This window comes from Nitratireductor sp. CH_MIT9313-5 (assembly GCF_037029545.1).
Classification (GTDB): Bacteria; Pseudomonadota; Alphaproteobacteria; order Rhizobiales; family Rhizobiaceae; genus Chelativorans.
Genome location: NZ_JAYMER010000010.1, coordinates 533252 through 584851 on the forward strand (window position 1 = coordinate 533252; position 51600 = coordinate 584851).

49 protein-coding genes and 1 tRNA gene (1 of these 50 running past the window's edge) are annotated in these 51600 nt (G+C 59.8%); 29 read left to right on the forward strand and 21 right to left on the reverse strand.

The window, feature by feature from the left end:
* On the forward strand, window positions 1-1387 hold the 3' portion of the coding sequence (gene mdoH, locus WA367_RS03850; RefSeq protein WP_442935525.1) for a glucans biosynthesis glucosyltransferase MdoH. 425 nt of this gene lie to the left of the window's left edge; the window shows 1387 of its 1812 coding nt (coding positions 426-1812); its start codon lies off the left edge, out of view; its stop codon occupies window positions 1385-1387.
* A complete protein-coding gene (locus tag WA367_RS03855; RefSeq protein WP_336055453.1) occupies window positions 1384-2565 on the forward strand; it encodes an OpgC family protein in 1182 nt (393 codons plus the stop codon). Before mdoH ends, WA367_RS03855 begins: the two co-directional genes overlap by 4 nt.
* A 4-nt stretch (window positions 2566-2569) precedes the next feature.
* On the opposite strand, the gene lysA is transcribed toward WA367_RS03855, so the two are convergent.
* From lysA to argH, 3 genes are all read right to left on the reverse strand, one after another.
* Window positions 2570-3835 (reverse strand): diaminopimelate decarboxylase, encoded by a 1266-nt coding sequence (gene lysA / locus WA367_RS03860; RefSeq protein WP_336055454.1) that lies wholly within the window; start codon window positions 3833-3835, stop codon window positions 2570-2572.
* A gap of 13 nt (window positions 3836-3848) precedes the next feature.
* Window positions 3849-4052, reverse strand: coding sequence for a lipoprotein (locus WA367_RS03865; protein ID WP_336055455.1), 204 nt, complete (start codon window positions 4050-4052; stop codon window positions 3849-3851).
* Between the two features lie 76 nt (window positions 4053-4128).
* Window positions 4129-5532 (reverse strand): argininosuccinate lyase, encoded by a 1404-nt coding sequence (argH, locus tag WA367_RS03870; protein WP_336055527.1) that lies wholly within the window; start codon window positions 5530-5532, stop codon window positions 4129-4131.
* 32 nt (window positions 5533-5564) lie between these two features.
* Here argH and tlpA point away from each other — a divergent pair, with 32 nt between their 5' ends.
* From tlpA to WA367_RS03885, 3 genes are all read left to right on the forward strand, one after another.
* A complete protein-coding gene (gene tlpA / locus WA367_RS03875) occupies window positions 5565-6233 on the forward strand; it encodes a thiol:disulfide interchange protein TlpA (protein ID WP_336055456.1) in 669 nt (222 codons plus the stop codon).
* A 106-nt stretch (window positions 6234-6339) separates the two neighbouring features.
* Window positions 6340-8646, forward strand: a complete 2307-nt coding sequence (locus WA367_RS03880) for an acyl-CoA dehydrogenase (protein WP_336055457.1) — start codon at window positions 6340-6342, stop codon at window positions 8644-8646.
* Window positions 8647-8716: 70 nt separating this feature from the next.
* Window positions 8717-9511 carry a GGDEF domain-containing protein gene (locus WA367_RS03885; protein ID WP_336055458.1) on the forward strand — a complete coding sequence of 265 codons (795 nt, stop codon included), beginning with the start codon at window positions 8717-8719 and terminating at the stop codon, window positions 9509-9511.
* 23 nt (window positions 9512-9534) lie between these two features.
* On the opposite strand, the gene WA367_RS03890 is transcribed toward WA367_RS03885, so the two are convergent.
* The 7 genes from WA367_RS03890 to WA367_RS03920 form a co-directional block, all read right to left on the reverse strand.
* Window positions 9535-10416, reverse strand: a complete 882-nt coding sequence (locus tag WA367_RS03890) for a 3-hydroxybutyryl-CoA dehydrogenase (RefSeq protein ID WP_036486551.1) — start codon at window positions 10414-10416, stop codon at window positions 9535-9537.
* Between the two features lie 108 nt (window positions 10417-10524).
* The gene (locus tag WA367_RS03895) at window positions 10525-11454 is read right to left on the reverse strand and encodes an electron transfer flavoprotein subunit alpha/FixB family protein (protein ID WP_336055459.1); all 930 of its coding nucleotides are present in this window, start codon (window positions 11452-11454) and stop codon (window positions 10525-10527) included.
* Between the two features lie 26 nt (window positions 11455-11480).
* On the reverse strand, window positions 11481-12230 hold the full coding sequence (locus tag WA367_RS03900; protein ID WP_336055460.1) for an electron transfer flavoprotein subunit beta/FixA family protein: 750 nt from the start codon (window positions 12228-12230) through the stop codon (window positions 11481-11483).
* A gap of 204 nt (window positions 12231-12434) precedes the next feature.
* The gene (locus WA367_RS03905) at window positions 12435-13202 is read right to left on the reverse strand and encodes a rhomboid family intramembrane serine protease (protein WP_336055461.1); all 768 of its coding nucleotides are present in this window, start codon (window positions 13200-13202) and stop codon (window positions 12435-12437) included.
* Between the two features lie 33 nt (window positions 13203-13235).
* Window positions 13236-13811, reverse strand: coding sequence for a cob(I)yrinic acid a,c-diamide adenosyltransferase (locus WA367_RS03910; RefSeq protein ID WP_336055462.1), 576 nt, complete (start codon window positions 13809-13811; stop codon window positions 13236-13238).
* Between the two features lies 1 nt (window position 13812).
* Window positions 13813-14010, reverse strand: a complete 198-nt coding sequence (locus WA367_RS03915; protein WP_336055463.1) for a twin transmembrane helix small protein — start codon at window positions 14008-14010, stop codon at window positions 13813-13815.
* A gap of 38 nt (window positions 14011-14048) precedes the next feature.
* A complete protein-coding gene (locus WA367_RS03920) occupies window positions 14049-14876 on the reverse strand; it encodes an SDR family oxidoreductase (RefSeq protein ID WP_336055464.1) in 828 nt (275 codons plus the stop codon).
* 109 nt (window positions 14877-14985) lie between these two features.
* Here WA367_RS03920 and WA367_RS03925 point away from each other — a divergent pair, with 109 nt between their 5' ends.
* Window positions 14986-15819 (forward strand): YihY/virulence factor BrkB family protein, encoded by an 834-nt coding sequence (locus WA367_RS03925; protein WP_336055465.1) that lies wholly within the window; start codon window positions 14986-14988, stop codon window positions 15817-15819.
* Here WA367_RS03925 and WA367_RS03930 read toward each other — a convergent pair.
* Window positions 15786-16676 carry a DMT family transporter gene (locus WA367_RS03930; RefSeq protein ID WP_336055466.1) on the reverse strand — a complete coding sequence of 297 codons (891 nt, stop codon included), beginning with the start codon at window positions 16674-16676 and terminating at the stop codon, window positions 15786-15788. The genes WA367_RS03925 and WA367_RS03930 overlap by 34 nt on opposite strands.
* 133 nt (window positions 16677-16809) lie before the next feature.
* On the opposite strand from WA367_RS03930, the gene WA367_RS03935 reads away from it, so the two are divergent.
* Complete coding sequence (locus tag WA367_RS03935) at window positions 16810-17100, forward strand: hypothetical protein (RefSeq protein WP_336055467.1); 291 nt, start codon at window positions 16810-16812, stop codon at window positions 17098-17100.
* Between the two features lie 14 nt (window positions 17101-17114).
* Here the strand turns inward: WA367_RS03935 and WA367_RS03940 are convergent, their stop codons facing one another.
* On the reverse strand, window positions 17115-17825 hold the full coding sequence (locus WA367_RS03940; protein ID WP_336055468.1) for a hypothetical protein: 711 nt from the start codon (window positions 17823-17825) through the stop codon (window positions 17115-17117).
* A gap of 46 nt (window positions 17826-17871) precedes the next feature.
* Complete coding sequence (gene gluQRS / locus WA367_RS03945) at window positions 17872-18759, reverse strand: tRNA glutamyl-Q(34) synthetase GluQRS (protein ID WP_336055469.1); 888 nt, start codon at window positions 18757-18759, stop codon at window positions 17872-17874.
* Between the two features lie 79 nt (window positions 18760-18838).
* Between gluQRS and WA367_RS03950 the strand changes: the two genes are divergently transcribed.
* Window positions 18839-19492 (forward strand): DNA-3-methyladenine glycosylase family protein, encoded by a 654-nt coding sequence (locus WA367_RS03950; RefSeq protein ID WP_336055470.1) that lies wholly within the window; start codon window positions 18839-18841, stop codon window positions 19490-19492.
* Between the two features lie 134 nt (window positions 19493-19626).
* The gene (locus WA367_RS03955; RefSeq protein WP_336055471.1) at window positions 19627-20184 is read left to right on the forward strand and encodes an HNH endonuclease; all 558 of its coding nucleotides are present in this window, start codon (window positions 19627-19629) and stop codon (window positions 20182-20184) included.
* A gap of 10 nt (window positions 20185-20194) precedes the next feature.
* Here WA367_RS03955 and WA367_RS03960 read toward each other — a convergent pair whose 3' ends face one another.
* Window positions 20195-20713, reverse strand: coding sequence for a disulfide bond formation protein B (locus WA367_RS03960; RefSeq protein WP_336055472.1), 519 nt, complete (start codon window positions 20711-20713; stop codon window positions 20195-20197).
* A gap of 18 nt (window positions 20714-20731) precedes the next feature.
* Entirely contained in the window at window positions 20732-21313 is a 582-nt protein-coding gene (locus tag WA367_RS03965; RefSeq protein ID WP_336055473.1) for a YqaA family protein, read from the reverse strand.
* Window positions 21314-21522: 209 nt separating this feature from the next.
* Between WA367_RS03965 and WA367_RS03970 the strand changes: the two genes are divergently transcribed.
* Window positions 21523-21607: transfer RNA gene (locus WA367_RS03970), tRNA-Leu, on the forward strand.
* A 137-nt stretch (window positions 21608-21744) separates the two neighbouring features.
* Window positions 21745-23391 (forward strand): AMP-binding protein, encoded by a 1647-nt coding sequence (locus tag WA367_RS03975; protein ID WP_336055474.1) that lies wholly within the window; start codon window positions 21745-21747, stop codon window positions 23389-23391.
* An 8-nt stretch (window positions 23392-23399) separates the two neighbouring features.
* Here the strand turns inward: WA367_RS03975 and WA367_RS03980 are convergent, their stop codons facing one another.
* From WA367_RS03980 to secA, 3 genes are all read right to left on the reverse strand, one after another.
* Window positions 23400-24680 (reverse strand): GNAT family N-acetyltransferase, encoded by a 1281-nt coding sequence (locus tag WA367_RS03980; RefSeq protein ID WP_336055475.1) that lies wholly within the window; start codon window positions 24678-24680, stop codon window positions 23400-23402.
* Window positions 24674-26089, reverse strand: a complete 1416-nt coding sequence (locus WA367_RS03985) for a lipopolysaccharide biosynthesis protein (RefSeq protein ID WP_336055476.1) — start codon at window positions 26087-26089, stop codon at window positions 24674-24676. Before WA367_RS03985 ends, WA367_RS03980 begins: the two co-directional genes overlap by 7 nt.
* Before the next feature lie 173 nt (window positions 26090-26262).
* Window positions 26263-28989, reverse strand: a complete 2727-nt coding sequence (gene secA, locus WA367_RS03990) for a preprotein translocase subunit SecA (RefSeq protein WP_336055528.1) — start codon at window positions 28987-28989, stop codon at window positions 26263-26265.
* A 266-nt stretch (window positions 28990-29255) separates the two neighbouring features.
* On the opposite strand from secA, the gene WA367_RS03995 reads away from it, so the two are divergent.
* The 6 genes from WA367_RS03995 (at window position 29256) to WA367_RS04020 (ending at window position 33411) form a co-directional block, all read left to right on the forward strand.
* Window positions 29256-30158 carry a peptidylprolyl isomerase gene (locus WA367_RS03995; RefSeq protein WP_336055477.1) on the forward strand — a complete coding sequence of 301 codons (903 nt, stop codon included), beginning with the start codon at window positions 29256-29258 and terminating at the stop codon, window positions 30156-30158.
* Window positions 30159-30328: 170 nt separating this feature from the next.
* The gene (gene argJ, locus WA367_RS04000) at window positions 30329-31570 is read left to right on the forward strand and encodes a bifunctional glutamate N-acetyltransferase/amino-acid acetyltransferase ArgJ (RefSeq protein ID WP_336055478.1); all 1242 of its coding nucleotides are present in this window, start codon (window positions 30329-30331) and stop codon (window positions 31568-31570) included.
* Window positions 31571-31578: 8 nt separating this feature from the next.
* Window positions 31579-32349: a GNAT family N-acetyltransferase gene (locus tag WA367_RS04005; RefSeq protein ID WP_442935526.1), complete on the forward strand. Its 771-nt coding sequence runs from the start codon at window positions 31579-31581 to the stop codon at window positions 32347-32349.
* A gap of 1 nt (window position 32350) precedes the next feature.
* Window positions 32351-32776, forward strand: a complete 426-nt coding sequence (locus WA367_RS04010; RefSeq protein WP_336055479.1) for a (deoxy)nucleoside triphosphate pyrophosphohydrolase — start codon at window positions 32351-32353, stop codon at window positions 32774-32776.
* Window positions 32777-32868: 92 nt separating this feature from the next.
* Window positions 32869-33171: a hypothetical protein gene (locus tag WA367_RS04015; protein WP_336055480.1), complete on the forward strand. Its 303-nt coding sequence runs from the start codon at window positions 32869-32871 to the stop codon at window positions 33169-33171.
* A gap of 42 nt (window positions 33172-33213) precedes the next feature.
* Window positions 33214-33411, forward strand: coding sequence for a Flp family type IVb pilin (locus WA367_RS04020; protein ID WP_336055481.1), 198 nt, complete (start codon window positions 33214-33216; stop codon window positions 33409-33411).
* A gap of 8 nt (window positions 33412-33419) precedes the next feature.
* On the opposite strand, the gene WA367_RS04025 is transcribed toward WA367_RS04020, so the two are convergent.
* The gene (locus tag WA367_RS04025) at window positions 33420-34277 is read right to left on the reverse strand and encodes a methyltransferase domain-containing protein (RefSeq protein WP_336055482.1); all 858 of its coding nucleotides are present in this window, start codon (window positions 34275-34277) and stop codon (window positions 33420-33422) included.
* An 87-nt stretch (window positions 34278-34364) separates the two neighbouring features.
* Between WA367_RS04025 and WA367_RS04030 the strand changes: the two genes are divergently transcribed.
* From WA367_RS04030 to WA367_RS04045, 4 genes are read left to right on the forward strand one after another with little or no spacing between them, the layout of a single operon-like run.
* On the forward strand, window positions 34365-35126 hold the full coding sequence (locus tag WA367_RS04030; protein WP_336055483.1) for a ComF family protein: 762 nt from the start codon (window positions 34365-34367) through the stop codon (window positions 35124-35126).
* A gap of 24 nt (window positions 35127-35150) precedes the next feature.
* A complete protein-coding gene (gene grxC, locus WA367_RS04035; protein WP_336055484.1) occupies window positions 35151-35417 on the forward strand; it encodes a glutaredoxin 3 in 267 nt (88 codons plus the stop codon).
* Window positions 35417-36268 carry a carbon-nitrogen hydrolase family protein gene (locus WA367_RS04040; RefSeq protein ID WP_336055485.1) on the forward strand — a complete coding sequence of 284 codons (852 nt, stop codon included), beginning with the start codon at window positions 35417-35419 and terminating at the stop codon, window positions 36266-36268. The genes grxC and WA367_RS04040 overlap by 1 nt, the downstream gene beginning before the upstream one ends.
* Window positions 36265-36690, forward strand: a complete 426-nt coding sequence (locus WA367_RS04045) for a DUF1178 family protein (RefSeq protein WP_336055486.1) — start codon at window positions 36265-36267, stop codon at window positions 36688-36690. Before WA367_RS04040 ends, WA367_RS04045 begins: the two co-directional genes overlap by 4 nt.
* Window positions 36691-36723: 33 nt before the next feature.
* Here the strand turns inward: WA367_RS04045 and ubiG are convergent, their stop codons facing one another.
* Complete coding sequence (ubiG, locus tag WA367_RS04050; protein WP_336055530.1) at window positions 36724-37476, reverse strand: bifunctional 2-polyprenyl-6-hydroxyphenol methylase/3-demethylubiquinol 3-O-methyltransferase UbiG; 753 nt, start codon at window positions 37474-37476, stop codon at window positions 36724-36726.
* Between the two features lie 226 nt (window positions 37477-37702).
* Between ubiG and WA367_RS04055 the strand changes: the two genes are divergently transcribed.
* The 8 genes from WA367_RS04055 to WA367_RS04090 all read left to right on the forward strand — a co-directional run bounded on the left by WA367_RS04055 (window position 37703) and on the right by WA367_RS04090 (window position 49104).
* Window positions 37703-38956 (forward strand): aspartate kinase, encoded by a 1254-nt coding sequence (locus WA367_RS04055; protein WP_336055487.1) that lies wholly within the window; start codon window positions 37703-37705, stop codon window positions 38954-38956.
* A gap of 77 nt (window positions 38957-39033) precedes the next feature.
* Window positions 39034-41304: a phosphoenolpyruvate--protein phosphotransferase gene (gene ptsP, locus WA367_RS04060; RefSeq protein WP_336055488.1), complete on the forward strand. Its 2271-nt coding sequence runs from the start codon at window positions 39034-39036 to the stop codon at window positions 41302-41304.
* 12 nt (window positions 41305-41316) lie between these two features.
* Complete coding sequence (gene prfA, locus WA367_RS04065; protein WP_336055489.1) at window positions 41317-42390, forward strand: peptide chain release factor 1; 1074 nt, start codon at window positions 41317-41319, stop codon at window positions 42388-42390.
* A complete protein-coding gene (prmC, locus tag WA367_RS04070; RefSeq protein WP_336055490.1) occupies window positions 42383-43258 on the forward strand; it encodes a peptide chain release factor N(5)-glutamine methyltransferase in 876 nt (291 codons plus the stop codon). Before prfA ends, prmC begins: the two co-directional genes overlap by 8 nt.
* Window positions 43259-43586: 328 nt before the next feature.
* The gene (locus tag WA367_RS04075; RefSeq protein ID WP_336055491.1) at window positions 43587-44309 is read left to right on the forward strand and encodes a DUF4167 domain-containing protein; all 723 of its coding nucleotides are present in this window, start codon (window positions 43587-43589) and stop codon (window positions 44307-44309) included.
* Between the two features lie 203 nt (window positions 44310-44512).
* Entirely contained in the window at window positions 44513-47122 is a 2610-nt protein-coding gene (gene clpB, locus WA367_RS04080) for an ATP-dependent chaperone ClpB (protein ID WP_336055492.1), read from the forward strand.
* Window positions 47123-47179: 57 nt separating this feature from the next.
* Window positions 47180-47542, forward strand: coding sequence for an MmcQ/YjbR family DNA-binding protein (locus tag WA367_RS04085; protein ID WP_336055493.1), 363 nt, complete (start codon window positions 47180-47182; stop codon window positions 47540-47542).
* Window positions 47543-47673: 131 nt separating this feature from the next.
* Window positions 47674-49104 carry a L,D-transpeptidase gene (locus tag WA367_RS04090; RefSeq protein WP_336055494.1) on the forward strand — a complete coding sequence of 477 codons (1431 nt, stop codon included), beginning with the start codon at window positions 47674-47676 and terminating at the stop codon, window positions 49102-49104.
* Between the two features lie 84 nt (window positions 49105-49188).
* Here the strand turns inward: WA367_RS04090 and WA367_RS04095 are convergent, their stop codons facing one another.
* Window positions 49189-51126, reverse strand: coding sequence for a M23 family metallopeptidase (locus tag WA367_RS04095; protein ID WP_442935527.1), 1938 nt, complete (start codon window positions 51124-51126; stop codon window positions 49189-49191).
* Window positions 51127-51600 lie beyond the last annotated feature (474 nt).

Sequence of the window (51600 nt, forward strand, 5' to 3'; positions counted from 1 at the left end):
AGTGCCGGACGCGAAGATCTACTACCGCCGCCGGGAGAGCAATCCGGGCAAGAAGGCCGGCAACATTGCCGATTTCATCACGCATTCGGGTGCACTTTACGAGTATCTCGTCATTCTCGACGCCGACAGCCTCATGGAAGGCGCAACGCTCGTCGAGATGGTTCGGCGCATGGAGGCGGAGCCGGAGCTTGGCCTGCTCCAGACGTTGCCCAAGATCATGCATTCGCGCTCCTTTTTCGGTCGTGCGATCGAGTTCTCTGCTTCCTATTATTCACCCATCTATGCGCGCGGCCTTTCCGTGCTGCAGGGGGATGAAGGACCGTTCTGGGGGCACAATGCGATCACCCGTACACGCGCCTTTGCACAGAGCTGCGGTCTGCCGGAACTGCCCGGCAAGCCACCCTTTGGCGGCCATATTCTCAGCCATGACTATGTCGAGGCAGCCCTTCTTGCGCGCAACGGCTGGAAGGTGCGGGTGGACCCGGATCTGGTCGGCTCCTTTGAAGAAGGGCCGGACAATGTCATGGATTTTGCCAAGCGTGACCGCAGATGGTGCCAAGGCAATCTTCAGCACGGCCGCCTTGTCGCCGCGCCCGGCCTGAAATGGTGGAGCCGCTTCGTCTTCCTACAGGGCATCATGGCCTATGTTGCAGCCCCGCTATGGGCGCTGTTTCTTGCGGCAAGCATAGTGGCGCCGGCATTGTCAGTGGTGCCCGATTACTTCCCGGAACCCGGTCATCTGCCGGTCTTCCCCCATGTCGAACAGGCGGTTGCGATCGCACTTCTGACAGGTGTGTTCGGGCTGCTCATAGGGCCCAAGCTTCTGGTGGTGCTCGACGGTGTTGCCACGCGCAGGAACCACGAATTTGGTGGCAGCTTGCGCACGAGCCTGAGTGTTGTGGTTGAAGTTATCTGTACGAGCCTGCTTGCGCCGATCATGATGCTCTTCCAAACCCGCTCGGTACTGCAGGTACTGGCAGGTGCTGATGGTGGTTGGCCGTCGGCTGACCGTGAGGCCGGGCGCGTCAGCCTTCAGGAAGCCTGGACGGGAAGCTGGTGGATCGTGGTCATAGGCCTGACGACCATTGGCGCCACCTATCGGCTCGCGCCGGATTATCTCGTTTGGGTTCTGTTGGTTGCAGGCCCGCAGGTCTTTGCTCCAATGCTGATCGCGGCCACTTCTCATGCCCCGGCCCGATGGATGAACAGATTGGGCCTGTTCCTGCCATCGCTGGAGCGCAGGCAGGCAGCCGTGATCGCGATGCAGGAACAGCTTCTGGCGCGCTGGCGCAGCCTGGACGAAGCCAACAAACCTGAAGATGGAGTGCCTCAGCGGCCCGTAACCATTTCCGCCGATGAGGCATTGCACGAAAGGAGCGGAGCATGAATGCTCCCATAATTCCGGGCAGCGGTGGCCGTGATGTGCGGCTTGATGTCTTCCGTGGTCTCGCTCTGATCACGATCTTCATCAACCATGTGCCGGGCAATTTTTACGAACATTTCACCTCCCGCAATTTCGGTTTCTCCGACGCGGCGGAAGGTTTCGTGCTGATGTCCGGCATTGCCGTGGGACTGGCCTATTCGCGCGGCTTCATGCGCGGCGCAATCGGCGACGGCGTGCTGCGCGTCTGGCGCAGGGCTGGGACGCTGTACGTCACCCATATCGTGACTTCGGTCATCGCCATAGCAATCATTGCAGCCGGCTTCCTCTATCTTGATGCACATGAGATGGTGAAGCGCGTGAATTTCACGCGCCTTCTGGATCAACCGCTTGAGGCGATGGTCGGCCTGCCGACGCTCGGGCATCAGATCGGCTATTTCAACATATTACCGCTTTATTTCGTGCTCTTGCTCCTGTCGCCGATCTACCTGCTGATCGGGCTGAGAAGCCGCGTTGCGATGATTCTCGTGGCGGTGGTGATTTGGGTGGTTGCCGGTCAGTTTCGCTTGAATTTGCCTAATTACCCCAATCCCGGCGGCTGGTTCTTCAACCCGTTCTCCTGGCAGCTTGTCTATGCTTTCGGCATTGCGGGAGGACTGGGGATGATCAAGGGCGAGGCGTTCGTTCCCTACAGGCGCTGGCTATTCTGGCTGGCAGCGGGCTTTCTGGTGTTTTCGCTTGTCTGGATGAAGCTGCGCATGGGTGGGCTGCCCGGTCGCTCTTTCCTGCCCTATTACATCGCAGGTTTCGACAAGACCTATGAGTCACTGCCTCGTCTGCTGCACGTGCTGGCACTGGCCTATGTGGTGGTCAATCTGCCATTCCTGACGCGTGCGTTTTCCTCTCCAGTCTTTCAGCCTATTGCGCTGATGGGCCAGAACGGTTTGGCCGTATTCGCAACCGGGTCGGTGCTGGCCATGGGGCTGCAGGTCATTCGGGTCGGGATGGACACCACCGTCGCGCAGGATGGGGCGCTGCTCCTGGCCGGTCTGCTTGTGCAATATCTGGTCGCAGTAGGTCTGTCGGCGATTTCCGACAAGGGCAAGAAGCGGCGCGATGCTGTGTTGAAATCCGCGCCGCGTGACGCGCAGGAGCCGGGCAAGCAGCCGCTTGCGCCGGCGTAATCGTTCAAAGCCAGTCCGGCACCGAATCGAGCGCGATCAGGTCGTCATAGGTGAGGCGCGGGCGGATCACGTGGAAACGATCGCCCTTCACCAGCACTTCGGGCACGAGCAGGCGCGAATTGTAGGTGCCGGACTGCACTGCACCATAGGCACCGGCCGAGCCGACGGCCACGAGATCACCCGCTTTCAGTGAGGGCAGATCGCGATCCTGAGCGAGGAAGTCGCCGGTTTCGCAGACGGGCCCGACGATGTCGGCCTTCAGCCGCGCGCCATCAAGTTTCGGCTCGGTGACCGGGCGAACGCCGTGATACGCTTCATAAAGCGTAGGACGGATCAGGTCGTTCATCGCCGCATCCACGATGACGAAGTTCTTCCCGTCGCCATGCTTCACATAGATGACTTCGCTGACCAGAATGCCCGCATTGGCCGCAATCAGGCGGCCTGGCTCGAAGATGACCTTCAGTCCGAGACGTCGCATGTGGCGATGCACCACTTCCGCATAGGCTGCGGGCAGGGGCGGAGGCTGATTGTCCTCGTGGTAGGGGACGCCCAGACCGCCACCCAAATCGACATGCTCGATCTCGTGGCCGTCCTGACGCAAGGTTTCGGTGAGTTCGGTCAGAAGGGCGAAAGCATCGTCAAAGGGCTGCAACTCGGTGATTTGGCTGCCGATATGCATGTCGATACCCGTCACCTTCAGGCCGGGAAGTTCGGCAGCACGCGCATAGGCCGCACGGGCATCCTTCCATGGGATGCCGAATTTGTTCTCCGATTTGCCGGTAGAAATCTTCTTGTGGGTCTTGGCGTCCACATCGGGGTTGATGCGCAGCGACACCGGCGCCTCTTTGCCTAGCGCAACCGCGCGAGCCGAGAGCACCTCGAGTTCAGGCAGCGATTCGACGTTGAAACACAGAATGCCGGCTTCCAATGCGAAATCGATCTCTCGAACGGTTTTGCCGACGCCTGAGAACAGGATTTTCTCGGCCGGAATGCCCGCCTTCAACGCACGGCGCAATTCGCCCTCGGAGACCACATCGGCACCGGAGCCCAGGGCGGCCAGCGTCTTGAGAACGGCCTGGTTGGAGTTCGCCTTCATCGCGTAACAGACGAGCGAATCCAGTCCGGCAAGCGCGTCCTTGAAGACTGTATAATGGCGCGTGAGCGTTGCCGTGGAATAGCAGTAGAAGGGCGTGCCGACAGCCTCAGCGATCTGCGGAACAGGAACGTCTTCGGCATGAAGGATGCCGTCACGGTACTCGAAATGGTTCACTGGACTTAGGCTTTCAGATCAGGCTGTCGAGTATGAAGGGGCGGTCTTCGACCGGCTTGACCGGTTCTGCTGGCACCGGCTCGTCATTTCGCTCTGCTTCCTTGCGCGCTTCCACAGCGGCTTCATAGGGCGTGTCAAGCGGTGCCTTGCGACCACAAGCGCTGAAGGCCGAAGCCACGAAGAAAGCAAGAAGCAGGGCGGAGGCGCGAGCCAGCATGGATCATTATCCCTTCAGATGCGTGGGGTGTTCTTAGCACCAGTATTAGCGGGCGCAAAGATGCGCCCGCTGCTCATCATGCGTCCTGAGAAAGGCGATCCTTCCAGTAAGCGATCTGCTCGCGCACGCGTTCGGGGGCGGTGCCACCAAAGGAGGTGCGGCTTGCGACCGATTTCTCCACCGTCAGCACCGAATAGACATCGTCGGTGATGGCGGGGTGAATTTCCTTCAGGTCATCAAGCGGAAGGTCGCCAAGCTGCGCCTTGCGCTCCTCAGCCAGGGCGACGGCACGTCCGGTGACGTGGTGGGCTTCACGGAAGGGCAGCCCCGCTTCACGGACCAACCAGTCGGCCAGGTCCGTCGCGGTGGAGTAGCCACTGCCTGCCGCTGCAGCCATCGCGTCGGCATTCACCTGCAGATCGCCGATCATGCCGGTCATGGCCGCGAGCATCAGGTCCAGCGTCTCGGCAGCATCGAAGACGCTTTCCTTGTCTTCCTGCATGTCCTTGGAATAGGCGAGCGGCAGGCCTTTCATGACCGTCAACAGCCCGATCAGATTGCCGTTGATGCGGCCGGTCTTCGCGCGGATCAGTTCGGCAGCGTCCGGGTTCTTCTTTTGCGGCATGATGGAAGAGCCGGTAGAGAAGGAATCCGATAGGCGGATGAAGCCGAATTGCGGCGTGGACCAGATGACGATTTCTTCTGCCAGACGCGACAAATGCATGCCGCAAATGGAGGCCACCGACATGAATTCCAGCGCGAAATCGCGGTCGGAGACAGTGTCGATCGAGTTGCGGGTTGGCTCGCGGAAACCGAGCGCTTCTGCCGTCATGTGGCGGTCGATGGGGAAACCCGTGCCTGCGAGGGCGGCGGTGCCAAGCGGGCATTCGTCAATACGCTCAAGCGCATCGCGCACGCGGCTGCGGTCGCGGCCGAACATCTCGACATATGCCATCAGATGATGGCCGAAGGTGACGGGCTGGGCGGTCTGAAGATGCGTGAAGCCGGGCATGACGGTGTCGGCGTGTTCTTCCGCACGCTTCAGGAACGCGCTCAACAGGCCGGTGAGAGCCTCTTCCACGCGCTGCAGCTCTTCCTTCACCCACAGACGGAAATCGGTTGCCACCTGGTCGTTGCGTGACCGTGCAGTGTGCAGGCGACCTGCTGCCGGGCCGATCAGTTCGGCAAGGCGAGCTTCCACATTCATGTGGATGTCTTCCAGGCGCGTCGAGAACTCGAACGTGCCGTCCTCGATCTCGGCGAGTATCGTGTTCAAGCCATCGTGAATTTGTTTGACGTCTTCAGCCGAAATGATGCCCTTTTCGGCAAGCATCGCTGAATGAGCGATGCTGCCCCGGATATCCTGTGCGTAGAGCTTCTTGTCGAATGAGATGGACGCGTTGATCGCTTCCATGACCGCATCCGGCCCTGAGGCAAAACGCCCTCCCCACATGCGGTTGCTGCTTTTGTCTTGCGTCATCATGATAGCCGGATGTTTGGAGTTGAATGAATATGTCGAACACGAAACTGAACTTGCCGGCCATTCGCCTGGTCGTACTGGCTGCACTCGCAGGCGTCGTGGCCGGGATCATCGCCGTATACGTGATGGGTGAGGCCAATGGCAACCAGTCAGCAGCCAATGGTACTGGACCAGTTTGCGCCGCCAAGGCTCCCCGGGCAGCCGGGCTGAAGGATTTTGCGGTTGGTGATGTGGCGGCCATGCTGCCCGCGGATACGCCCCAATCGGTTCGCGATCTGACATTTGAAGGTCCGGATGGAAAGCCGACTTCCATTGCCGACATGTCCGGCAAGGTTCTGCTGGTCAATCTCTGGGCGACCTGGTGCGCGCCGTGCCGCGAAGAAATGCCCGCGCTGGACGAGTTGCAGAAGGACATGGGGTCGGAACGCTTCGAGGTCGTCGCCATCAGTGTTGATCGCGGCGATATCGAGAAACCGAAGGGCTTTCTGGACGAGATCGGAATCGAAGCGCTGAATTTCTATCGCGACAACTCGATGGGTGTCTTCAACGATCTCAAGCGCAAGGGCATCGGATTGGGGCTGCCGGTCACCGTGCTTGTCGACGAAGACGGATGCGCGATAGCCCAGATGAACGGCCCGGCGGAGTGGGCAAGTGACGATGCAAAGGCGCTGATTGGCCAGGCACTCATGCCCCCGGAATAAACAGGTCTGGCCCCGAAAACTTCAGGGAGAAGACGCGGAACCCGTCGCAACCGGTCTCATTGTGTAATAGGCTACCATCGGGGTAGACGCAGAAAGGCAGTCTTCAATGGGATTCCATAACTTCCGACGCGACAGGCTCTCCAAGGCGATTTATGGCTGGGCCTCCTCCATCATGCCGCCAATCTCGCAAACCGAGCGCGAGGCAATTGATGCAGGAACCGTCTGGTGGGATGGCGAGCTTTTCACCGGCAACCCCGACTGGGACGAATTTCTGTCCATGCCACCGGCCAGGCTGTCGCCGGAAGAGCAGGCTTTCATGGATGGGCCCGTACGCGAATTGTGCGGGATGGTCGATGACTGGAAGCTGAACTGGCATGATCGGGATCTGCCGTCTGAAGTGTGGGATTACATGCGCAAGAACAAGTTCTTTGGCATGATCATCCCAAAGGAGTTCGGTGGTCTCGGTTTCTCGAACACAGCCCATTCCGAAGTGGTTCGGACACTTTCTTCGGCCAGCGTGGTGGCGGGCGTGACCGTGATGGTCCCCAACTCGCTTGGCCCGGGCGAACTCCTGATGCATTTCGGCACCGACGAGCAGCGTCAGTACTGGCTGCCGCGCCTTGCCGATGGCCGCGAGATCCCCTGTTTCGGTCTGACTTCGCCTGCGGCCGGCTCCGATGCGGCTGCCATGACCGACACCGGCATTGTCGAATATGGCACCTTCGAAGGTAAAAAGGTGCTGGGCATCCGGCTCAACTTCCACAAGCGTTACATCACGCTTGGTCCCGTCGCGACGGTGATGGGGCTGGCGTTTCAGATGCGCGATCCGGACAATCATCTGGGATGCGGCGAGGATCTTGGTATCACGGTGGCGCTGCTGCCCACGGACACGCCCGGCGTCAGCCACGGCGAGCGGCATATCCCGCAATTCACCTTCTTCCAGAATGGCCCGCTCTACGGCAAGGACGTCTTTGTTCCGCTTGACCGAATCCTGGGCGGCGAAAAACAGATCGGCCAGGGCTGGACCATGCTGATGACGGCTTTGGCAGCAGGGCGCAGTATTTCGCTGCCCTCGCAATCTGCCGCATCGGCTGCGGTCTGCGCCCGCGCAACCGGCGCCTATGCGCGTGTGCGTACCCAGTTCAACATGCCAATCGGGATGTTTGAGGGCATTCAGGGGCCGCTCGCCGACATTGCGGCCAATGCCTATCTCATCGACGCTGCACGACGCGCCACATTGGCCGCTCTGGACAATGGCCACAAGCCGTCAGTCATCTCGGCGATCATGAAATATCATGCCACCGAACGCATGCGCCGCTCGATCGAGCACGCCATGGATATTCATGGCGGCAAGGCCATTATTGATGGTCCGCGAAATTATCTAGGGTCAGCCTACCGCTCGGTGCCGATCGGCATCACGGTGGAGGGCGCAAACATACTGACGCGCAATCTGATGATCTTCGGTCAGGGCGCCATCCGCTCGCACCCTTACATGCTGGACGAATTGCTGGCATTGTCGGACGAGGACAAGAAAACCGGCCTCGACAAGTTCGACAAGGCTTTCTGGAAACATGTCGGACACGCTCTCAAGACGGCCGGTCGTGCCTTTGTCCGCGGCTGGAGCGGCGGGCATATCGGCCCGGCGCCGTCTAGAGGCGCGCTTGGGCGACATTGGAAGCGGCTGTCGCGCTATTCGGCAGCTTTTGCGCTTCTTTCTGATCTGTCGCTACTCACCCTTGGTGGGTCGCTGAAGCGCAGGGAGCTTCTTTCGGCACGATTGGGCGATATTCTGGCCGAACTTTATCTGCTTGCCTGTGTGCTCAAGCGCTTCGAAGATGATGGGCGTCCGCAAGAAGATCGTCCGCTGGTCGATTTCATCATGGAGCAGGGCGAGGGCCGGATTGGCAAAGCCTTCCGTGGGGTGCTCGACAATCTTCCCGCCCGCTGGGCTGCCGTTCTTGTGAGGCTCGTCGCCTTTCCGGGGGGCGTGCCTGATCCCGTTGCTTCGGACCGACTGACCATTGAAGTCGCGAACATGTTGATGAAGCCGGGTGCGCAGCGGGAGAGACTCACGCCCGACCTTTACCTGGGTGAGGGACACGCAGAGCATCCGCTGAAAGACCTGGAAGAAGCGTTCCGACTCGTCAATGAAGTCGCTCCGCTGGAGAAGAAGATGCGCGAGGCGAAGATAAGCGATGTTGCACAAGCGCGTGAGGTCGGCATTCTTTCCGCTGGTGAGGCCGACCGGGTCCTGACTGCGCGCCAGACCATAGATCGTGTCGTGGCGGTCGATTCCTTCCCGATGGATGAAGTTTCGCCACTGGCTTCGCAACACCAGAGAAAGAAGCCGGAGAAGAAGACTGCGCGCCGTGCTTCACCAAGGAAGAAATCTGTTTCGGAAGCTGCCGAATAGCGCGTTTTCCCACATAAACCGATTGTTCAGACTCATAACCTAGTCTGGAGGATCATGTGGGGGAGTTCCGATGAGGTTGATTGCAACGCTGCGCAACATGACGCCGCGAGGGCGCAAGAAGCTGTTCCTCTGGTCCACACTTGGACCACTCGGTTGTATCATTCCGGCGACGGCGGTCAATCTCGGTCTTTTCGCCAGCCTCGGCGATGAGGCGCTGCGCCGCGCGGTCATCTCCGCAGTCGTCAACCCCATAATACTTGCAGGCCCACTTTTCTTCTATCTAAGCCTGAAGCTTCGCGAACTTGCGGTTGTTAATTACAAGCTCGCTGAAGCAGCTGCCACGGATTTTCTGACGGGTTGCCTCAATCGTGGTTCCTTTTCTACCCAGGTTGAACAGTGCCTGAGTGAGACGGCCGAAGGTTCGGAACCGCGTGGGGCACTACTCGTCATCGATGCGGATCATTTCAAGAAGATTAACGACACCTATGGTCATCACGAGGGCGACGTAGCGCTTAAAACCATAGCGAATGCCATTCGCTCGACCGTGCGCAGGGACGACCTTGTCGGGCGCCTGGGTGGCGAGGAATTCGGCGTATTTCTTCCCAATGCGAATGAGGAAGTTGCCAAGATCGTGGCCGAGCGCATACGCTCCTCGGTCTGCGGCCTGAGCTTCATGCCTCAAGGGAAACCATGCCCCCTGACGGTTAGCGTGGGCTGTGCCACATTCGCCAGACGCACCGATTTTTCGGAACTGTTCCGACTGGCCGATGAACGGCTTTACCAGGCGAAGGAAGCAGGGCGTAACCGCGTGCAATACGCCTTCATCAATCAGATGGCGCCCGCAGGCGTGGTGGCGCTGCATTAGTCAAGCAGCGCCGGATCGCAAGCTTACCGCGTTGGGACCGGATGCTCTCCCCGGTAGTCGTAGAAGCCGCGACCGGCCTTGCGGCCAAGCCACCCGGCCTCGACATATTTCACCAGAAGCGGGCAGGGGCGATATTTCGAGTCCGCCAATCCCTCATACAGCACCTGCATGATGGACAGGCAGGTATCCAAACCGATGAAGTCCGCTAGCTGCAACGGGCCCATCGGGTGGTTTGCACCGAGCTTCATGGCCGTATCGATCGCCTCGACCGTGCCTACACCTTCGTAAAGCGTGTAGATCGCTTCATTGATCATCGGCAGAAGGATGCGATTGACGATGAAGGCGGGGAAGTCCTCGGCAACCGTGATGGTCTTGTCCAGACGTTCCACGAAATCGCGGGCAGTCTCGAAAGTCGTGTCCTCGGTGGCAATGCCGCGCACCAACTCCACCAGCTTCATCACCGGAACCGGGTTCATGAAATGAATGCCAATGAATCGTTCCGGTCGGTCTGTCTGCGCAGCAAGGCGCGTGATGGAGATGGATGAGGTATTGGAAGCGACCAGGGCCTCCGGGTTCAGAACCGGGCAAAGCTGCGCGAAGATCTTGCGCTTGATGGTCTCGTCTTCGGTGGCAGCCTCGATGACGAGGTCCGCATCGGCGAGATCTTCCATCTTGTGTGCAGGATTGATGCGCTTGAGGGCGTCCTGACGATCCTCGTCCTTCAGCTTGCCGGAAGATACCTGCCGGGCCATGTTGCCGCTGATGGTGGCGATCCCGGCCTCGATGCGCTCAGCGGAGAGATCATACAGTTTTACCTTGAAGCCGGACGCTGCGCAGACATGGGCGATACCGCTGCCCATCTGACCAGCACCGATCACGCCAACAGTTTCGATCCTTGCCGTCATCTTCGTGAACCCCATCCCATGGCCATTGCCGGAATTGTTGCAGCGCAAACTAAAATGGCGGGATAGTTCCGTCTACCCCGCCATTATGATCCATTCAGAAGTCGCAGATTACAGCGACTTTTCAAGCTCCGGAAGAGCCTCGAAGAGGTCTGCGACGAGGCCGTAGTCGGCGACCTGGAAGATCGGCGCTTCCTCATCCTTGTTGATGGCGACGATGACCTTGGAGTCCTTCATGCCTGCCAGATGCTGGATGGCACCGGAAATGCCGCAGGCAATGTAAAGATCAGGCGCGACCACCTTGCCGGTCTGACCGACCTGCCAGTCGTTGGGCGCGTAGCCTGCATCAACGGCTGCGCGGCTGGCGCCGACTGCAGCACCAAGCTTGTCGGCCACAGGCAGGATGACTTCCTCGAACTTCTCGGCGGAGCCCAGAGCGCGGCCGCCCGAGATGATGACCTTAGCGGAAGTCAGCTCCGGACGATCGCTTTCCTCGATGCGATTTTCCACGAAGCTGGAGACAGCCGGATCGGCTGCTGCATCGACCTTCTCAACAGTTGCGGAGCCGCCTTCGCCTGCAGCGGAGAAGGAGGAGGTGCGAACGGTGATGACACGCTTGGGATCGGTGGATTCAACCGTCTGCACGGCATTGCCGGCATAGATCGGACGCTTGAAGGTCTTTTCGTCCACGACTTCCATGATGTCGGAAATCTGCATCACGTCGAGAAGTGCGGCCACGCGCGGCATTACATTCTTGCCGGTGGTGGTGGCCGGAGCGACAAATGCGTCATAGCTGTCGGCCAGACCAAGAATGGTCGCTGCCAGCGGCTCTGCCAGCCGCTCTGCAAGAGCATCGCTCTCGGCAAGCAGAACCTTGCGAACTCCGTCAAGCTTGGCGGCAGCGTCTGCTGCAGCGGAAGCGTCCTTGCCGGCAACCAGAATGTCGATGTCCGAGCCGATCTTGGCGGCAGCGGCAAGCGCCTTTGCCGTCTGGTCGGAAAGGGATTGGTTATCGTGTTCGGCGATGAGAAGAATTGCCATGTTTCAGTATCCTTTCTGACCGCTGATCAAAGCACGCCGGCTTCATTCTTGAGCTTGTCGACCAGTTCGGCGACGGAGCCCACCTTCACGCCTGCCTTGCGGCCGGCCGGTTCCTCGGTCTTGAGCACCTTGAGGCGCGCCTTCACCTCGACGCCGAAGTCGCCCGGGGTCTTCTCGTCGAGCGGCTTCTTCTTCGCCTTCATGATGTTGGGCAGCGAGGCATAGCGCGGCTGATTGAGACGCAGATCGGTGGTGACGATTGCGGGAAGCTTCAGGTCCACGACCTGCAGACCGCCATCGACCTCGCGGGTGACCTTTACCGAGCCGTCGACGATCTCGACTTCCGATGCAAAGGTGCCCTGGGACCAGCCGAGGAGAGCAGCCAGCATCTGGCCTGTCTGGTTGGAGTCGTCGTCGATTGCCTGCTTGCCGAGGATCACCATTTCCGGCTTTTCCTCATCGACAACGCCTTTGAGGATCTTGGCGACATCAAGCGGCTCGACAGTCTCGTCGGTCTGGACGAGGATCGCGCGGTCCGCGCCCATCGCAAGTGCTGTGCGCAGCGTTTCCTGAGCCTGCTTGGGGCCGATGGATACGGCCACGATCTCGGTGACCTTGCCGGCCTCTTTCATGCGGATCGCTTCTTCGACAGCGATTTCGCAGAAGGGGTTCATGGCCATTTTCACATTGGCCAGTTCGACGCCGGAGCCGTCTGCCTTAACGCGCGGCTTCACATTCGCGTCTATGACCCGCTTTACCGGAACAAGGACTTTCATGCGCATTCACCTTTCTGACGAATTTCAGGTCGCTGAGACAGGTTTGCGGGCCTGCCATCGTACTCATTTAGCGGATTTCGAAGGAGGGGAAACCGGGGCATCTCCCTCCCACGGTTAGCCGCAGATGCCGTAAGTCGGCGGGAACGTAGAGAGCATTGACGCGCACGTCAATACGGGACGAGGCGCACAAGCGTTCCTAATCGATTAGCGGCCCCAGGGCCGCGGTGCATGGGGCTCCACATCCTGGGGTGCAATCTCGTTTTCCAGCTTTGCAGCTTTGGGCGTTTGGATGCGCTTGTCGAGCAGTGGCACGTTCTTCCGGCGCAGTATGACCACCAGAACCGCGCCTGCCAATACGCCGCCGATATGGGCTGCCCAGGAGACCTGGTTCTCATGGTCGAGGCCGAACATTGCGAACTGGTAGAGGATCCACAGCGCCAGCGCTGTCCATGCAGGTACGCGCAGTGGAATTCGGGCAAAGGCGAGCACCCAGAGTTTCACGCGGGGATGCAGCACCAGATAGGCGGCCACGATACCGGCAACCGCACCCGAGGCGCCGATGAGCGGAGACTGGGATTCGGGAACCACCATGCCGTGAAAGGCGGCACCTGCGATGGCACATGCGAGGTAGAAGATCAGGAAGCGAACATGACCAAGCGCATCCTCGATATTGTCGCCAAAGACCCAGAGGAAGAGCATGTTGCCGCCCAGATGCAGAAGGTCTGCATGGAGAAACGCATAGGTGACATAGGTGAGGGGCGCCGGCACGAGCTCAAGCTCGGGCGGCAGATAGGCAATGTCATAGGCGACAGAGGGAATATAGCCGAGGCCGATAACTGTTGCCTGGGCGAAATCCGCGCCGCCAAGCGAGGTGGCGAGCCAGGCGAAAACATTCAACGCAATGATGCCGAGCGTCACATATTGACGCTTGATGTGGCGCAGCTGATTTGCGTCGTGCAGTGGTATGAACATGCGGGACCTCCCCCGGTGCCCCGCCGGGTCATTTCATCGATTTTCACCGGGCTTCCATAACACGTCCGCCTTGCCATTGTCATTCAGGCTGCGTGCGGCGACGAAGAGGAAGTCGGAAACACGGTTGATGTATTTCAGAGCTGCAGGATTGACGTTTTCACCTTCCAGCGCGGAGAGCGCGACCATCAGCCGTTCCGCGCGTCTGGCGACGGTGCGGGCGAGATGCAGATGGGCAGAGGCGGGCGAACCGGCAGGCAGGATGAAGGAACGCAATGGTTCAAGGGAGGCGTTCAGGGCATCAATGTCTTGCTCCAGCCTTTCTACCTGCGTATCGACAATGCGCAGCGGCTCCCATTTCATTTCCTCGCCGGTCTCCGGCGTGGAAAGGTCGGCGCCCAGGTCGAACAGATCGTTCTGGATACGCTCCAGCATCCCGTCGATTTCGCTGCCTTGCGTATGAAGGCGGGCAAGGCCGATGGCGGCATTTGCCTCGTCGACAGTGCCGTATGCTTCGACCCGCAGGTCCGACTTTAAACGGCGCTTGCCGGTGGCAAGGCCGGTCGTGCCGTCATCGCCGGTGCGGGTGTAAATCTTGTTCAGCTTGACCATGTCAGCTCTGGGATTTCGCGTAATACATCGCAAGCACGATGAAGATCACGGCCACGAACTGGAGCGCGACGCGTGCCTGCATGAGCTTGTTGGAAGTGTTTCCCGAGCCGCCGCGCATCATGTTGATGAGGCCGCGGATGAGCACGAAAACCACCGCCACCATGACGAGGATCGAGAGAATGTTGAAGATTTCGGACATCAATCCATTCCTTGTGCTGCGGGCTTTCCCGCAGCAGGTCAGGCCTGAGTGGCGAGAAAACGATAAAGACGATCGGCAGGAAGCAGGCGTTTCAAGCCCGCGCCGATCTTTGCTGGCCAGGTTACCAGATAGTGCGGACGGGGCTTTTTCGAAAGAAGTGCATGGCGCAAAACCGCATATACCGCATCAGGGCCAAGCTTCATGCGCGACTTGGTCCCGCCTTCGGTCAGGCGCTTGAGCTGCGCTTCATACTCCTCCCGATGGGCAGAGTTTTCGCGGTCGATGTTCTTCTCGAACCATTCGAGCCCGTTATTGGCGAAGCGTGAGGCTATCGGGCCCGGCTCGATCAGCGAGACATGAATGCCGCTGCCATCCAGTTCCTGCCGCTGGCACAGCATGAGCCCTTCGATCGCATGTTTCGAGGCGACATAGGCACCGCGATATTTGACCGGGACAAGCCCAAGGATTGAGGAGCAATGGACGATGCGACCGTGACCCTGCGCGCGCATGACAGGGATGATCCTGCGGGTGAGGTCATGCCAGCCGAGGAAATTCGCCTCGAACTGCAGGCGTAGCGCATCGACGGGGAGGTCTTCCACCGCACCGGGCTGAGCATAGGCGCCATTGTTATAGAGCGCATCAAGCCTGCCGTCGGTGCGCGAGAGCACTTCGGCCACCAGGGCTTCTATCGATTCCGGCTCCGTATAATCGAGATAGAGCGCCTCGATGCCGTCTGCTTCCAGCGCTTCAAGATCCTGCGCATTGCGGGCGGTTGCGAAGACTCGCCAGCCGTCAGCTTTCAATGCGCGGGCACAATAAGCGCCGATGCCGGAAGATGCTCCGGTGACAATGATGCTTTTTTCCATGATCGTCCGGCAATTTTCATTGTTCGGTGGTTGTCTATAAGGAAGACGGTTTCACATATTCGTTCAAGCGAAACAAACGGAGCGCGCAAGGGTGCCAAGATATCTCGCCATGCGGCGTGTCATCGGCGATGCCTACGGCCATTTCGATGCTGATGATGGCTGGGCCATGGCCAGCCATCTTGCGCTGAGTGCGCTTCTGGCCATTTTCCCGTTTCTGATCTTTGCGACCGCGCTGGCCAGTTTTCTTGGCGCGGACGCGTTTTCGGAAACGGCCGTTCACATCGTGTTCGATACCTGGCCCAAGGAAGTCGCGGAGCCGATAGCGAAGGAAGTGGTGAATGTTCTGGGCGTGCGGCGCGGCGGCGTTCTCACCTTTGGTGTGGTTGTTGCCGGTGTCTTTGCGTCCAATGGCGTGGAAGCGCTGCGGCTTTCGCTCAACCGCGCCTATCGCGTCGCGGAGCGCCGTTCCATCATCTATCGGCGAGCGCAGAGCCTTGCCTTTGTTCTCGTGGCGGCTGCAGGCTTTTTTGCGATCAGTCTTCTGCTGGTGGCCGTACCAATCGCCGCGCAATTCGCGGCCGACCGGTTCGACTGGCTCGCGCCCTACACGGGAACCATCACGCTGTGGCGCTACTTGATCGCCGTCAGCGTGCTGGTACTGGCGCTGGTGACGGTGCATCTGTGGCTGCCAGCCGGCAAGCGCCGGCTTATCGACATCCTGCCGGGACTGGTTTTTACACTCGCCGCCTGGATCGGGGCTTCCACCTTGTTTGCGGCCTATCTCAGCCGGTTTTCCAGCTATGCCAACACCTATGCGGGGCTCGCCTCCATCATGGTGGCGGTGGTGTTTCTCTACATCGTCTCGGTGATCTTCATTCTCGGTGGAGAGCTCAACGCAGCCATTATGCGCTACCGCGCCATACGTGCGGCCGGCCGTGCCTGAAGCGTGGCGAGGGCCACGCCGAAGCTTGTTACCGCGATGCCGATCATCTGCACCACGGTGAGCGTCTCACCGAACAGCACGAATGCCATGATGGCCGTGACCGCAGGCACCAGATAGAAAAGCGATGCCACCCGCGCGACCTCGCCGTGTTCGATCAGCACCATCAGAAGGAAGATGGCGCCGATGGACAGGACGAGAACGAGCCAGACCATGGCGAAGATCAGTTCGCCGGTAAGCACGAAATGCCCGGTCTCGAACAAGAACGCGATCGGCAGCGCCATGAGCATACCGCCGGCATATTGGCACAGGGTGGTCGTGACCAGATCCGTGCCTTTCACAAACCGCTTCTGCCAGACGGTGCCGATGCTCATGGCGAACACGGCTGCAAGCCCCGCACTTACCGTTGCGACTGTCACGCCGCTGTTCAGATCACCCAGTTTGGGCGACAGCACGATGGCGACGCCGAGCAGACCCACCGCAAGGCCTGCCCAGTGGCGGCGCGTGATGTGCTCGCCAATGAAGAGGCCCGCAATGATCGCCGTCAGCATTGGCTGGAGGCCGACGATCAGGCCTGCCAAACCTGCAGGCAATCCGCGACGTACCGCCCAGAACACGCCGCCCAGATAGATGCCGTGCATCAACATGCCCGCAAATGCCGCATGAAGTGCGGTGACAGGCGTCATGGGCTTCAATTTCATGAAAGGCACCATGAGAAGCAGCAGGCCGATAGACAGCGCAAAGCGTATCCAGAGAAAGGTAAATGGTTCCGCCCAGGGCATTGCATAGCGCGCGCCGATAAATCCGGTCGCCCATAGCAGGACGAATAGCGCGGGGATGAAGCGGGTAGGGCTGGGCATCAAAGACTATTCCATGGTCGACAAGAGGATCTTGCCAGCTTGAAGATGCAAGGAAACCGAAAGTTTTTGTGCCTAATGTCAATGGTGCTGAATTCCGACTGCCGCTGGCCCAGCAATGCGGGGGACATGATCAATGCTGATGAAACTGGATGCGTCCTGGCTGATGTTCGCGGTCGTGACCGTGCTTTTGCTGTCCTACATGCTTGCCATGGCTCTGGACGCTATACTGGGTCACGCGGCCTACGGGCCGGTTCCCAACGCAGTCATCATCACGGTCGGTTTCTTCGGAGCGATCTACTGGATGAACGAGCGCGGCGTGCGGATGGCCAATCTCTCCGAGTCGGTGATGACCGGACTGGTGGGAAGCTTCGCGCTGTTCTTCGTGTTGGTTGTGGTCAAGGCAATCGTAAACCGCGTCACCTGAAACAAGCCATAGCCTCAAAGTGCCGCAAGCAAGGTCCCGTAGAGCGCCAGACCGCCTGCGAAGGCTATGAAGCTGCTTTGGCGCTCCTCGGGCAGTTCCTCCTTCAAGACATTCAGGACCACACCGCCCGCAAGAAACGAGAATGTGGCGATCAGCCAGGTTTTGGGCAGTTCCACGAGCAGGCCCAGGGCCCAGCCCGAGAGCACAGCCAGAGCCAGAAGCCAGCGCCCTTTCCTGTCATAGAGTTCGCGGTGATGCTGATGCATGCCGAAGTCATTCGTGACGAAATGCAGCGCCATGGCGACGAAGTAGATGGCGAGCGACGCGATGCCCGCTTCTTCACGATGCAGCAGGAAATAGCCGATCAGCAGATTGTAGAGGGCGAAGGCACCAAGATGTATCCAGAATGCCTCGGTCTCCACCTGTGACGCGGAGCGCTTTGCCATTTGCACATATTGCTCGAGACCGTAGAAGACGGCCAGACCGCTCATGGCGAGAGCGTAGACGAGAATTTCGGAGGCATGCCCCTCTTCAGCCAGGGCGCGTTCGTGTTCCGCCAATTCGGGCAACAGGTGCATGAAGACATAGGCAACAGCAACGCCACCCGACAGGGAAAGCCAGCGGCTTCGGGGTACGGCTGACAGAAAGTTCAGTTTCGGCACCAGATAGTGCGTGGCACCAAAGGCCAGGGCGCAAGCAAGGGTGAGAAATGTAGCTTCCGTCATGTCTTGATAATTGCCATCGCGGCTTCCTGTTCCGCCCCGGAATGCCTCAGATCATCCGTTCCAACCCCACCATCCGGACAATGTCTGCCCGAGTGGCGCCGGCCTGGCGGAGGGCCTGCAGGCTTGTATCTCCTGCACTCTTCGACAATTTGCGTCCGTCATCGCCGAGTATCAGGTCGTGATGGTGGTACCGGGGAACAGGCAGGCCCATCAGTTCCTGGAGAAGGCGATGCACTGCTGTGGCATGAAAGAGATCGCGTCCGCGCACCACATGCGTGACACCCTGCAAGGCATCATCGACAACGACTGACAGATGATAGCTGGTCGGGGTTTCCTTGCGCGCGATAACGACATCACCCCATTGCGCCGGATTGGCACGGATCGTGCCGGTCTCACCGGCTGGACCAGCCCCCGTCTCTTCCCAGTGAATGGAAGTGCGAAGGTGATCAAGTGCTGCCTGCATATCCAGACGCCAGGCAAATGGCAGACCGTCGGCTAGCAGGGATTTGCGTTCTGAGACTGAACGCTCTCGGTCGAGTGGGGGAAACAGGGGCGCGCCATCGGGATCGCGTGGCCACTCCTCCCCCTCCTCCTCGCGGGCGCAAATGTAGCGGCGCACTTCGCCGCGGGTTAGGAAGGCGGGATAGACGATCTCGTCGTCTATCAGCCGGTCCAGGGCCTCCTGGTAATCGTCCCAGTGGTCGGATTGACGGCGATAGGGGGTCTCGTAGTCAATGCCGAGCCAATCCAGATCCGTCAATATGGCCGCTTCCAGTTCGGGCGTGCATCGCGTGGTATCTATGTCTTCCATGCGCAGGAGAAGGCGTCCGCCAATCTCTCCGGCCATGGCAATATTGAGAAGCGCGGAATAGGCATGGCCCAAATGCAACGCGCCGTTCGGACTGGGGGCGAAGCGGAAAACGGGTCTGGTCATCGCGGCTGAAAACGGGTTGGTGCGCTCATGAAGACGTTGCTAGGGTTTACGGCGGCGAAGCTCAAGCAGGGAATGTTCAGTGCCAATTCGTATTGAAACGCTGTCGGATGTTGCAACGGGGCTGGATGCGTTGGAGTTGCTTGATCCCAGATTGACGCGGGTTCGCCAACAGGCAGGTGAGGTGGATCTGCGCCGTCGCCCCGCCGGGTTTTCAAGTCTCGCCTCGATCATCGTTTCCCAACAGGTATCACTTGCCAGTGCCAGCGCGATCACGGGGCGGCTGTGCCTATTGATAGATCCGCTGGACCCGCAGGGAGTGCTTGAAGCCGGTGAACCCGTTCTGGTCGAGGCGGGTCTGTCACGCGCAAAACAAAAAGCGCTTCTGGCTCTGGCACAGGCCGCTGCTTCAGGTAAACTGGACCTTGAGGTGCTTTGCGATTGGGATGTGGAAGCAGCCACGACCGCGATCACTGCCCTGCCGGGGCTTGGCCCATGGTCGGCGCAGGTTTACCTGCTGTCCTGCGCCGGGCACGCGGATGTATTCCCTGCTGGAGATGTGGCGCTGCAGGTTGCCGTGCAAATGGCTTTCGATCTGCAGAAGCGTCCGACTGCGCTTGGACTTGCCGTCATGGCCGAATCATGGACGCCCTGGCGGTCCGTTGCCGCGCGACTGTTCTGGGCTTTTTATCGCGAGGTGAAGGGGCGTGAGGCGAAGCTTCCTGCCTTTACGTAAGAAAGCTGACGCAAAAGCTGTAAATCCGGCTGATTTGCCGGTTCATCTTGTTGAATAACTGCTTCACATTCCTGTCACTCACAGCTTACAGTATCTGCATCGATCGATCTGTCTTGCGAAGGAGCTTCGGGAACGTGACGGTCGCAGTCTCGCCAGACGGCATGCCCGCGCTGGTGCTCAATGCGGATTACAGGCCGCTTAGTTATTATCCCCTGTCACTATGGTCGTGGCAGGACGCTATTAAAGCCGTATTCCTCGACCGGGTGAACATTGTCGCGGAGTATGACCACCAGGTCTCATCGCCATCTTTCCAGATGCGCATACCAAGCGTTGTCAGCCTGAAGACCTATGTGAAGCCTTCGCGCTTTCCCGCCTTTACACGCTTCAACGTTTTCCTGCGGGACCGCTTCCAGTGCCAGTATTGCGGAACGCGGGAGGACCTCACCTTCGATCACGTGGTCCCGCGCCGGCTCGGTGGCGTGACGTCATGGGAAAATGTGGTCGCTGCCTGTTCGCCCTGCAACCTGAGAAAGGGTGGGGCCATGCCGTCCCAGGCAAAGATGTGGCCGCAGCAGAAGCCTTACCGCCCGACAGTGCAGGACCTGCACAACAATGGCCGATCCTTCCCGCCGAACTATCTGCACGAAAGCTGGATGGACTATCTCTACTGGGATGTCGAGCTGGAGCCCTGAGCCTGAACGGTCAGTTCTGGCGGGGTGCTGCGAAGGCGGCTTTCAGCGCTATGGTTGCGAGAATAGCGCTTGCAATCACATTCCAGCCGGCAAAAGACAGGCCGAGAAAGCGCCCGGCGGCAACATCACAGGATGGTGGAACGACGGCATTGAGCTGATCCAGAAGATTGTTGCCCTCTGCAGGCGCAAAGCCAACGCCGCAATCTGCAGGTCCTGGCCAGAAGGCCCATTCCACGCCCGCGTGATAGACTGCAAGGCCAAGCCCCCAGATCATCAATAGACCACCGGCAAGCAGGAGCATGCGCGTCACCATGCCGGGCAACTTCATTAGCGCGGCAACAAGCGCCAGCAGCATGACAGGTACGCCGATATAGTATGGAAGACGCTGCTCGAGGCACAATTTGCAGGGCAGGTAACCGCCGATATGTTGGAATCCGAGCGCAGTGCCGACAGTTGCCGCCATCGCGGCAGCTAAAAAGGCCGAAGCCAATGTCTGGGTCTTGCCGGCAGGTGCCTTGAGCATCGTCATGCGGTTTTCCTCGAGTGACTAGAATACGTAACGGATGGCCACGAAACCGCCGATCAGAAGTACCATGAAGGCGGTAAAAAGAAGGCCGAGATTCTTTTCAATGAAGATGCGGATGGGCGGTCCGAACTTGTAGAGAAGCCAGGCAACCAGGAAGAAGCGCAGGCCACGCCCGATAATCGAAACGATGATGAAGACTGGCAGGCTCAGGCCCGTCGCGCCTGAAAATATTGTCAGCACCTTGTAAGGGAATGGCGTGACAGCGGCGAAGAGAACGCCCCAGCCGCCCCACTCATTGTACCAGGCAGCGATCTTTTCGAAGGAATCTTCCTTGCCGTAGAAGGCCAGCACTGGCTCACCGATGGCTTCATAGAGAAAGGCGCCGATCAGATAGCCCAAAAGTGCGCCCGCAACCGAAGCGATCGTGCAAATCAACGCGTGGCGCAGCCACTTCGCGCGCTCGGAGAGCACCATCGGAATGAGCAGAACATCCGGTGGGATCGGAAAGACGGAGCTTTCGATAAAGGAGACGCTGGCGAGCGCCTTCTCTGCATGCCGTGTCGCTGCCAGCGACAGGGTGTAATCATAGAGTCTGCGTAGCATGAGCGGCTCTGATCTCCATCCATCCGGCCAAACCGGTTGCAAGGGCAATGCCCGATGCGGGCTGGCGATGCAAGTGGTGGCGGTGCCGCAGCGGCAAGGGCGGTTCGATATTGGGCGTGGAGCACATAAAAATGAAGCTCCGTCCGCGACACGTGGTTGACGCGGGCAGGCCTGCTCGTATAGTCCGCAGCGTCCGCCCTCGTGGCGCGGCCCCTGTGGCGGAATTGGTAGACGCGACCGACTCAAAATCGGTTTCCGCAAGGAGTGCTGGTTCGAGTCCGGCCAGGGGCACCAAGCTTCATTCTCCCACGAATAATCCCACAGCGCCTTTGCGCAGGCCGCATCTGCGGTCTGCTTTACGCTGCAATTGCTTGCGCCTAATCTTCGACTTCAGGTTTGGAGGAAGCCTGGAATCATTCGGGAGGCTGGTGATGCTTGAGCGGCGGGAGAGTTATGAGGCCCTCTATAGGGACTTCGCGTGGAAAATCCCGGAAAGGTTCAATATCGGCACGGCCATCAGCGACCGGTGGGCCGGGGAAGATCCCGAACGTATTGCGCTGTTTGATTACCAGCCGGATGGTGAGCCACAGACGCTCAGTTTCGGTGCTTTGGCTGAGCAGTCGAACCGCTTTGCCAATGTGCTGAGAGATATTGGTATCGCGCGCGGGGACCGGGTCGGCCTTTTGCTGGCGCAGGGCTTCGAGACTGTCATCGCCCATGCTGCCATCTACAAGCTTGGTGCCGTCGCCGTGCCACTTGCACTGCTATTCGGTGCTGATGCGCTTGAGCATCGGTTGCAGAGTTCGGGGGCGAAGCTTGTTGTTGCAACATTGGCAGGGGCGGAGAAGCTTGCGCCGCTGCGCGACGCTCTGCCCAAGCTTCAGCGGATCATCACGGTAAGCGAGGGGAACAGGCAGGCGAACGACTTCTATCAACTTATCGCCAAAGCCTCGTCCAATCTCGTTCCCGAAGACACCACGCCGGATGATCCGGCCCTTATGATCTTCACCTCCGGCACGACCGGCCCGCCTAAGGGCGCGCTTCATGGTCATCGGGTCCTTCTGGGGCATATCCCCGGCGTTCAGTACCATCACGATTTTCTTCCACAGGAAGGCGACCGGCTTTGGACGCCTGCCGATTGGGCATGGGCTGGCGGACTTTTGAACATCGTTTTGCCGGGGCTCTATTTCGGACTGCCGGTCGTAGCAGCCCGCCTTGGCCGTTTCGACCCGGAGGCTGCGTTGACGCTTTTGGAGCGCATGCAGGTGCGCAATGCCTTCATCCCGCCGACGGCCCTGCGGATGCTGAAGGCCGTGCCAAACATCTCCAGCCGCTTCAAGCTGTCACTTCGCAGCGTCGCTTCGGGTGGTGAGGCGCTGGGCCGGGAGACCTATGAGTGGGCGCGTAGGGAACTGGGTCTGACGATCAACGAATTCTACGGCCAGACCGAGTGCAATATCGTGCTTTCGTCCTGTGCAGCGCTCGGCGTAACACGTGCCGGAGCGATCGGGCGACCGGTGCCGGGTCACCGTGTGGGGATCATCGACGAAAACGGCAATGAGTTGCCTGTTGGAGAGGCCGGCGACATTGCCGTTAAACGCCCCGACCCGGTGATGTTTCTCGGTTACTGGAACAACGAGGATGCGACACGTCGCAAGTTCATCGGTGACTGGATGACGACCGGCGATCAGGGCATGTTCGATGAAGATGGTTATGTTCATTTCGTCGGACGCGATGACGATGTCATCACGTCTGCAGGTTACCGCATCGGACCGTCGGAGATCGAGGATTGTATTGCGGCGCATCCGGCGGTGTCTCTCGCCGTTGCCGTGGGCAAGCCAGATCTGCTGCGTACCGAGATTGTGAAAGCCTATATCGTCACCAACAAGGGGCATGCGCCTTCAGCCGAACTGGCCGAAGAGATCCGGCTATGGGTGCGCGAGCGGTTGTCGGCGCACGAATATCCCCGCGAGCTGGAATTCGTGGACGAAATCCCGCTGACCACCACCGGCAAGGTGATCCGCCGCACCTTCAGGGAAAGGGCGCGCAGGGAGGTCGAGGAAGCGCAGGCCGACTGACCGCCGACTCAGCTTCTTCGCAGCATGCGCCGCATGCGGTTTCGAAGGATGCGCAGCGTGTTCCGCGCCTCGCGGTGGAAACGTATATTGGTCGCCGCCTGATGTGCTGCCTTTTCCGTGCCCGGCACGAGGCCGATGACAAAGGTGCCGATGCTGCGTCGTTCGCTCCAAAGGCGGCTCATCACGGGGTGATCGGGAACGGCACATGAATCGGTTGCGATGATGTTCGGGTCATCGAGATGATTGCGCGTGACGTCGATCATCAGAAGCGTGCCGGGTGAGTAGCCAGCGTAGTTCTCGTCGTAAGCGGTTTTCCACGTATAGGCGATGCCGGACTCGATGAAGACGACGAGGCAAGCGATGGGCTGGTCGTCCAGCGTCAGCATGTGGATGCGGCAGAGGCCGCGCTCGGCAAGCCGGTCCACGGCCTCACGCGCGAAGGCGGCGCGGAAGCGGTCCACTGCCATGGCCGTGCGCTCACGGCCTTTCCATCCTGAAGCTTCCAGCGTGAGGAAGGCTTCGATACCTTCGCGGATTTCCTGTGGCTGGCGCGCGACGCGATATTCGAGCGTACCCTTTTCCTCGAGCCTGCGGCGAAGCCGGCGAAATTCGCGGAAATGGTGGGAGCGCAGGCTCTGGCGCAGATAGTCGTCGCCGTCGAGATTGCTTTCCAGAAACGGGCGCTCGACCTTGTTGGACATGACCAGCGGCAGGTTGCGCGCTTCGGCCACGCTGCGGAGCACGGCGGCAAATGGCCCGTCCAAGCGGGTTTCGGGCAGGACCAGAACTTTCGGCATGCCCAGATGAGGGCGAGCGAGCATGGAGATGAAATCATCCACCACGCCTGCGGGATCATCACAATCCACCAGCGGAGTTCCAAGTGGACCGAAGGGGTGCGACCAGGTTCGCATGATGGATGGGCCCACGCCCATCACGGGGCGTTCGACCGAAAACGGCACGAGGAGGCGCAGACGGCTCTTTATCTCGTTTCCATCGCGGATGACGGCGAGGCGCACTTCGCGATCCTCCAGGCGCGGCATGGCCGGTGCGAGGAAACGCGGATTGAAGAAAATGTTCGATTCGATGGCGCGTGCGGCAAGAAAATCGAGCTCTTCCACCAGGTCGAATCCCGCCGTGGCGGGGTAAATGGCCAGACGGCGTGCGGGTTTCTCATTCGCAGTCAGCTCCAGCTCTGCGCTCTCGCCGGTGGTGTCGAAGCCCGCGAAAGTGCCGATCATGGGGCCGGAGGCACTGCCGCCGGTTTCCTCGATAATGGGTTTGGCTACCATTTTTCCATTCCCCTGGTGCTTGAGCGGGCCCGCGACACATGCATGGCAAGGCCCAGCTTGCGGTGCACGGTGTAGGCAAGAAGAAGCGCTTCACACGTCATTGCGATGGAGGTGGCAATCGCCGCACCCCAAAGGCCGAGATGCGGGATCAGCAGCATGTTGAGCGTGACGTTGAGCGCGAGCATGAAGGCATAGATCGCGGCACAGGCATTTTGCTGGCCGCTCATTGTAAGCAGGCTTTCTGCAGGGCCGACGCTGGCGCGGGCGACGACGGCGGCCACTAGCAAAAGCAGGAGCGGATAGGCTTGTGTGAACTCCTCGCCGAACAACATCAGGATCGGCTGACCCAGCGCCAGCACGACAAGCCCCATGGCCAGCGAGGGCCAGAAGGTCCAGTTCACGCTTTGGCGCACGAAGGCGGAAAGTGCCTCACGGTCGCCGGCATGGATAAGCGTTGCAAAACGCTGCGCCACACCGGCCTTAACCGCGAAATAGACGAAATGGACGAGCGCCAGCGTCTTCACCGCAGCATAGTAGATGGCGACATCTGTCGGCTGCATGTAGCGGCCAACCATCAGCACATCGGCATTGGTCTGCAGGAAGAAGATGCTTTCGACGAGAAAGATCGGCAGGCTGACGGCCACCCAGTCTCTTAGCCGCAGTTTCTGGGGTGCGGTGATCTTCTCGGTGCGTTGCATGCGCATGCCTATTGCCTGCGCAATCGTGGTCAGCCAGGTGGCCAGAATGGCGGCAAGTACCGCGTTCTCGGCGTCCGGCTCATACCCCGCGATGTGAATGGCAAAGAGAAAAAGAAGCAGCAATACCGGGCGCAGCACATAGGTCGGGGCGAGCGCCAGAAGCGGCCAGGCATTAGCCCGTGCAATGCCCTGCAGTTGGTCGCCCAGCGCGATCATCGGCAGGCAAATGAGGCCGAGATAGAAGGGCAGGATGTAGTAGCGCTCGATCTGCGTTTCGAAGAGCCAGAGGCCGAGCCAGCCAATGGCCATGAAAGCCGTCGAGGACAGCAGGACGAAGATGCGGCTGGCATTCACCATGCCACGGAGCTCGCCCAGCATGTTCTTTGCCCGGTATTCGGGGATAAAGCGTATCACTGAGGTGTGAAAGCCGAGGCAGCTGATATTGCCAAGGATGATCACCGTCACCCAGACAAGAACGAAAATTCCGTATTCGAAGCCACCCATATAGCGCGCCAGAAGCACCTGGCTTGCGAAGGCGATGACCGCATTGATGATGCGTAGGCTGAAGGCAATGAGCGACATCCGGCCTGCCTGGCCGTTGCCATTGGCGGAGGCGAGCATGGCATCAAGACGTTGTGCGAACGGATGGGCGCGCGCAGCAAGCCGCTCCGGAAGGAAACGTTCAGCCGTTGTCGCTGCCGAAAAGCGCACCCACACCCCCGCAAATCCAATCGATACCACCTGCAGGTAGCAGACAGGATTTAAGAAACAGTTGGGTGCGTGGCTCCAAAAGCCGGCATGTGGCCGAAGCCCAGTGCCTCGTAACAAAGAAAAAGGGCGCGCCGACATGCGGCACGCCCTTGATCCAGCTTAGCAATGCAGCTTCAGGCGAATGCGCCGTGGCAGTGCTTGTATTTTTTACCGGAGCCGCAGGGGCAGGGCTCGTTGCGGGCCACCTTGCCCCAGGTTGAGGGATCGTTGGGATCGCGCTGTTCAGGGGCGACGACCTGCGTTTCGTTGCGCGCAAGTGTCATCGTGTCGCCACCAAAATCATCCTCGCCGGTGGTGGCGTCGATGTGGTGGCCTTCACCTTCCGGCGTCTGCGGCGGCGGTGCGTCGGCAGCCTCGCGAACGAGTTCGACGCGCATGAGCTGCTCGGTGACGGCGGTGCGCAGATTGGCGAGCATGGCCTGGAAAAGCTCGAAGGCTTCCGACTTGTACTCGTTCAGCGGATCACGCTGCGCGTAGCCGCGGAAGCCGACAACGGAGCGCAGATGGTCGAGATTGACCAGATGCTCGCGCCACAGGCCATCGAGCGTCTGCAGCAGGATCGACTTCTCGACATAGGTCATGATGTCGGGACCAAAGCGCTCCGCGCGGTCAGCCGCAGCCTTGTCGGCGGCCTCGGTGATGCGCTCGCGGATATCGTCTTCGGCAATGCCTTCCTCGGCAGCCCACTCGTCGACCGGCAGGTCGAGATTGAGCGATTGGCGAACCGCCTTTTTCAGACCTTCGACATCCCACTGCTCGGCATAGGCCTTTTCGGGGATATGCGTTGCCACGAGATCATCGATCACATCGTGGCGCATCTCGGTGACGGTTTCGGTGAGGTTTTCGCCGTCCATCAGTTCCAGACGCTGCTCGAAGACCACCTTGCGCTGGTCGTTCATCACGTCATCGAATTTCAGCAGGTTCTTGCGGATATCGAAGTTGCGCGCCTCGACCTTCTTCTGCGCCTTTTCGAGCGCCTTGTTGATCCAGGGATGAACGATTGCCTCGTCTTCCTTCAGACCAAGCTTCTGCAGCATTCCGTCCATGCGGTCGGAGCCGAAGATGCGCATCAGGTCATCCTGCAGCGACAGGTAGAACTTGGAGCGGCCCGGATCACCCTGGCGGCCAGAACGGCCACGCAGCTGGTTGTCGATGCGGCGGCTTTCATGACGCTCGGTCGCCAGAACATAAAGGCCACCCGCGGCCTTTGCCTGTTCCTTCAACCGCTGAACGTCTTCGCGGATTGCCTTTTCCTTCGCATCACGCTCGGGGCCAGCGGGCATATCGCCCAGCTCTTCCTCGATGCGCATGTCCGGATTGCCACCAAGCTGGATGTCGGTACCGCGACCGGCCATGTTGGTGGCGATGGTGACAGCACCAGGCTTGCCGGCCTGTGCAACGATCTGCGCCTCGCGCTCGTGGTGGCGCGCATTGAGAACCTGAAAGTCCTGGATGCCTTCCTTGCGCAGATGCTCGGCAAGAAGTTCAGACTTCTCAATTGAGGTGGTGCCGACGAGAACCGGCTGGCCTTTTGCCTGCGCTTCCTTGATGTCGCGAACGATGGCGCGGTACTTCTCCGTCACCGTGCGATAGACTTCGTCATCCTCGTCGATACGCTGGATCGGAAGATTGGTCGGGATCTCGGCGACATCGAGACCATAGATGTTGCCAAACTCTTCCGCTTCCGTGGAAGCCGTTCCGGTCATGCCGGCCAGCTTGTCATACATGCGGAAATAGTTCTGGAAGGTGATTGAGGCCAGCGTCTGGTTTTCGGGCTGGATAGACACGCCTTCCTTGGCTTCAAGAGCCTGGTGCAGACCTTCCGAATAGCGGCGGCCGGGCATCATACGTCCGGTGAACTCATCGATGATGACGAGTTCGTCGTTGCGCACGATGTAATCCTTGTCACGCTGGAACAGCTTGTGGGCCTTCAGCGCGTTGTTGAGGTGGTGCACGACCGCGACATTCTCGACGTCGTAGAGCGCCTCACCTTTGAAAAGGTCCGCCTCGCGCAGCATGTCCTCGACCTTTTCCGTGCCCTGCTCGGTAAAGGTGGCGGTGCGCTGCTTCTCGTCGATCTCATAGTCCTCATCGCTCAGAAGCGGGATGAAGCTGTCGATCTTGGCGTAGAGCTCCGAGCGATCGTCCAGAGGGCCAGAGATGATGAGCGGGGTTCGCGCTTCGTCGATCAGAATCGAGTCGACCTCGTCCACGATTGCGAATGCATGGCCGCGCTGCACCATCTGTGCGCGCTCATATTTCATGTTGTCGCGCAGGTAGTCGAAGCCGAGTTCGTTGTTGGTGGCGTATGTGATGTCGCAAGCGTAAGCGGCACGGCGCTCTTCATCGGACATTCCATGCACAATGATACCAGTGCTCAGCCCGAGGAAGCCATAGAGCTTGCCCATCCATTCCGCGTCACGACGCGCAAGGTAGTCGTTGACGGTAACGACATGGACACCGTTGCCGGGCAGCGCATTCAGATAGACAGGAAGGGTGGCGACGAGGGTCTTGCCTTCACCGGTCTTCATTTCCGAGATTGAACCCTCGTGAAGAACCATGCCGCCGATGAGCTGCACGTCGAAAGGGCGCATCCCAAGCGCACGCCGGGCGGCCTCGCGCACCACGGCGAATGCAGGAACGAGCAGATCGTCCAGCTTCTTCCCGTTGGCGAGTTGCTCGCGAAACTCGGCGGTCTTGCCTCTCAGCGCCTCGTCGGAAAGCGCTTCCATTTCCTTCTCCAGATCGCCGATAGCAGCGACCTGTGGACGAAGCCTTTTGATGCGGCGATCATTGGAAGAGCCAAAAATCTTGCGGGCAAGGCCGCCGACACTGACCATCATATGGTCCTTTCAATTCTCGATAGACCGGCAGAATGCCGGCCGGATCCGCCAGAAATACGCCCGAACAGCAAGGCCTACGAATAGGGTTGACCCGGAATTGTCTTCTGGACGCAAAGTTGTTGGAGAGATAAGAGGGGCATTCCGCGATGTCAACGTCGCGCAAGGGGCTTGGCGGCCCGCAAACTTCCGCCATATATGCATGGTTTCAGACTGTTCAGAGCCAATACGAACAGGCCACCAGTCACACTTTCCGGGAGTAGTTCATGTTTCTTTCCACCCACCGCAGCCTTGTCACGCGCGCAGCCGTTGTGGCGCTGGCCGCTAGCCTTTTCGCAGGTTCGGCCGTTGCGCAGGACGACAAGGTGGTGGCGACGCTGAATGGCGAAGAGATCACCGAAGCCGATATTGCGATGGCGCAGCAGGAGCTCGGCCAGCAGTTCGCCCAGCTTCCCGAAGATCAGCGCCGCGCTGCAGCGCTTTCAGCCATCATCGACGTGCGCGTCTTCGCCAATGCGGCAGAAGAGCAGGGTCTGGACGAGGATGAGGAATTCAAGAGCCGAATGGAATTCCTGCGCCAGCGTGCGCTTCACAGTGCCTATATCGAAAACACAGTGATGAATGAAATCACTGATGAGGCCGTTCGTGCACGCTACGACAAGCAGATCTCCGAGATGAAGCCCGTCGAAGAGGTTCGTGCACGCCACATCCTGGTCGAAACCGAGGAAGAGGCAAAGGAAATCATCAAGCAGCTTGATGACGGCGGCGACTTTGCGGAAATCGCCAAGGAGAAGTCGAAGGATGGCGCCGCTGCCGAAGGCGGTGACCTCGGCTACTTCACCAAGGGCCGCATGGTTCCGGAGTTCGAGGAAGCTGCATTCGGTCTTGAGGCCGGCAGCTATTCGAAAGAGCCGATCAAGACCCAGTTCGGCTTCCACGTGATCAAGGTGGAAGACAAGCGCAACCAACAGCCGCCGGCATTCGAGCAGGTGCAGAACCAGTTCCGTTCGGTTGTCTTCCGCGATCTTTATGTCGAACAGCTTGCCAAGCTGCGCGGCGACGCCAATGTCGAGATCGAGGACGAGGCACTCAAGGGGCAGGTCGATACGCTTCTGCGTCAGCAGCTTGGGCAGGCCGAGCCGGAAGCTGAAGGCGAGAAGGCCGAATAGGAACTTTACCTTCCGAAAGTTGAAACCGCCGGCCTGGACCGGCGGTTTTCTTTTGTCTGCACCTGTAGCGGATCTTGCCGCGGCCACTGTTCCGCCTTGCTTTGAACTTGCGTGCAGGCGCGCAATCAGGCACACGAAACGCCAGTTTCAAAAGCCTTCTGGATCAGCTCATGTCTGACGCAATCTCTCCGCTCGCGCCCAAATCCTATCCGGAAATGCCGGCAGTCGATGGTGTGCGTATCGCTACCGCAGAGGCGGGAATCAAATACAAGGGCCGCAAGGACCTTCTCATGATGGTTTTTGATGCGGGCACGGCGGCTGCAGGCGTCTTCACGCGCTCGAAGTGCCCTTCCGCACCGGTCGAGTTCTGCCGGCAAAATCTTGCAGGCGGCAAGGCGCGGGCTCTCGTGGTGAACTCCGGCAATGCCAACGCCTTTACCGGTTCCAAAGGCCGTCAGGCGACTGAGGCCACGGCAAAGGCTGCTGCGAAAGCGGTCGGGGCAGATATGGGCGAGATATTCCTCGCCTCGACCGGTGTGATCGGTGAGCCGCTTGACGCCAGCCGGTTTACTCACTTGCTAGACTCCATGGCGAAGAATGCTGCGTCCACGGGATGGGATGACGCTGCGCGCGCCATCATGACGACCGACACTTTCCCGAAAATGCTGACGGCACACGTGCGCTTTGGGGAAGGCGAGGTGATCCTGAACGGAATTGCCAAGGGCGCGGGGATGATCGCGCCGGACATGGCAACAATGCTCTCCTTCGTGGCAACCGATGCGCCCATCGCGTCGCATGTCCTGCAAGACCTGCTGTCAAAGGCGACGGCAGGCTCGTTCAATTCGGTCACGGTGGACAGCGACACCTCCACCAGCGACAGCCTGATGCTCTTCGCCACCGGCAAGGCGGCTGACAAAGGTGCGCCGCGCGTTGAAGATGTGAAGGACCCGGTGCTGGTGCCTTTCCGGCGCGCACTCAACAAGATGCTCAAGGAACTCGCTCTCCAGATCGTGCGCGATGGTGAAGGTGCGCGCAAACAGGTCGAGGTGACGGTGACTGGTGCGAAATCGTCTCGCTCTGCCAAGCGTGTGGCGCTGGCGATCGCGAATTCGCCATTGGTCAAGACAGCCGTGGCCGGTGAGGATGCCAATTGGGGCCGTGTCGTGATGGCCGTGGGCAAGGCTGGCGAACCCGCCGACCGCGATCTCCTCTCCATCTGGTTCGGAGAGATACGCGTGGCGCATAATGGCGAGCGTGATCCCGATTACTCCGAAGAGGAGACCTCGGCCTATATGAAGCAGGACGAGGTCGTCATCCGCGCCGATCTCGGTATCGGGCGCGGCAAGGCGACGGTTTGGACTTGCGATCTGACCAAGGAATATGTCGCCATCAATGGCGATTACAGGAGCTGACCGCACTCGTGTCACGGCATGCTCCTGAGACACTGGCGATGATCCGCCGCTTCGAAGCGGCGGGTTTCCGTGCCTGGCCTGCGAACAAGGTCCGGTTTGACGGAACCTGGGCTATCCGCATGACGGCCAGCCATCCCGCGAGACGCCTCAATTCCGTCAATCCGCTCGACCCGGGCGATGCCAAGCATGTTTCGGACAGGGTGGAGCGGGCGCGGCGGCTGTTCGAGGCCTATGGGCGAACACCGACCTTTCGCGTCTCGCCACTCGCAGCCAGTGCCATTACGGATTATCTGGACGAGCATGGCTGGCAAAAAGGTGGCCACTCCGTGGTGATGCAGATGCCGCTCACCGACGATATTGTCGCTGATGCGATGAGCCAGATACCGCTCAAGGATCTCCATCGGTTCGTTTCCGCTGCACTGAAGGTCCATGACTACGGGCAGGAGCTGAGGCCGGGCTTCACGGATGTGGTTAGCGCCATAAAGGCAGAGGCCGGGTTCTTCGTGTTGGAGGAGGGGCCACGGTCCCTGGCAACCGCGATCTGCGTGCAGGACGGAGCGCTTGCGGGGCTGTTCGAAGTTGCAACGGCATCTGGCGAGCGTGGCAAGGGTTATGGGCAGCGCACGATCCTCTCCGCGCTGAAATGGGCACGGCTGCGCGGGGCATCCGTTGCATGGCTGCAGGTGGAGCTGGACAATCTGCCCGCGTTGAAGCTTTACGAGCGGCTCGGTTTTACCGAAGCCTATCGCTATCACTATCGCCAGCCACCGGAGAACTGAGATGGCCGAGACGACGCCGAAGCCGGAAAAGCCCATGGTGCTGGTGGTGGCCTGTGCGCTTGTGGATGCGGATGGGCGGGTACTCATCACCCAGCGTCCGGAAGGCAAATCGCTCGCCGGGCTGTGGGAATTTCCCGGCGGCAAGGTTGATCCCGGTGAAGTGCCCGAGGAGGCACTTATCCGCGAGCTTAAGGAAGAGCTTGGTATCGAGACGAAGACTTCCTGCCTCGCGCCGCTGACATTTGCCAGCTTTTCCTATGACAGCTTCCACCTTCTCATGCCGCTTTATGTGTGCCGTCGCTTCTGGGGCATACCGGAGGGGCGCGAGGGGCAGGCGCTGAAATGGGTGCGCCCGAACAAGCTGCGCGATTACCCCATGCCGCCAGCCGACGAGCCATTGATTCCCTTCCTCACCGATCTTCTTTGAAGTCAGCGTTAATCGTTCCTTTAACCGCTCGTGCGAATTTGAACGAACAAGGGACGTTCTGGCGAGGGGCCGGCTGAAGCCGGTGGTGGTTCATGAGCATTTATGCCGAGTGGTCGCGCAACGAGGATGACAGCTGGAAGCGCACGGCGCGAAGCGGCGCGCTGCGGGCAGCACTTCTATTCGGGTCGGCGGGTATAGCTCTGGCTCTGATCCTTACACCGATTGTAGAGCGCAAGAGCCGTTCATACGCACTTGCCGGGGTCGATCTTATGTCGACAGGCACAGTGGCAAAGCAGAGGCCCGGCACTTATACGATCCGGCGCAGTGTTCTGCAGACGCATCCCAGCGAGCTTTGCATCATCCGGGCCGACGGCTCGCGTTCCGGAATTTGCTGAGGTCGGGCCGTTAAGTTTTCTTAACGGTGCTCGACTAGACTGATGCGCGTATCTGCTATCGAGGTTGTCATGTTCAAGCGTTTCCTCAGGCACGAATCCGGCTCCACCGCGATCGAATATGCATTGATCGCGGGGCTTCTGGTTCTGGCCATTGTCGCCAGCGCAACCGAGCTTGGGCGTGTGGTCGGCGACAGTTACACAGACACCGCAACGAAAATGAGCGAAGCCAATAATCGCTAGGCTTGCGCCTATTTTTCTTCAAGTACTGATTTCAGCGAGACCTTGGCACTACCGGGTGCCAGGGGCTTTTGCTGGGATTCATGTGGCGCCCAGCCCGACAGCCAGATGATGTTGAAACTGGCGCGGATTCGCCCGTCGGCATCGGAGAATTTTTCTGCATAGATTTCCGCGGCGCGCATGAAAAGGCTGCGGCTTGCCGGTGTGCGGCTGCGTTCCTCTAGAGCGCTGGTCGCACCCATGCTGCGAAGATCGCGGATGAGTGCGAACATGTCATCATAGCGCACAACGAGATTCTCGACATCCGTCACGGGTAGCGTGAATCCCGCGCGCTGGAGCAGTGCACCAGCATCACGCACATCGGTGAAGGGATAGACGCGCGGTGCTGCGCCGCCGGTCAGTTCCGTTTCCGCCTCAAGAAGCGCGCTTCGCAGTTCCTGAAGCGTACCGGCGCCGGCGAATGCGCCCAGGAAGAGGCCGTCGGGGCGCAGGGCATGCCTAATCTGAAAAAGAAGACCGGGCAGGTCGTTTACCTCGTGAAACGCCAGAAGCGATACCGCGAGATCCAAACTCTCGGTTTCAAGCGGCAACACCTCGTTTTCGGCGATCAGCGCACCTTCGTCTGCCCCTGAGGAGGCCTCTACGCGCAGAACCTTGTCCGCCTTGCCGCTGCTTTCGATGGTATCTGCAGCATCACTTGTTATCGAGAAGATGCTGGCGGCGGCAGGGAAGCGGCGTTCTACCGTGTCCAGCCGCTCGGCCAGATCTTCCGCCACGCGCTTCATGAGAAAATGCGCGGACGGGTCGCCTTGCTGCAATGCGCGCAGCTTGCGCTGAATGCCGAGCTTCCTGTCGAAGAGTGTCTGCATTAGTGTGCTCCTTCGGGTGGCGCGGACATCGCACAAATAGGGGGACGGTGCAAAGGTGGGCGCAAGAATCTCATATGGGTGGAACGGGTGACGCGCGCCAGAGCAGCACTGGATGTCGTGGGCCGGTTGTTCTTCCCCCCGGTCTGCCTTGGCTGCCGGAACCTGGTTGCTGCACCGGGAACGCTCTGTGCCACTTGCTGGAAGAGCCTGCGTTTCTTCGAACGGCCCTGGTGTCCGGTCTATGGGACGCCTTTCGAACATGAGATGCATGACGAGCATCTGTCAGCCGAAGCCATTGCCAATCCTCCGCCGTTTGACAGTGCCCGGTCCGCCGTTTCCTACACCAGTATTGCTCAACATCTTGTGCGCGGACTGAAATTCGGGGATCGAACAGATCTGGCGCCCTGGATGGCCCGTTGGATGCACCGGGTTGGTGAAGACCAGTTCGTTAATGACCCGCTCGTCGTCCCAATTCCGTTACATCGCAGCCGCTTCATGAAGCGGCGGTTCAACCAGTCCGCCGAACTTGGTCGGGCACTGGCAAAGAGGGCAGGACTGGAGTTCGCGCCGCAGATGCTCATCCGCAAGCGCATGACGCGGCAACAGGTGGGGCTAAAGGCGGCACAGCGTTTGAAGAATGTTCAAGGTGCTTTCCTTGTGCCGGATGAGGCCAAGGCTTTTCTCGCGCGCCGCTCGGTGGTTCTGGTGGACGATGTTTACACCACCGGAGCAACCGTATTTGCTGCGGCCAAGGCTCTCAGGCGCGGTGGAGCGGGTGGGGTGCACGTCCTGACTTTTGCACGCGTTCTGCCGGAAGACTTTGCCTCCGAAGACCACGAACTTATATAAGGCGCAACAATGAAGGAGCGCCAAATGGCTGATGTGACGATCTACACGCGGATGGGCTGCGGATATTGCGCCCGCGCAAAGCGCCTGCTGGAAAGCAAGGGCGTGGAATATACCGAGCATGATGCAAGCTTCTCGCCGGAGCTTCGGCAGGAAATGATCCAGCGTTCCAATGGCGGCAACACTTTCCCGCAGATTTTCATCGGTGAAACGCATGTGGGTGGCTGTGATGAGCTGTTTGCGTTGGAGCAGGCGAACAAGCTTGATCCGGTACTGAAAGGCAGCGCGGACTAATGAGCAAGGTGAGGGTTGCCGCACTCCAGATGCGCTCGGGCAAGAGCGTGGAAGCCAATGTAGAAAGCTTCGAGGCGCTGGTGCGCGAAGCGGCTGGCGCAGGTGCCGTCTACGTTCAAAGCCCGGAGATGACAGGGGTCCTTGTCCGCGATCGGGACGAGTTACTGGAGCGTATTACCGTTCAGGATGACTGCCCGGTGGTGAGCAAAGCGGCTGCGCTTGCGCGTGAACTGGGTATCGCGGTGCATGTCGGTTCCACCGCCATTCTTCTGGATGACGGGAAGGTTGCCAATCGCGGCTTCCTGTTTGGCAGGGATGGAGGGCTCGTTGCGACCTATGACAAGATCCACATGTTTGATGTCGATCTAGACAATGGCGAGAGCTGGCGCGAGTCGGCAACCTATCGTCCGGGTGACGTGAGTATTGTTGCCGATTTGAGCTACGCGCGTATTGGCATGGCGGTTTGCTACGACCTGCGCTTCCCCGACCTGTTCCGCGCGCAAGCCCTTAGTGGGGCTGAAGTTCTGACTGTGCCTGCCGCATTCACACGGCAGACCGGCGAGGCCCACTGGCAGGTTCTGACGCGCGCGCGGGCTATCGAGAACGGTGCATTCCTCATCGCTGCAACACAGGGCGGACGCCACGAGGACGGACGCGAAACCTACGGACATTCGATCATCGTCGATCCATGGGGCCGCGTGCTGGCCGAAGCCGATGGCGACGAGCCGGGTGTCGTCATGGCAGAGATCGAGCCTTCGCTTGTCGCCTCCACACGAAAAAAAGTACCCAATCTGAAGAATGCCCGTGATTTCGAGCTGCGCGAGGTCCGCGTGCGGGAGGCGGTGGAATGATCCGCTTCAGTCTGGCTTGTGACGGCGGGCATTCCTTCGAGGCCTGGTTCCGCAATGGCGAGGATTTCGACCGCCAGAAGGAGAGCGGGCTGGTTTCATGTCCGTCCTGCGGCTCGAGCGAGGTCAACAAGGCGCTGATGGCACCTTCGGTCTCTACCGGCCGCAAAAAGGAAAAGATCGCGCTGGCAATCGGCGAGCAGCAGAAGCAGGCGTTGGAGCAACTCAAGGAGCTGTCGAAAAAGGTCCGCGACAACGCTGAATATGTAGGCGAGAAATTCGCGGAAGAAGCGCGCAAGATTCATTTCGGCGAGACCGAGAAGCGCGGCATCTATGGCGAAGCCAATCTTGAAGAAGTAAAGGAACTGGCCGAAGACGGCGTGGAGATCATGCCACTTCCGGTCTTCCCCGACGATCAGAACTGAGTGAAACGAGGGGCGCAAGGTGCCCCTCACGCTTCAGACCTCGGCGGGCTTTTCCGCGAGCAGCATGTAGTTCACATCCATGTCCTTCGAGCGCTGCCAACGGTCCGAGAGCGGATTGTAGCTGACGCCGGTCCGTTCCTTGATCGTCAGGCCAGTGCGTGCCAATGCGCTTTCGAGCTCTTCCGGCCGAACCAGCTTGTTGAACTGATGCGTGCCGCGCGGGAGCCAGCGAAGGACATATTCCGCACCCACGATGGCCAGCCCCAGCGCTTTCAAGGTGCGGTTGATGGTGGCCACAAACATGATGCCGCCGGGCTTCAGCATCTGTGAGCACTTGTCGATGAACAGGTCGACATCCGCGACATGCTCGACGACCTCCATATTGAGGATTACATCGAATTTCTCGCCCTGTTCGGCAAGTACCTCGGCCATGGTGGCGCGGTAATCGATGTCGAGGCCGCTTTCCGCAGCATGCAAGCGGGCCACCTCGACATTCGTTTCAGAGGCATCTGCGCCAACCACCTCTGCACCCAGCCGTGCCATTGGCTCGCACAGAAGTCCGCCGCCGCAACCAATATCGAGGATGCGCAGGCCTTCGAAAGGCTTGGTGCCGCGCGGGTCACGGCCGAAATGGGCTGCCACCTGATCGCGGATGAATGCCAGGCGAACGGGGTTAAACTTGTGCAGCGGCTTGAACTTGCCGTTCGGGTTCCACCATTCCTGCGCCATAGCCGAAAAGCGCTCGACTTCGGCTGCGTCCACGGTCGACTGTGTTGCTTCGGCCATCGGTCCTGAAATCTCCATTTGGCATCCTGCATCAAGTCGGTCCGGCTGAGGTGAAAGTCAAGCATGGCGGACCAGCTAATGCGAGCGTACCGCTGGCGCGCGGAAGCTTGCTTGCAGATATTATGCCTTTTCGATAATGAAACCGCGGCTGAAGCGGTTGCACCACTTCTGCCTTCAAGCCTCAGGGCTACGTGGGTTTCCTGGACAAGAAGGTACAGCATCTCTCATGGCGCGCATCGTGATGAAGTTCGGCGGTACATCCGTCGCCGATATAGACCGCATCCGTAATGTGGCGCGTCACGTCAAACGCGAGGTAGATGCAGGCCATGAGGTGGCGGTTGTCGTTTCGGCGATGGCGGGAAAGACCAACGAGCTTGTCGGCTGGGCGCGTGAAGTCGCGCCGCTGCATGATGCGCGTGAGTATGATGCCATTGTTGCTTCCGGCGAGCAGGTGAGTGCTGGCCTGCTAGCGCTCGCGCTGCAGAGCATCGGCATCAATGCACGCTCCTGGCAGGGTTGGCAGATCCCGATCAAGACGGACAGCGCCCATGGTGCGGCGCGTATCACGGATATTGACGGTTCTGACCTTGTCCGCCGCTTCGGTGAAGGTCAGGTCGCGGTGGTCACCGGTTTCCAAGGCATTGCGCCCGACAATCGCATCGCTACCCTTGGGCGCGGCGGGTCGGATACCAGTGCGGTTGCGGTGGCAGCCGCGTTGAAAGCGGACCGCTGCGACATCTATACGGATGTGGACGGCGTCTACACGACTGACCCGCGCATCGAGCCGAAGGCGCGGCGGTTGTCCAAGATCTCATTCGAGGAAATGCTCGAGATGGCGTCGCTCGGCGCCAAGGTGCTTCAGGTGCGTTCGGTGGAACTTGCCATGGTGCACAAGGTGCGCACTTTCGTGCGCTCTTCATTTGAGGATCCGGATGCACCGGGCATGGGCGATTTCGACAATCCGCCCGGAACGCTCATTTGCGACGAGGAAGAAATCGTGGAACAGCAAGTTGTCACCGGCATCGCCTATGCCAAGGATGAAGCACAGATCTCGCTGCGGCGTGTTTATGATCGCCCGGGCGTGTCCGCAGGTATTTTCGGTCCCCTGGCCGATCAGAACATCAATGTCGACATGATCGTGCAGAACATCTCCGAAGATGGCTCGCGCACTGACATGACCTTCACCGTGCCTTCCGGCGACCTCGACAAGGCGCTCGTCGTGCTCGACAAGGCGCGCGAGTTAATCGGCTTTGATGCCGTGCAGTCGGAAGCCGGCCTGGTGAAGGTTTCGGTCATCGGCATCGGCATGCGCAGCCATGCCGGCGTCGCGGCGACTGCTTTCAAGGCACTTGCCGAAAAAGGCATCAACATCAGGGCAATCACCACGTCCGAAATTAAGATATCCATACTAATCGACGGTGCTTACGCCGAATTGGCCGTTCGGACTTTGCATTCCGTCTACGGTCTCGATAAGCAATAATAGGAACAATTCGGATAAGAACACCGCTTTCGGCTGCAGCGACTGCTGCACCCGGACGGCCGTGGAGTTGAGGGCCGATGCGAGAAATGGCCGGCGGACCGCGCGTACTCCTCAAGCGCCTCCGCGAAATGATGGCAGAGGCACTCGAGCCGCAGGAGCGGCTCGACCGGATCGTGCGCGAAATTGCGCAGAACATGGTCGCCGAAGTCTGCTCGCTCTACATCCTTCGCTCCGACTCTGTCCTTGAGCTTTACGCGACCGAAGGTCTGAACCCTTCGGCTGTTCACCTGGCGCAGCTTCGCCTGGGGCAGGGACTTGTGGGAACGATCGCGGCCAGTGCGCGCGCGCTCAATCTTTCGGATGCGCAGAAGCATCCAGCCTTCGCCTATCTCCCGGAGACGGGTGAAGAGATCTACCACTCCTTCCTTGGTGTGCCGGTGCTGCGGGCAGGGCGTACGCTTGGAGTTCTGGTCGTCCAGAACCGCACCAAACGGCATTATCGTGAGGATGAGGAAGAGGCGCTGGAAACGGTCGCCATGGTCATCGCGGAGATGATCGCGACCGGGGATCTGGCGCGCTTGAACCGCGCTGGCATCGAGCTTGATCTGCGCCGTGCGGTCACGCTTTCGGGCCTTGCCTTCAACGATGGCGTGGGGCTTGGACATGTTGTTCTTCACGAACCGCGCATCGTGGTCACCAATCTCTTCAATGAAGACAGCGAGGAGGAGCTGGAGCGGCTGGAAGTTGCGCTCAGCTCGCTTCGACTTTCCATTGATGACATGTTGTCCCGCCGCGAAGTCGCCTTTGAGGGCGAGCATCGCGCGGTGCTGGAAGCCTATCGCATGTTCGCCAATGATCGTGGCTGGGTGCGGCGGCTGGAAGAGGCGGTGCGCAACGGCCTTACGGCCGAGGCTGCGGTCGAGAAGGTGCAGTCGGACATGCGCGCGCGCATGATGCATATGACCGACCCCTATTTGCGCGAGCGCATGAGTGATCTTGACGATCTGGCGAACAGGCTTCTTCGCCAGCTTCTGGGGCGCGGTCCAGATGCGCTTGCCGAAGCACTCCCCAAGGATGCAATCCTCGTCGCGCGCAATATGGGTGCGGCGGAGCTGCTGGATTATCCGCGTCAGAAGCTGCGCGGGCTTGTGCTCGAAGACGGTGCGCCGACCAGCCATATCGTCATTGTCGCCCGCGCCATCGGCCTGCCGACGGTGGGTGAGGTCAAGGGTGCCGTCTCCATGGCCGAGAATGGCGACGCGGCCATTGTGGATGGCGAAGACGGGCAGGTGCATCTGCGCCCGCAATCGGACATCGAGGCAGCCTATACGGAGAAGGTGCGTTTCCGTGCGCGGCGCCAGAAGATCTACCGCGAACTGCGTGACAAGCCTTCGCGCACGAAGGATGGCCAGGATGTTGCGCTTTTCATGAATGCCGGGCTGGCGGTTGATTTGCCGCAGCTGGCGCAGTCCGGTGCCGAAGGGATTGGTCTGTTCCGCACGGAACTGCAATTCATGGTGGCCTCCACATTTCCGCGTGCAGAGGCACAGGAGCGGCTTTATCGCGAAGTGCTGGAAGCAGCTGACGGTAAGCCCGTCACATTCCGCACCATCGACATCGGCGGCGACAAGGTGCTGCCTTACTTCAAGGGGCCGCAGCAGGAGGAAAACCCGGCACTCGGCTGGCGGGCCATACGCCTGACGCTGGATCGCCCTGGGCTCTTGCGCACACAGATCCGCGCCTTGCTCAAGGCCGCTGGTGGCCGCGAATTGCGCCTCATGCTGCCGATGGTGACGGAGGTCGCCGAAATACAGCAGGCGCGTGCTATCATTGACCGAGAAGTTCGGCATCTTTCGCGCTTTGCGCATCTGTTGCCCACCGAGCTCAAGATCGGCGCCATGATCGAGGTGCCCGCACTTCTGTGGCAACTTGACGAACTCATGGAGGCGGTAGATTTCGTCTCGGTCGGCTCGAACGATCTCTTCCAGTTCGTCACGGCAACGGATCGCGGAAACACCCGCATCGCCGACCGCTTCGACCCGCTCAGCGTGCCATTCCTGCGCATATTGCGCCAGATCGTACGAGCGGGGGATGCGGCCGGTACGCCGGTGACCTTGTGCGGCGAACTTGCGGGACGACCGGTTTCGGCAATGGCATTGCTCGGCATTGGCTTCCGCGCCATTTCCATGGCTCCCGCATCGATCGGCCCGGTCAAGGCGATGCTCACAGAATTGCCGCTGGACAAGCTTGAAGCAGTCATGGATGAGGCACTTGCCAATCATTCGGCAAAGACCAATATCCGCCAGACGCTTCGGCAGTTCGCTGCCACGCACGAAATTCCTCTTTGAGTGATTGTAGTAATGCCCGAACTGCCCCGCGACCGCATGGACCAGGTTCTCAAGCGTTTCGAGATGCTCGAATCGCAGATGGCGGCCGGGCCGGCTGCCGATGAATATGTGAAACTGGCATCCGAATATTCGGAGCTGCAGGAAGTGGCCGACGCCATCCGCGCATTGCGCAAGGCAGAAGGTGAGATGGAAGATCTGCAGGCGATGCTGGCGGACAAATCCACCGATGCGGAAATGCGGGCGCTCGCGGAAGCTGATCTTGAAGAGGTCGAGGAGCGTCTGGAGAAGCTGCAGGCCGATCTTCAGGTGTTGCTTCTGCCCAAGGATGCGGCGGACGACAAGAATGTCATTCTTGAAATTCGTGCCGGCACCGGCGGTGACGAAGCTGCACTTTTCGCCGGTGACCTTTTCCGCATGTATGAGCGCTACGCTTCCGAACAGGGCTGGAAGGTCGAAGTGGTCTCCGCCAGCGAAGGCGAGGCTGGAGGCTTCAAGGAGATTATTGCCACCGTGGCAGGGCGCGGCGTGTTCTCGCGGATGAAGTTCGAATCCGGGGTGCACCGGGTGCAGCGCGTGCCGGCCACGGAAGCGCAGGGGCGTATCCACACTTCGGCTGCAACGGTCGCGGTTCTGCCGGAAGCAGAGGATATCGACATCGATATCCGGCCGGAGGACATCCGCATCGACACGATGCGCGCATCCGGTGCTGGCGGCCAGCACGTCAACACCACCGATTCTGCCGTGCGCATCACGCATATCCCGACGGGTATCGTGGTGGTTCAGGCGGAGAAATCACAGCATCAAAACCGCGCACGTGCCATGCAGATTCTGCGCGCCCGCCTGTTTGATGCGGAGCGCAGCAAGGCGGCTGACGAGCGGTCTGAAGCTCGGCGTCTTCAGGTTGGAACCGGCGACCGTTCGGAGCGGATCAGGACCTATAATTTCCCGCAGGGACGCGTAACGGATCACCGTATCAATCTGACGCTTTACAAGCTTGATCGCGTTATGGAAGGCGATCTGGATGAGGTGATCGACGGACTGATTGCAGATCATCAGTCGAAGCTTCTTGCCGAAATTGATGCCTGAGCACGACCTGCCGGACCGGCTGGGACCCTTGCTGGTTGCTGTACGCAAGAGATTGGAAGCGGCGGGCGTTGATGATCCCGCGCTCGAAGCGCGCATACTGGTCGAGCATTTCACAGACACCACGCGACTGGATGCACTGACGAACCCCGACCAGGCAGTTGATGACAGCCAGCGCGTGGCTGTCGTCTCCGCCCTTGCCGCCAGGATTGAGGGCAAGCCGGTATATCGGATCATCGGTCAGCGTGAATTCTACGGCCTGCCTTTCACGCTGTCCCCCGATACGCTGGAGCCCAGGCCGGATACAGAGGCGCTTGTCGAGCTTGCGCTGCCGGTTGTGCGTCAAGCTTCTGCGCAGAAGGGGCAGTGCCGTATTCTTGACCTCGGCACCGGAACGGGCGCGGTTGCCCTTGCACTCATCGCCAACGTTCCACAGGCAGAGGCCGTCGCAACGGACATTTCGCCGGGAGCACTTGAAACGGCGTCCAGGAATGCCGACATGCATGGTAACGGCAACCGTTTCTCCACATGCCTGTCTGACTGGTTCGACAGGGTGGAAGGTCGGTTTGATCTGATCGTCTCCAATCCGCCATATATCCCCACTACGGATGTTAAAGGGCTGGATGTGGAAGTGCGCGACCACGACCCGCTAAGGGCGCTTGATGGTGGTGCAGACGGGCTTGATCCGTACAGGATCATTGCCGCGAAAGCCGCAGATTTTCTGAGCGAGAATGGTCACATTGCCGTAGAAATCGGCCATACACAGAAAGCGGATGTTGAGAACATTTTTACCAATGAGGGCTATGCGTTGGAACGCATGGCGCGCGATCTGGGCAAGCGCGACAGGGCGATGCTTTTCCGTCCACTGTAATGTCAGGGACGGCGGTGAAAAAAGACTTGGCAAGTCATTGTTATGCCGCTAGGTTCCGCCTGCCGGATGAGACGAAGCAGGCAGTGCCGTAATCGATTCGGTTCCCGCGGAAATGCTGCCAGGATGCGTCTTCGACGCTTTGCTTCGTGCGGGGCTTGTCAGGCAAGTGACATGAAAGCGGATGGAATGGCCCTCGCGCTGCTTGGCAGCCGCGCCTTCCGCCACCAGGGGAAGCTTAGGACAGACCGCGCTGTAGCGCTCTTTCCGCTGATCATCACACAATTATTCACAAGACGATTTCATAGTTGTCTCAAACAAAGAGAATGGAATGAGGCCACAACAGCAGAACAGGCGCATGCGCGGACGCGGCGGCGGTAACAACAACCGCAAGGGTCCAAATCCGCTGACACGCAGCTATGAGAGCAATGGCCCGGACGTGAAAATTCGCGGCACGGCGCAGCAGGTTGCCGACAAATATGCAGCACTCGCGCGGGATGCGCAGAGCTCTGGCGACCGTGTCATGGCTGAGAACTATCTGCAGCACGCCGAGCATTACAACCGCATCATTGCGGCAGCACAGGCCCAGCTCCAGCCTCAGCAGAACCAGCGCGACCAGCGTGAAGATGTCGACGACGACAACCACGAAGCGCGTTCGAGCGATGACGCCGAGCCGCAACAGGAAAAGCGTCAGCGCCGTGAGCAGACCGTCGATCATGGTTCGGCTCCTCAGCCGGTTATTGATGGCACGCCCGCTGAAGTTGCCCTTAAGAACCAGCCTTCCGAAAGTTCGAAGTCGGGCGAGGATACAGGTGAGGGCGAAGGCAAGCCTGCCAAGCCGGCACGCCGCACTCGACGCAAGCCTGCAGAAGCCAGTGATGCTGGCGAAACAACTGAGGCTTCCGATAGCGAGGCCGCGGTCGAGGCTTCAGAGGACAAGCCGAAGCGTACACGCCGTCCGCGCACCAAGAAGGCGGATAGCTCTACGGATTCCGACGAAGGCGCAGCAGGACCTGCCGAGGCAGCCGAGCCTGTGGCAGCCATACAGGGCTGATACGCCCGGTAATCGCAAGACGTTGAAACGGCGGGAATTTCCCGCCGTTTTGTATTTTCGGAAGCGCTTTGCCTCAGCGGCATCTTGTCGGTTGAAGACTGCCCTCCCATATCTCGGTTATCATCGGGTCTGCCTTCGGGAGGCCCGTCACATTGGTCCTGTCGATGCTGCCCAGCGGGTCGATGAGGAAATGGAGACTTGGGATGAATATCGAGAAGTATACGGAGCGTGTGCGGGGCTTCATCCAATCCGCGCAGACCTATGCCCTGTCGCAGGGGCATCAGCAATTTACTCCTGAACACATGCTCAAGGTGCTCATCGATGATGATGAGGGCCTTGCCGCTTCGCTTGTCGAACGCGCCGGCGGACGCGTGCGCGACGTGAAGCTTGGTGTCGAGGCAGCCTTGAAGGCAATGCCGAAGGTGGAAGGTGGCAACAGTCAGCTTTATCTGGCGCAGCCGCTTGCCAAGGTTTTCGCCACGGCGGAAGAGGCAGCAAAAAAGGCGGGTGACAGCTTTGTCACCGTTGAGCGTTTGCTGACCGCCATGGCTATCGAGAAATCGGCCAAGACGGCAGACATTCTGGCGAAAGCCGGTGTCACGCCCAAGGCCCTCAATGAGGCGATCAACGATCTGCGCAAGGGACGCACGGCAGATTCCGCCAGCGCCGAGCAAGGCTATGACGCGCTGAAGAAATTCGCTCGTGACCTGACGGCTGACGCGCGTTCGGGCAAGCTTGATCCGGTCATCGGCCGTGATGACGAGATCCGCCGCACGATCCAGGTTCTCTCGCGCCGCACCAAGAACAATCCGGTCCTGATCGGCGAGCCCGGCGTTGGCAAGACCGCCATCGCGGAAGGTCTCGCACTTCGCATCGTCAATGGCGACGTGCCGGAGTCTTTGAAGGACAAGCAGCTCATGGCGCTTGATCTGGGCGCGATGATTGCCGGTGCGAAATATCGCGGCGAGTTCGAGGAGCGGCTGAAGGCCGTACTTTCGGAAGTCACTGCGGCCAATGGCAATATCATCCTGTTCATCGACGAGATGCACACGCTGGTTGGTGCGGGCAAAGCCGACGGCGCGATGGACGCGTCCAACCTGCTCAAGCCTGCCCTGGCGCGGGGTGAATTGCACTGTGTGGGTGCAACCACGCTTGATGAATATCGCAAGCATGTCGAGAAGGATGCCGCACTCGCCCGCCGCTTCCAGCCGGTTTTCGTTGAGGAGCCGACGGTTGAGGACACGGTTTCCATCCTGCGCGGTCTGAAAGAAAAATATGAGCAGCATCACAAGGTGCGGGTCGCCGATTCCGCGCTGGTTGCTGCTGCCACGCTATCCAACCGCTACATCACCGACCGTTTTCTGCCCGACAAGGCCATCGACCTTGTGGACGAGGCGGCATCACGCTTGCGCATGCAGGTGGATTCCAAGCCGGAAGAGCTCGACGAGATCGACCGCCGCGTCATGCAGTTGAAAATCGAGCGTGAAGCGCTTCGGGTCGAGACCGACGAAGCTTCCAAGGACCGGCTGGAAAAGCTTGAGAAAGAGCTCGCTGGCCTTGAAGAGGAGTCCGCGCGTCTGACCAGCGTCTGGGCGGCGGAGAAGGACAAGCTTGGGCTGGCGGCCGAACTGAAGCGTCAGCTTGATGAGGCACGCAACGAACTGGCCATTGCCCAGCGCAAGGGAGAGTTCCAGCGTGCCGGCGAACTTGCCTATGGCCGGATCCCCGAGCTTGAGCGCAAGCTGACCGAAGCCGAGGCACAGGACGGAAAGGGCTCGATGGTCGAAGAGACGGTTTCTCCCGATCACGTCGCGCATATCGTCTCGCGCTGGACCGGCATTCCGGTCGACAAGATGCTGGAGGGCGAACGCGAGAAGCTACTGCGCATGGAAGACGAACTTGCGCGCCGCGTCGTGGGACAGGGTGAGGCCGTGCAGGCGGTCTCCAAGGCTGTTCGCCGTGCGCGGGCTGGCCTTCAGGACCCCAACCGGCCGATCGGTTCCTTCATGTTCCTCGGGCCGACGGGTGTGGGCAAGACGGAGCTGACAAAGGCGCTTGCCAACTTCCTTTTCGATGACGAGCAGGCACTGGCCCGCATCGACATGTCGGAGTTCATGGAGAAGCACTCCGTGGCGCGGCTCATCGGTGCGCCTCCCGGCTATGTGGGCTATGAGGAAGGTGGGGTGCTGACCGAGACCGTGCGGCGCAGGCCCTATCAGGTGATCCTGTTCGACGAGATCGAAAAGGCGCATCCTGATGTCTTCAACGTGCTGCTCCAGGTGCTTGATGATGGCCGCCTTACCGACGGGCAGGGGCGTACGGTGGATTTCCGTAACACGCTCATCATCATGACCTCCAATCTTGGCGCGGAGCATCTCGTCAATCTCGGCGAGCACGAGGATGTCGACAAGGTACGCGACGAGGTCATGGGCGTGGTGCGTTCATCCTTCCGTCCCGAATTCCTCAACCGCGTGGATGAGGTGATCCTGTTCCACCGCCTGCGTCGCCGCGACATGGGCGAAATCGTGCGCATTCAGCTCCAGCGTCTCGAGGCGCTGCTTGCCGATCGCAAGATCATGCTTGCGCTTGATGACGAAGCCATCGAGTGGCTTGCCTCAAAAGGTTATGACCCTGCCTATGGTGCACGTCCTCTCAAGCGCGTGATGCAGAAGGAGCTGCAGGACCCGCTTGCCGAGAAGATCCTGCTCGGTGACATCTTCGACGGTTCGACCGTCAAGGTGACGGCCGGTTCGGACCGCTTGAATTTCCGAGCGAACCGTTCCGGCGCGGAGGGCGAAAGCGAGGCAGCCTGATCTGTTCAGGCCAAGGGCGCGGCGAAAGCCGCGCCTTTTCTTTTTTATGGAGCGGTTATGGAAAAGCAGGTTTTCAATCACTTCTGCGCCGAATTTTCAGGCGCAACGCATGTTGTGCAGTGGGGCGGTGCGGAGGTCTGGAAGGTTGGGGGCAAGGTCTTTGCCATTGGCAGCAGCCACGATGGCTCCTTTCTGGCTGTGACCTTCAAATGCACGCCCGCCGCATATGACATACTACAGGAGCAGCCGGGATTGCGGCCCGCTCCCTATCTTGCTTCTCGCGGCATGAAATGGATCCAGCGCACTGACGCCGAGAGCATGGACGACGCCGCGCTGCAGGATTATATTCGTGAAAGCTATCGTCAGGTCGTGGCGAAACTGTCCCTCAAGACGAGGCGGGAACTTGGAATTGAGGTTTGAGTTTTAGCTGCCGAGCCTTGAACCAAGCCATTTTCATGCCCGGTTCATCTCTTATTTACTAAGCTGACGCCTCATCGCTTTCTGCCGTGTGGCAGGACAAGTTCGGCATTTCATCTCGGAGATGACATATCTTGAAAGCGGCTTTCATTCCCGTTCTCTCTAGCCTCCTCATCGCACCTGAAGCGGTCGCAAGCCCGCTTTCCAATCTCGGCTCGTCGGGACAAGTGCCCGCGAAGGGGGCGTTGCAGCTTGTCCAAGGTTACCACTTTGACGTCTTCATCGACCAGTATGGTCGTGAAGTCGTACTTGATCCTCAGACCGGCCGGGTGGTGGAAATTCGCCCGCCGGCGGTCGCGCGACCGCGTCTGGATGAACGCCGCCTGCAGCGCGAATGGGAATTGGGTCGCCGCGAACTTTATGATGATCGGGACATCGAGATTATCGAAAGGCTGCGCCGTGAACGGCTGCGCGAGCAGCGGCGTTTCCAGGAAGAGCCGCTTTACGGGGACGATGATTATTACCGTCGCAACCGCCGCGAACAGGAGCAGGAACGTGCCATTGGCGAGGTGCCGCCGGTAGAACGTCGACCGCTGGACGGACCCTCGGAAAGTGATCGCGAACTCGCCTCCGTGCCGGATCCGAGTGACATCGACCAAGCCATCGAACAGTCCACAATGGATGAGCCCACCAAGCCGGGCGAGATGCCGCGCATCCCCGGGGTCAGCGAAGATGTTATCCGGTATCAGGTTCTGCTTGACCGTGCCGGTGCTTCGCCGGGTGTGATCGACGGGCGAATGGGTGACAATGTCAACAAGGCCATCGACGCGTACAAGGAGATCACCGGCCAGACGTTGCGCACCTACGACAAGGATTGGGTGCAGGCCGAGCTTGAACGCACCGGCGGACCAGCCTTCACCGAATACACGATCACTGCAGAGGATGCGGCGGGTCCCTATGTGGCGTCGGTTCCTGAAGATTACGGGGAGAAGGCCAAGATGGAGAAGTTGGCCTTCACCAGCGTCGAGGAAGCCTTGGCCGAGCGGTTCCACATGGACGAGAAGCTGCTCAAGGCTCTTAACCCAAAGGCCAATTTCAATCGTCCGGGCACGGTCATTCGCGTTGTGAATACTGGTGAGCCGGTGACCCGCGATGTTGCCCGTATCGTGGCTGACAAGAGCAAGCGCCAGGTCCGGGCCTATGACAGTTCCGGCAAGCTTGTATCTGCCTATCCCGCAACCATCGGATCGGATGCCACGCCGTCGCCCTCCGGCACGCATGAGGTGAAGCGCATCGCGTTCGATCCGAACTATACCTACAATCCGAAGATCAATTTCAAGCAAGGCGACAATGACAAGGTCCTGACAATTCCGCCCGGTCCCAATGGACCGGTTGGCACGATCTGGATTGCGCTATCCAAACCTACATATGGCATTCATGGCACGCCCGAACCCTCGAAGATCGGGAAAACATCGTCCCATGGCTGCGTGCGTCTTACCAATTGGGACGCATATGAGCTGGCGAAGCGGGTGAAGCCCGGCGTGACAGTGGAGTTCATCGAATAGAACTTTCGCCAGTCGCACGTGAAATACAAAAAGGCGGGCTTTGCGGCCCGCCTTTGTTGTGTTGTCGCCGAAGCGATAACCGGATCAGCTTGCCTTTGCGGCAACGGTTGATGGGGCCGCCAGGGAATCCTTCAGCAACTCGTCGATGCGCGCTCTCTCGCGCTGGAATGCCTCCAGTTCCTCACCCTTGAGGCTCTTGCTGTCGGGCAGGCGCACGCGTGTCGGGTCGACCTTCCGGCCGTTCACGATCATCTCATAGTGCAGGTGGTTGCCGGTGGACTGGCCGGTTGAGCCTACATAGCCGATGACCTGACCCTGACGCACCGTCGCGCCCACGCCCACACCTTTGGCAATGGCACTCTGGTGATTGTAGGAAGTGCGATAGCCATTGGCGTGGCGCACGATTGTCTGTCGACCATAGCCGCCGGCCCAGCCGGCCTTTTCCACCACGCCGTCGCCAGGCGCGATGATCGGCGTGCCGCGCGGGGCAGCCCAGTCTACGCCGGTATGCATGCGCGCGTAGCCAAGAATTGGGTGACGCCGCATACCGAAACCCGAAGTGAAGCGTCCGTTCGGAACGGGATTGCGAAGCAGGAACGGACGCGCGCTGCGGCCCTCGGGGTCGAAATAATCGACCGTGCCGTCTTCGGACTGGAAGCGGTAATAGGTGCGGTTCTTTCCACCCAATGTCGCGGAGACATAGAGCAGTTCGGACGCCTCCGTCGCATTGCCCTCATCGTCGGGCTGGGAGAAGAAAACCTCCAAGCGGTCGGATGGCGAAAGGCGCGCCTGATAGTCAACGTCAGCCGCCAGAAGCTTGATCAGGCGCTGGGTCATCGGCTTGGTCAAGCCATAGGAGTAGGCTGCCCGGTAGATGCCGTCATAGGTGCGTGGAAGATCCGAGCGTGGCAGGCTGGGTGGAGGGCGGTTCTCAAGTGCGGCCAGCAGTTCTTCACCCAGCTCCGGTGCTTCGGCCGGCACGAATTGCTGGCGGTCATCCACCGCAATGGTGGCGATGTGCTGCTTGCCGTCATAGACGCTGGCCCGCACGACGCGGCTGGTTTCGCCCCGGGCTTCCACGCCCAGGCGGATCATGGTGCCGGCTTTGAGCGCTTCGGTGTTCAGGAGCTTACCGATCGCTCCAGCCATGGCCGCGCTGTCTTCCCCGTCGTAGCCTGCATTGGAAAGAGCATCGACAATGGATTGGCTTGCGGAGAAGAAGATGACATCTTCCGCAAAGCCGATCGAGGGGCCTTCCGGCGCACTGCGCGGTGCTACCGAAACATTTTCCTGCACGATTTTCACGCCGTAATTGGCAAGGCTGCGCGTGGCGAATGTGTCGCCGAAGCGCTGAGGATCCACATAATGCAGTGCTGCGACCTGGATGTCGCCGTCGGTGAGGATGGCGCCGGTATTGCGAACCACCTGCTCCACTTCATCCACGGACAGATCGCTATTCTCGTCGAACGCATCCGTATCGAGCGGGAAGGGTGAGGTGCGCAGGCTTACCTCGCTTTCCACCTTTGCCCCATAGATAAGCCCGGTCTGCGCCGCGACGGTCGCTCCGTCTTCCGAGAAGACGGTAAGAGGATCGAAAGGGGGGTAGTCCTTGTTCGTGGAATAGCTGGCGGCGAGCGGCATGCGCACATGCACGAAAGGAAGGGTGCGGATCACTTCGCGATCACCATCCTTCAGCATGGTGGAAACTTCCATCACCCGGCGGTCGGTGGGCTTTGCCAGAGCAAGCGAGGGGATAAGGCGCGTGGTCTTGGCGGCTTCGCCGGAACGCCGCAGCACATCATCAAGGGCGGCAAGCTCGGGCGGTGTCGCCAACTGCTCGCGCCCATCCAGGGCAGCGGAAAGAGCAACGCCCATGAGAACGGTAGACGTCACGCCTGTAAGAAAGGTGCCTAGGAGCCAGCGCGCGGAGATTTCCCGGCGATCGGGTGGACCTCCTCGACCATCCGAAACCAGCGGCGGTTCATTTCCTATGGTGGTGTGTCTGATGTCCCGGTCTGCCAAGGTGATCTTTCACTCTTATTTCACGAGCCGGAGCCGGCAGTGCAGTTGTTCCTTGTCCAGTCATGGCGTGACGTCGGCATCAAGTCAAACCTCCGGATGCCGCGATCTGGGGACCAAGAGAGCACGCTTTGTGTGCTCCCTTATATAACAAGTACACATACGCGGCCATTTTCAGCACTTTAGAGAGGGGCTCTGCGCGGTACATACAGACTCCCGACCAGACGATGCGGGCTTGCTAAAGAGGGATTTCGGCTCCATTATGACCTTACCCAAGGAAAGAAATCTGCGCTTGTACGTAGTATCCCGGGTGGTTGCCGATCCCCGTCGCAAAAAGTTCAAAAAAGTGGATTTTTGTCGTTGACAGTTTTGGGGGTCGCGGCCTATATACGCCTCACCAACGAGGCGGGCGGCGCCAGCAGCGAGTGCTGCGGTTCGCCACTGAGTTGGTTTCAAATTCAGAGCGGCGCGTGAGCG

Bases quoted from the DNA above. Each gene is read 5' to 3' on its own strand.
- argJ (WP_336055478.1), top strand. From the start codon at position 30,329: ATGTCTGACGCAATCTCTCCGCTCGCGCCCAAATCCTATCCGGAAATG.
- WA367_RS03960 (WP_336055472.1), bottom strand. From the start codon at position 20,713: ATGACGATGCTCAAGGCACCTGCCGGCAAGACCCAGACATTGGCTTCG.
- grxC (WP_336055484.1), top strand. From the start codon at position 35,151: ATGGCTGATGTGACGATCTACACGCGGATGGGCTGCGGATATTGCGCC.
- WA367_RS04055 (WP_336055487.1), top strand. From the start codon at position 37,703: ATGGCGCGCATCGTGATGAAGTTCGGCGGTACATCCGTCGCCGATATA.
- prfA (WP_336055489.1), top strand. From the start codon at position 41,317: ATGCCCGAACTGCCCCGCGACCGCATGGACCAGGTTCTCAAGCGTTTC.
- WA367_RS03865 (WP_336055455.1), bottom strand. From the start codon at position 4,052: ATGCTGGCTCGCGCCTCCGCCCTGCTTCTTGCTTTCTTCGTGGCTTCG.
- gluQRS (WP_336055469.1), bottom strand. From the start codon at position 18,759: ATGACCAGACCCGTTTTCCGCTTCGCCCCCAGTCCGAACGGCGCGTTG.
- ptsP (WP_336055488.1), top strand. From the start codon at position 39,034: ATGCGAGAAATGGCCGGCGGACCGCGCGTACTCCTCAAGCGCCTCCGC.
- secA (WP_336055528.1), bottom strand. From the start codon at position 28,989: ATGGTCAGTGTCGGCGGCCTTGCCCGCAAGATTTTTGGCTCTTCCAAT.
- WA367_RS03880 (WP_336055457.1), top strand. From the start codon at position 6,340: ATGGGATTCCATAACTTCCGACGCGACAGGCTCTCCAAGGCGATTTAT.
- WA367_RS03980 (WP_336055475.1), bottom strand. From the start codon at position 24,680: ATGGTAGCCAAACCCATTATCGAGGAAACCGGCGGCAGTGCCTCCGGC.
- WA367_RS04025 (WP_336055482.1), bottom strand. From the start codon at position 34,277: ATGCAGACACTCTTCGACAGGAAGCTCGGCATTCAGCGCAAGCTGCGC.
- WA367_RS03995 (WP_336055477.1), top strand. From the start codon at position 29,256: ATGTTTCTTTCCACCCACCGCAGCCTTGTCACGCGCGCAGCCGTTGTG.
- WA367_RS03890 (WP_036486551.1), bottom strand. From the start codon at position 10,416: ATGACGGCAAGGATCGAAACTGTTGGCGTGATCGGTGCTGGTCAGATG.
- WA367_RS03915 (WP_336055463.1), bottom strand. From the start codon at position 14,010: ATGTCCGAAATCTTCAACATTCTCTCGATCCTCGTCATGGTGGCGGTG.
- WA367_RS03910 (WP_336055462.1), bottom strand. From the start codon at position 13,811: ATGGTCAAGCTGAACAAGATTTACACCCGCACCGGCGATGACGGCACG.
- WA367_RS04085 (WP_336055493.1), top strand. From the start codon at position 47,180: ATGGAAAAGCAGGTTTTCAATCACTTCTGCGCCGAATTTTCAGGCGCA.
- WA367_RS03925 (WP_336055465.1), top strand. From the start codon at position 14,986: ATGCGGCGTGTCATCGGCGATGCCTACGGCCATTTCGATGCTGATGAT.
- WA367_RS03885 (WP_336055458.1), top strand. From the start codon at position 8,717: ATGAGGTTGATTGCAACGCTGCGCAACATGACGCCGCGAGGGCGCAAG.
- WA367_RS03905 (WP_336055461.1), bottom strand. From the start codon at position 13,202: ATGTTCATACCACTGCACGACGCAAATCAGCTGCGCCACATCAAGCGT.
- WA367_RS04020 (WP_336055481.1), top strand. From the start codon at position 33,214: ATGCGCGTATCTGCTATCGAGGTTGTCATGTTCAAGCGTTTCCTCAGG.
- WA367_RS03900 (WP_336055460.1), bottom strand. From the start codon at position 12,230: ATGAAAGTCCTTGTTCCGGTAAAGCGGGTCATAGACGCGAATGTGAAG.
- WA367_RS03965 (WP_336055473.1), bottom strand. From the start codon at position 21,313: ATGCTACGCAGACTCTATGATTACACCCTGTCGCTGGCAGCGACACGG.
- WA367_RS04015 (WP_336055480.1), top strand. From the start codon at position 32,869: ATGAGCATTTATGCCGAGTGGTCGCGCAACGAGGATGACAGCTGGAAG.
- prmC (WP_336055490.1), top strand. From the start codon at position 42,383: ATGCCTGAGCACGACCTGCCGGACCGGCTGGGACCCTTGCTGGTTGCT.
- WA367_RS03940 (WP_336055468.1), bottom strand. From the start codon at position 17,825: ATGACGGAAGCTACATTTCTCACCCTTGCTTGCGCCCTGGCCTTTGGT.
- WA367_RS03920 (WP_336055464.1), bottom strand. From the start codon at position 14,876: ATGGAAAAAAGCATCATTGTCACCGGAGCATCTTCCGGCATCGGCGCT.
- WA367_RS03935 (WP_336055467.1), top strand. From the start codon at position 16,810: ATGCTGATGAAACTGGATGCGTCCTGGCTGATGTTCGCGGTCGTGACC.
- WA367_RS04010 (WP_336055479.1), top strand. From the start codon at position 32,351: ATGGCCGAGACGACGCCGAAGCCGGAAAAGCCCATGGTGCTGGTGGTG.
- argH (WP_336055527.1), bottom strand. From the start codon at position 5,532: ATGACGCAAGACAAAAGCAGCAACCGCATGTGGGGAGGGCGTTTTGCC.
- WA367_RS04040 (WP_336055485.1), top strand. From the start codon at position 35,417: ATGAGCAAGGTGAGGGTTGCCGCACTCCAGATGCGCTCGGGCAAGAGC.
- WA367_RS03930 (WP_336055466.1), bottom strand. From the start codon at position 16,676: ATGCCCAGCCCTACCCGCTTCATCCCCGCGCTATTCGTCCTGCTATGG.
- clpB (WP_336055492.1), top strand. From the start codon at position 44,513: ATGAATATCGAGAAGTATACGGAGCGTGTGCGGGGCTTCATCCAATCC.
- WA367_RS03855 (WP_336055453.1), top strand. From the start codon at position 1,384: ATGAATGCTCCCATAATTCCGGGCAGCGGTGGCCGTGATGTGCGGCTT.
- WA367_RS03975 (WP_336055474.1), top strand. From the start codon at position 21,745: ATGCTTGAGCGGCGGGAGAGTTATGAGGCCCTCTATAGGGACTTCGCG.
- WA367_RS03895 (WP_336055459.1), bottom strand. From the start codon at position 11,454: ATGGCAATTCTTCTCATCGCCGAACACGATAACCAATCCCTTTCCGAC.
- WA367_RS04075 (WP_336055491.1), top strand. From the start codon at position 43,587: ATGAGGCCACAACAGCAGAACAGGCGCATGCGCGGACGCGGCGGCGGT.
- tlpA (WP_336055456.1), top strand. From the start codon at position 5,565: ATGTCGAACACGAAACTGAACTTGCCGGCCATTCGCCTGGTCGTACTG.
- ubiG (WP_336055530.1), bottom strand. From the start codon at position 37,476: ATGGCCGAAGCAACACAGTCGACCGTGGACGCAGCCGAAGTCGAGCGC.
- WA367_RS04045 (WP_336055486.1), top strand. From the start codon at position 36,265: ATGATCCGCTTCAGTCTGGCTTGTGACGGCGGGCATTCCTTCGAGGCC.